Annotated in this window: 59 protein-coding genes, 2 pseudogenes and 1 CRISPR repeat array; of the genes and pseudogenes, 28 read left to right on the forward strand and 33 right to left on the reverse strand. The window is 41.5% G+C overall.

Annotated elements, in window-relative coordinates:
* The first annotated feature begins 215 nt into the window (after window positions 1-215).
* The 12 genes from AB0756_RS38910 to AB0756_RS38965 all read left to right on the forward strand — a co-directional run bounded on the left by AB0756_RS38910 (window position 216) and on the right by AB0756_RS38965 (window position 4,956).
* Entirely contained in the window at window positions 216-431 is a 216-nt protein-coding gene (locus tag AB0756_RS38910) for a hypothetical protein (RefSeq protein WP_038072015.1), read from the forward strand.
* A gap of 396 nt (window positions 432-827) precedes the next feature.
* Window positions 828-1,043 (forward strand): hypothetical protein, encoded by a 216-nt coding sequence (locus AB0756_RS38915; RefSeq protein WP_038072016.1) that lies wholly within the window; start codon window positions 828-830, stop codon window positions 1,041-1,043.
* Entirely contained in the window at window positions 1,030-1,332 is a 303-nt protein-coding gene (locus AB0756_RS38920) for a hypothetical protein (protein ID WP_038072017.1), read from the forward strand. Before AB0756_RS38915 ends, AB0756_RS38920 begins: the two co-directional genes overlap by 14 nt.
* Window positions 1,333-1,367: 35 nt before the next feature.
* A complete protein-coding gene (locus tag AB0756_RS38925; protein WP_038072018.1) occupies window positions 1,368-1,607 on the forward strand; it encodes a DUF3846 domain-containing protein in 240 nt (79 codons plus the stop codon).
* Between the two features lie 18 nt (window positions 1,608-1,625).
* The gene (locus tag AB0756_RS38930; RefSeq protein WP_408037010.1) at window positions 1,626-2,129 is read left to right on the forward strand and encodes a hypothetical protein; all 504 of its coding nucleotides are present in this window, start codon (window positions 1,626-1,628) and stop codon (window positions 2,127-2,129) included.
* Window positions 2,126-2,314 (forward strand): hypothetical protein, encoded by a 189-nt coding sequence (locus AB0756_RS38935; protein ID WP_038072019.1) that lies wholly within the window; start codon window positions 2,126-2,128, stop codon window positions 2,312-2,314. Before AB0756_RS38930 ends, AB0756_RS38935 begins: the two co-directional genes overlap by 4 nt.
* 1 nt (window position 2,315) lies before the next feature.
* The gene (locus tag AB0756_RS38940) at window positions 2,316-2,534 is read left to right on the forward strand and encodes a hypothetical protein (protein ID WP_038072020.1); all 219 of its coding nucleotides are present in this window, start codon (window positions 2,316-2,318) and stop codon (window positions 2,532-2,534) included.
* The gene (locus AB0756_RS38945; RefSeq protein WP_038072021.1) at window positions 2,527-2,730 is read left to right on the forward strand and encodes a hypothetical protein; all 204 of its coding nucleotides are present in this window, start codon (window positions 2,527-2,529) and stop codon (window positions 2,728-2,730) included. Before AB0756_RS38940 ends, AB0756_RS38945 begins: the two co-directional genes overlap by 8 nt.
* Window positions 2,727-3,173, forward strand: a complete 447-nt coding sequence (locus tag AB0756_RS38950) for a hypothetical protein (RefSeq protein ID WP_038072022.1) — start codon at window positions 2,727-2,729, stop codon at window positions 3,171-3,173. The genes AB0756_RS38945 and AB0756_RS38950 overlap by 4 nt, the downstream gene beginning before the upstream one ends.
* A 65-nt stretch (window positions 3,174-3,238) precedes the next feature.
* Window positions 3,239-4,090, forward strand: coding sequence for a hypothetical protein (locus AB0756_RS38955; RefSeq protein WP_038072023.1), 852 nt, complete (start codon window positions 3,239-3,241; stop codon window positions 4,088-4,090).
* Window positions 4,091-4,092: 2 nt separating this feature from the next.
* Window positions 4,093-4,566, forward strand: coding sequence for a hypothetical protein (locus tag AB0756_RS38960; RefSeq protein ID WP_050046032.1), 474 nt, complete (start codon window positions 4,093-4,095; stop codon window positions 4,564-4,566).
* A 120-nt stretch (window positions 4,567-4,686) separates the two neighbouring features.
* On the forward strand, window positions 4,687-4,956 hold the full coding sequence (locus AB0756_RS38965) for a hypothetical protein (protein ID WP_038072024.1): 270 nt from the start codon (window positions 4,687-4,689) through the stop codon (window positions 4,954-4,956).
* On the opposite strand, the gene AB0756_RS38970 is transcribed toward AB0756_RS38965, so the two are convergent.
* Window positions 4,939-5,097 (reverse strand): hypothetical protein, encoded by a 159-nt coding sequence (locus AB0756_RS38970; RefSeq protein ID WP_408104049.1) that lies wholly within the window; start codon window positions 5,095-5,097, stop codon window positions 4,939-4,941. The genes AB0756_RS38965 and AB0756_RS38970 overlap by 18 nt on opposite strands.
* Before the next feature lie 75 nt (window positions 5,098-5,172).
* Window positions 5,173-6,261 (reverse strand): annotated as a pseudogene (locus tag AB0756_RS38975) (transposase); the annotation flags it as partial.
* A 434-nt stretch (window positions 6,262-6,695) separates the two neighbouring features.
* On the opposite strand from AB0756_RS38975, the gene AB0756_RS38980 reads away from it, so the two are divergent.
* Window positions 6,696-6,992, forward strand: a complete 297-nt coding sequence (locus tag AB0756_RS38980) for a hypothetical protein (RefSeq protein WP_038072025.1) — start codon at window positions 6,696-6,698, stop codon at window positions 6,990-6,992.
* Between the two features lie 55 nt (window positions 6,993-7,047).
* Here AB0756_RS38980 and AB0756_RS38985 read toward each other — a convergent pair whose 3' ends face one another.
* Complete coding sequence (locus tag AB0756_RS38985; protein ID WP_408104050.1) at window positions 7,048-8,916, reverse strand: lipoxygenase family protein; 1,869 nt, start codon at window positions 8,914-8,916, stop codon at window positions 7,048-7,050.
* A 469-nt stretch (window positions 8,917-9,385) separates the two neighbouring features.
* On the opposite strand from AB0756_RS38985, the gene AB0756_RS38990 reads away from it, so the two are divergent.
* Window positions 9,386-9,982: a calcium-binding protein gene (locus tag AB0756_RS38990; protein ID WP_038072027.1), complete on the forward strand. Its 597-nt coding sequence runs from the start codon at window positions 9,386-9,388 to the stop codon at window positions 9,980-9,982.
* 383 nt (window positions 9,983-10,365) lie between these two features.
* Here the strand turns inward: AB0756_RS38990 and AB0756_RS38995 are convergent, their stop codons facing one another.
* Entirely contained in the window at window positions 10,366-10,533 is a 168-nt protein-coding gene (locus AB0756_RS38995) for a thermonuclease family protein (protein ID WP_408037383.1), read from the reverse strand.
* 68 nt (window positions 10,534-10,601) lie between these two features.
* The gene (locus AB0756_RS39000) at window positions 10,602-10,895 is read right to left on the reverse strand and encodes a thermonuclease family protein (RefSeq protein ID WP_408037371.1); all 294 of its coding nucleotides are present in this window, start codon (window positions 10,893-10,895) and stop codon (window positions 10,602-10,604) included.
* A 184-nt stretch (window positions 10,896-11,079) separates the two neighbouring features.
* Here AB0756_RS39000 and AB0756_RS39005 point away from each other — a divergent pair, with 184 nt between their 5' ends.
* The 5 genes from AB0756_RS39005 (at window position 11,080) to AB0756_RS39025 (ending at window position 15,986) form a co-directional block, all read left to right on the forward strand.
* Window positions 11,080-11,640: a GIY-YIG nuclease family protein gene (locus AB0756_RS39005; RefSeq protein ID WP_408037373.1), complete on the forward strand. Its 561-nt coding sequence runs from the start codon at window positions 11,080-11,082 to the stop codon at window positions 11,638-11,640.
* 288 nt (window positions 11,641-11,928) lie between these two features.
* On the forward strand, window positions 11,929-12,186 hold the full coding sequence (locus AB0756_RS39010; RefSeq protein ID WP_038072031.1) for a hypothetical protein: 258 nt from the start codon (window positions 11,929-11,931) through the stop codon (window positions 12,184-12,186).
* Window positions 12,187-12,539: 353 nt separating this feature from the next.
* A complete protein-coding gene (locus tag AB0756_RS39015; protein WP_038072033.1) occupies window positions 12,540-15,002 on the forward strand; it encodes a pentapeptide repeat-containing protein in 2,463 nt (820 codons plus the stop codon).
* Between the two features lie 252 nt (window positions 15,003-15,254).
* Window positions 15,255-15,389 (forward strand): hypothetical protein, encoded by a 135-nt coding sequence (locus AB0756_RS39020; protein ID WP_408037379.1) that lies wholly within the window; start codon window positions 15,255-15,257, stop codon window positions 15,387-15,389.
* 27 nt (window positions 15,390-15,416) lie between these two features.
* Window positions 15,417-15,986, forward strand: a complete 570-nt coding sequence (locus AB0756_RS39025) for a CHAT domain-containing protein (RefSeq protein WP_038072034.1) — start codon at window positions 15,417-15,419, stop codon at window positions 15,984-15,986.
* Window positions 15,987-16,467: 481 nt separating this feature from the next.
* On the opposite strand, the gene AB0756_RS39030 is transcribed toward AB0756_RS39025, so the two are convergent.
* Window positions 16,468-16,761: a hypothetical protein gene (locus tag AB0756_RS39030; protein WP_038072036.1), complete on the reverse strand. Its 294-nt coding sequence runs from the start codon at window positions 16,759-16,761 to the stop codon at window positions 16,468-16,470.
* A 148-nt stretch (window positions 16,762-16,909) separates the two neighbouring features.
* A CRISPR array of direct repeats spans window positions 16,910-17,663; the repeat unit is 36 nt; unit sequence CTTTACACTTACAACGCCCCGCAAGGGGATGGAAAC.
* Between the two features lie 724 nt (window positions 17,664-18,387).
* On the opposite strand from AB0756_RS39030, the gene AB0756_RS39035 reads away from it, so the two are divergent.
* Window positions 18,388-18,867 (forward strand): hypothetical protein, encoded by a 480-nt coding sequence (locus AB0756_RS39035; RefSeq protein WP_408104051.1) that lies wholly within the window; start codon window positions 18,388-18,390, stop codon window positions 18,865-18,867.
* Window positions 18,868-19,281: 414 nt separating this feature from the next.
* Here the strand turns inward: AB0756_RS39035 and AB0756_RS39040 are convergent, their stop codons facing one another.
* Window positions 19,282-19,638, reverse strand: coding sequence for a hypothetical protein (locus AB0756_RS39040; protein ID WP_137986377.1), 357 nt, complete (start codon window positions 19,636-19,638; stop codon window positions 19,282-19,284).
* Between the two features lie 835 nt (window positions 19,639-20,473).
* Between AB0756_RS39040 and AB0756_RS39045 the strand changes: the two genes are divergently transcribed.
* Entirely contained in the window at window positions 20,474-20,596 is a 123-nt protein-coding gene (locus AB0756_RS39045; RefSeq protein ID WP_408037967.1) for a hypothetical protein, read from the forward strand.
* 411 nt (window positions 20,597-21,007) lie between these two features.
* Here AB0756_RS39045 and AB0756_RS39050 read toward each other — a convergent pair whose 3' ends face one another.
* Window positions 21,008-21,193, reverse strand: coding sequence for a hypothetical protein (locus tag AB0756_RS39050; protein WP_050046037.1), 186 nt, complete (start codon window positions 21,191-21,193; stop codon window positions 21,008-21,010).
* A 317-nt stretch (window positions 21,194-21,510) separates the two neighbouring features.
* Between AB0756_RS39050 and AB0756_RS39055 the strand changes: the two genes are divergently transcribed.
* Together AB0756_RS39055 and AB0756_RS39060 are read left to right on the forward strand one after the other, a co-directional pair.
* Window positions 21,511-22,239 carry a hypothetical protein gene (locus AB0756_RS39055; protein WP_408037969.1) on the forward strand — a complete coding sequence of 243 codons (729 nt, stop codon included), beginning with the start codon at window positions 21,511-21,513 and terminating at the stop codon, window positions 22,237-22,239.
* Between the two features lie 11 nt (window positions 22,240-22,250).
* Window positions 22,251-23,519: a GTPase gene (locus AB0756_RS39060; protein WP_038093810.1), complete on the forward strand. Its 1,269-nt coding sequence runs from the start codon at window positions 22,251-22,253 to the stop codon at window positions 23,517-23,519.
* Between the two features lie 14 nt (window positions 23,520-23,533).
* On the opposite strand, the gene AB0756_RS39065 is transcribed toward AB0756_RS39060, so the two are convergent.
* Together AB0756_RS39065 and AB0756_RS40090 are read right to left on the reverse strand one after the other, a co-directional pair.
* Complete coding sequence (locus AB0756_RS39065) at window positions 23,534-23,713, reverse strand: hypothetical protein (protein WP_137986378.1); 180 nt, start codon at window positions 23,711-23,713, stop codon at window positions 23,534-23,536.
* 44 nt (window positions 23,714-23,757) lie between these two features.
* A pseudogene (locus AB0756_RS40090) lies at window positions 23,758-23,940 on the reverse strand (DUF7219 family protein); the annotation flags it as partial.
* Window positions 23,941-24,756: 816 nt separating this feature from the next.
* Here AB0756_RS40090 and AB0756_RS39070 point away from each other — a divergent pair.
* Window positions 24,757-24,894, forward strand: coding sequence for a hypothetical protein (locus tag AB0756_RS39070; protein WP_153021483.1), 138 nt, complete (start codon window positions 24,757-24,759; stop codon window positions 24,892-24,894).
* Here AB0756_RS39070 and AB0756_RS39075 read toward each other — a convergent pair.
* A complete protein-coding gene (locus tag AB0756_RS39075) occupies window positions 24,891-25,061 on the reverse strand; it encodes a hypothetical protein (protein WP_153021484.1) in 171 nt (56 codons plus the stop codon). The two genes, AB0756_RS39070 and AB0756_RS39075, sit on opposite strands and share 4 nt — an antisense overlap.
* Window positions 25,062-25,339: 278 nt before the next feature.
* On the opposite strand from AB0756_RS39075, the gene AB0756_RS39080 reads away from it, so the two are divergent.
* Window positions 25,340-25,546 carry a hypothetical protein gene (locus AB0756_RS39080; protein WP_038093816.1) on the forward strand — a complete coding sequence of 69 codons (207 nt, stop codon included), beginning with the start codon at window positions 25,340-25,342 and terminating at the stop codon, window positions 25,544-25,546.
* Window positions 25,547-25,552: 6 nt separating this feature from the next.
* Here the strand turns inward: AB0756_RS39080 and AB0756_RS39085 are convergent, their stop codons facing one another.
* The 3 genes from AB0756_RS39085 to AB0756_RS39095 form a co-directional block, all read right to left on the reverse strand.
* Entirely contained in the window at window positions 25,553-26,254 is a 702-nt protein-coding gene (locus AB0756_RS39085) for a hypothetical protein (RefSeq protein ID WP_038093819.1), read from the reverse strand.
* Window positions 26,255-26,877: 623 nt separating this feature from the next.
* Complete coding sequence (locus tag AB0756_RS39090; RefSeq protein ID WP_038093822.1) at window positions 26,878-27,510, reverse strand: ATP-binding protein; 633 nt, start codon at window positions 27,508-27,510, stop codon at window positions 26,878-26,880.
* A gap of 3 nt (window positions 27,511-27,513) precedes the next feature.
* On the reverse strand, window positions 27,514-28,311 hold the full coding sequence (locus AB0756_RS39095; RefSeq protein WP_050046040.1) for a hypothetical protein: 798 nt from the start codon (window positions 28,309-28,311) through the stop codon (window positions 27,514-27,516).
* A gap of 1,043 nt (window positions 28,312-29,354) precedes the next feature.
* Here AB0756_RS39095 and AB0756_RS39100 point away from each other — a divergent pair.
* Window positions 29,355-29,780: an EVE domain-containing protein gene (locus tag AB0756_RS39100; protein ID WP_038093828.1), complete on the forward strand. Its 426-nt coding sequence runs from the start codon at window positions 29,355-29,357 to the stop codon at window positions 29,778-29,780.
* A gap of 233 nt (window positions 29,781-30,013) precedes the next feature.
* On the opposite strand, the gene AB0756_RS39105 is transcribed toward AB0756_RS39100, so the two are convergent.
* From AB0756_RS39105 to AB0756_RS39170, 14 genes are all read right to left on the reverse strand, one after another.
* Complete coding sequence (locus tag AB0756_RS39105) at window positions 30,014-30,412, reverse strand: hypothetical protein (RefSeq protein ID WP_038093830.1); 399 nt, start codon at window positions 30,410-30,412, stop codon at window positions 30,014-30,016.
* A 77-nt stretch (window positions 30,413-30,489) separates the two neighbouring features.
* Window positions 30,490-31,161: a hypothetical protein gene (locus AB0756_RS39110; RefSeq protein WP_038093833.1), complete on the reverse strand. Its 672-nt coding sequence runs from the start codon at window positions 31,159-31,161 to the stop codon at window positions 30,490-30,492.
* Window positions 31,162-31,167: 6 nt separating this feature from the next.
* Window positions 31,168-31,818, reverse strand: a complete 651-nt coding sequence (locus AB0756_RS39115) for a GTPase (RefSeq protein ID WP_038093835.1) — start codon at window positions 31,816-31,818, stop codon at window positions 31,168-31,170.
* Window positions 31,819-31,821: 3 nt separating this feature from the next.
* Window positions 31,822-32,811 (reverse strand): GTPase, encoded by a 990-nt coding sequence (locus tag AB0756_RS39120; protein ID WP_050046041.1) that lies wholly within the window; start codon window positions 32,809-32,811, stop codon window positions 31,822-31,824.
* 399 nt (window positions 32,812-33,210) lie between these two features.
* On the reverse strand, window positions 33,211-34,035 hold the full coding sequence (gene drmC / locus AB0756_RS39125; RefSeq protein ID WP_050046042.1) for a DISARM system phospholipase D-like protein DrmC: 825 nt from the start codon (window positions 34,033-34,035) through the stop codon (window positions 33,211-33,213).
* Window positions 34,032-35,912: a DrmB family protein gene (gene drmB / locus AB0756_RS39130; RefSeq protein ID WP_038093837.1), complete on the reverse strand. Its 1,881-nt coding sequence runs from the start codon at window positions 35,910-35,912 to the stop codon at window positions 34,032-34,034. Before drmB ends, drmC begins: the two co-directional genes overlap by 4 nt.
* On the reverse strand, window positions 35,909-39,826 hold the full coding sequence (gene drmA / locus AB0756_RS39135; protein WP_038093840.1) for a DISARM system helicase DrmA: 3,918 nt from the start codon (window positions 39,824-39,826) through the stop codon (window positions 35,909-35,911). The genes drmB and drmA overlap by 4 nt, the downstream gene beginning before the upstream one ends.
* Entirely contained in the window at window positions 39,823-41,928 is a 2,106-nt protein-coding gene (locus tag AB0756_RS39140) for a UvrD-helicase domain-containing protein (RefSeq protein ID WP_038093843.1), read from the reverse strand. Before AB0756_RS39140 ends, drmA begins: the two co-directional genes overlap by 4 nt.
* A 63-nt stretch (window positions 41,929-41,991) precedes the next feature.
* Complete coding sequence (locus AB0756_RS39145) at window positions 41,992-43,344, reverse strand: coiled-coil domain-containing protein (RefSeq protein ID WP_038093845.1); 1,353 nt, start codon at window positions 43,342-43,344, stop codon at window positions 41,992-41,994.
* Window positions 43,345-43,397: 53 nt separating this feature from the next.
* Window positions 43,398-47,531: an Eco57I restriction-modification methylase domain-containing protein gene (locus AB0756_RS39150; protein WP_038093848.1), complete on the reverse strand. Its 4,134-nt coding sequence runs from the start codon at window positions 47,529-47,531 to the stop codon at window positions 43,398-43,400.
* Between the two features lie 42 nt (window positions 47,532-47,573).
* Window positions 47,574-50,738 (reverse strand): DISARM system SNF2-like helicase DrmD, encoded by a 3,165-nt coding sequence (drmD, locus tag AB0756_RS39155; protein ID WP_038093850.1) that lies wholly within the window; start codon window positions 50,736-50,738, stop codon window positions 47,574-47,576.
* A 115-nt stretch (window positions 50,739-50,853) separates the two neighbouring features.
* A complete protein-coding gene (locus tag AB0756_RS39160) occupies window positions 50,854-51,105 on the reverse strand; it encodes a helix-turn-helix domain-containing protein (protein ID WP_038093853.1) in 252 nt (83 codons plus the stop codon).
* Window positions 51,106-51,724: 619 nt separating this feature from the next.
* Complete coding sequence (locus tag AB0756_RS39165) at window positions 51,725-52,114, reverse strand: hypothetical protein (protein WP_038093856.1); 390 nt, start codon at window positions 52,112-52,114, stop codon at window positions 51,725-51,727.
* Window positions 52,115-52,120: 6 nt separating this feature from the next.
* Complete coding sequence (locus tag AB0756_RS39170) at window positions 52,121-52,519, reverse strand: hypothetical protein (protein WP_038093860.1); 399 nt, start codon at window positions 52,517-52,519, stop codon at window positions 52,121-52,123.
* A 4-nt stretch (window positions 52,520-52,523) separates the two neighbouring features.
* Here AB0756_RS39170 and AB0756_RS39175 point away from each other — a divergent pair, with 4 nt between their 5' ends.
* Window positions 52,524-52,772, forward strand: a complete 249-nt coding sequence (locus AB0756_RS39175; protein ID WP_137986379.1) for a hypothetical protein — start codon at window positions 52,524-52,526, stop codon at window positions 52,770-52,772.
* Between the two features lie 57 nt (window positions 52,773-52,829).
* On the opposite strand, the gene AB0756_RS39180 is transcribed toward AB0756_RS39175, so the two are convergent.
* From AB0756_RS39180 to AB0756_RS39200, 5 genes are all read right to left on the reverse strand, one after another.
* The gene (locus tag AB0756_RS39180; protein ID WP_050046043.1) at window positions 52,830-53,198 is read right to left on the reverse strand and encodes a KGK domain-containing protein; all 369 of its coding nucleotides are present in this window, start codon (window positions 53,196-53,198) and stop codon (window positions 52,830-52,832) included.
* Window positions 53,199-53,217: 19 nt separating this feature from the next.
* Entirely contained in the window at window positions 53,218-54,453 is a 1,236-nt protein-coding gene (locus tag AB0756_RS39185; RefSeq protein WP_050046044.1) for a hypothetical protein, read from the reverse strand.
* 83 nt (window positions 54,454-54,536) lie between these two features.
* Window positions 54,537-55,001, reverse strand: coding sequence for a hypothetical protein (locus AB0756_RS39190; protein ID WP_038093863.1), 465 nt, complete (start codon window positions 54,999-55,001; stop codon window positions 54,537-54,539).
* Between the two features lie 40 nt (window positions 55,002-55,041).
* Window positions 55,042-55,416 carry a hypothetical protein gene (locus tag AB0756_RS39195; RefSeq protein WP_038093866.1) on the reverse strand — a complete coding sequence of 125 codons (375 nt, stop codon included), beginning with the start codon at window positions 55,414-55,416 and terminating at the stop codon, window positions 55,042-55,044.
* A gap of 277 nt (window positions 55,417-55,693) precedes the next feature.
* Entirely contained in the window at window positions 55,694-56,167 is a 474-nt protein-coding gene (locus AB0756_RS39200) for a hypothetical protein (protein WP_050046045.1), read from the reverse strand.
* Window positions 56,168-56,708: 541 nt separating this feature from the next.
* Here AB0756_RS39200 and AB0756_RS39205 point away from each other — a divergent pair.
* Entirely contained in the window at window positions 56,709-57,098 is a 390-nt protein-coding gene (locus AB0756_RS39205) for a hypothetical protein (RefSeq protein WP_038093869.1), read from the forward strand.
* The last annotated feature ends 51 nt before the right edge of the window (window positions 57,099-57,149 follow it).

Raw genomic sequence — 57,149 nt, forward strand, 5'->3', positions numbered from 1 at the left:
TGTATCCATTGAGAAGGCAAGATATGTTATGGTCCACCCAACGAAGCCAGTCAATGGACTGCCGGAACGGAACGTAGTGGAGTTCGGGCAATGATGGGCAGGATATGAAAGTTTTTGCCATCGCGATAGGATCTAGCCTGTTGCCTGTTTAACTTGCACGGCAGCTTATGTTATTTTTTGGAAACGTGTTCCCTAGTTGAATTTATGTGAAATATATGAACAAGTCAGATCTTTTAAACCAAGCTTTTCTCTTTGGTGCTGAAGCTAGAGCCAATCATCGCAAGCACTCAGTTCCCAACAAGGATGACCGAGAAGATTTGATAGCTGTTGCAGGAGTCAAAAATTGGGGAGATATTCCCCTAATCTTACGGTTTAAAATATACAAGACTTTTGCAGAAGGATATGATTCTGAAGAAAAATTTTATTTATAAATGGAACTTTTAGAAAAGCTACAATTTCTCAATTTAGCATTAGATATCTTAATGAAGATGAACTAATTCTCAATTGAATATTGTAGCAAACAATTCGAGAAAAGGTTTTATATAGATACATTTGATGAAGTGCTAAAATCCATAAAACAAACATCTGGATCGGCAGAAGGTGCTGAACACCTTTTAGAAATTAGGAGGAAAAGCTCATCTCCGTGAAATTATAGAAGAAACAGGCTTAGCTCCTCATATTGTCAGTACATTTTAAAGCAAATTGTATAAAGCAAAAAAACTTGATAAAATTAAAGTTGAAAAATCTAATAACTTTAGTATGCGAGGATTGAACCCAAAATATATATATGCTTTATTATCTGTAGAAGAAGTATTTGAAGGAGAATTATGAACAATAAAGAAAATTTTAAAGTAGTGGTCTCAACAATTCAATTTGATGAAGAAGTAGGGACCTTTGGGAGTAATTTAAGAATTTATAAAGAAGTTTTTGTTTGTGCTTCAAACCGAGATAGCGCGATTGACGCTGTTTTAGATGATGAAAACTTTTTGGGATATAAATTTGAAAGTGTAGAAAAAATAGAGAAGACAAATGGAAATCTTTAAAAACAAAGACAAGATGAGTTTACAACAACGAGCGATCGCAACTCACTTCGAGCAGATGATTGAGAGCGAACTCGAACTGTGTATGAATAATTATAGAGAAGCGACTGGTGCGGTTAACTTGAATTATGATGAGCTAACTGACGAAGAAATGAGAACTTTAGACTCCACAAATCATGAAATGGACGTTATTGCCAAGTACTGGTTCTTGCGTGCTGGTAATTTAATTGAACTTATTTATAAAAAAGATTTCCAATTAGCTGAAAAACTTAGAGATAAGTATTTAAAATAGTATAATTATAAGAATGATCTTTAGGAGTTTTACATATGGCTAAATTTATTGATATATCGGGAACGGAAAAAGAAATTAACCTTGAAAGCTTGGAGCAGATTCAAGAATTCATTGGTGGTTATTTCGAGCAAATTGATATTGAAGGAGGGCTGCTTATGGTCAATGAAGATGCAGTAGAAAAGAATCTACCAGTTAACGGGAAAGCGTCTACACTAGCTGGGCAGTCAATTAGAGGTAATGCGATCTTTGCGACTCATGAAGAAGTCGCTAGTTAATCCAACGGTATTTAAAGAATGCAATTACAAGAACAGCTTAAAGATTTTCTCAAGGGTATTTCCTTAATGAGGAGCCAGAAGAAGGAACCAGGCTGGAAATTCTCTTGCTATGAGGAGCTTTACTTGAAATATGGGATTTTTATGGAACCAGGAATTGCTCCTGAAGATATCAAGGGTGCTCCTTCTCGCTGCTATTACAACTGTCACCAATTAATTCGCAAAAGGGAATACAAGAACTTAACTTATGTAGAAGGGTATGCGATCGCTCTAGATGTCAGCTTTCCCATCAATCATGCTTGGCTGATGGATAGCGATGGATGCGCTATAGACCCAACGTGGAGGGAAACAGGTCTCCTTTACTTTGGAATACCATTAAACAATAGCTGGGTTAAATCCTTTATTAAAGCTCGCCCTAGAAATTACGATCTAAGCATTTTCACTGGTAATTACCTAGAAGATTTCAGTTTGCTAAAAGAAGGATTACCCCCTAATGCAATTGCAAAATTGAAAATTAATTTATGAACAAGCGCCTTTATTTTACGGAAGAGAAGGTTTGTATTGGCTCTTACAACGAAGTTGCTAAATACGAGCAAGAGACGAAACAGAGCTATTGGGCTTCGGATTTTTTCAATCTGCCTACAGATTACAATCCTGTAGGAAAGACGCTACAGGAAATAGAACAAGTTCAATTATCTTTAAGTTCGTAGAATGAATGAATTTATCCCTGAGAAGATTTCCGATATTAAAGTTGGTGACTCCGTTTTGTTAAAATGGGATGGTTATCGCGGAGTTCCCAAATATTTGTCTGGGAGTTGGGCAGAAGTTATCGAAATTAAGAAAACTACCATTATTGTTCAACCAGCAACCATTGTAGGAACTATAACAATCAAGGTTCAACAAATTTCTAAGGTAAGACAACATGACTAGAGAACAATATTTAGAGCAACAGAATAACAAGCTTTTAGCGATAGCAGATCAAGCCAAACGTCTGCTATTGAGTGAAGGCATTTCAGATGCGACACCAGAAGTTATGAACCTTGTGGAAGCTCTTGAAAAATACGAGACAGATTACTCTAAAATTGAACCAACACTTGATAAACCTTGGTACACCAGTTATAAATGAACACGCTTGAATTAAAACCCGGTCAAAAAATTGGCGTTTTTTATTATAACGACCGAAGGGGAAGTAAAGCTGCGATTGAAGAAGTAGCCAAAGTATCACCGACAGGTTACGTAACCCTAAAAAATGGCAAGCGGTATACCCCCAAAGGCAAAGAGGTAGGGGATGAGAGGTTAAGTCCTCCCAGACTTTGTTCCGTGGAAGAAGCGCAAAGCATTATACAAAAAGCTGAGGACAAACAGCGACAAAGGGAGGCAGAACGGCAGGCTTACCTAGCATCACCACAAGGTAAAAGGGATGCAGCTGTAAATGAATCTGTACGGAGTGCGATCGCCACATTGAATTCTCTCGGTTGGTATAGCGATATTGACGGTGAGATGGACGTTCTGGAGTCCGAACTTAAGCAGAAAATCAAAGCTTATCTTGAAAGGCACGAACCCATTTAATTGCATAACGATCACTTAAAATTATACAGAGCAATTAACAATTTAAGAACCTTTTATAAAAAAGCATGGCTAAGAAACCATCAGGTTGGTACAAACAAATCGTGCGCCGTCCCGTCAGGTACGTGGAAGGTTACGAAAGTTATGAGAAAATGTGCGGTTATGTGGCTGAAATTTTCTTTTCAATTAGCGAACAAAAACTGCGCCAAAAATTAATATCTAACCCCAAAGAAACCATCAATATTACTGCTTACACTCTTTACAAAGTAGGAGAAGCACAGTGTCCGGCATATTGGGCGAGCAATGAACTGCTGAGCGCACTCATGCAATCAGAAATATCTGTTGAAATTGATAACTTGAATTGGGCAATCAAAACAGGATTTTTTATGTTGCCCAAAGGTGTAATCCTTTCTCCAGAAAAGCGGAGTATTAATGCCATTTTTTGGCATTACGATCCATCTGAAAAATTTCTTTACTGGACGGCAACTGATGGAGCGAGTTTTTTCTGCCGTCGCTTTTTAGTGAGCGACAATTCAGGAAAGTTTACCTATGCTGACGTTCAAGATATAGATCCGCAATTAGTCAAAGATTTTAATGAATATTTACAATCGATTTTCTTGCGATTGATTTTGGTGATGGAATGCCGTCCCGAACTGGTTGATTCAGAAGAACAACAGCAAAAAATTACAGTTAATAAAGGTTTTGGGAAAGATGCAGCCAAAGACTTCTACGAACCTCTTTGGGTTGGACGGACTTATCGAATCAAACGAGAAAGAACTCAAGAAGGTGATAGTAGTAAAGGTGGCACCAAAAGCCCGCATTTGCGTAAAGGTTTTGTACGCAATCAACCTCATGGCGAAGGTAGGAAGGAGAGGAAGGTGATTTGGATTGAACCAGTTATAGTTATGGGTGGAGGTTAACAATGTATTACGGATACCGCTGCTATGACAGTCAGGGAGAGCCTTTAGGTTGGCTGTATACTTTCGAGAATAATACGGAGTATGCTTGGACTGATAAAAATTTAACTTGGTGCAAGCGATGGAAAACAGAACGCGGCGCAAGAAAGAATTTTAATAATTATAACAGCCGCTGGCAGTTTGCCAGTAAAGGTGGTTATTTAACAATTGCAGTCATGCCGGATATACCCGAGCCTGAATCTGCCCAATCTCGTGCCTTAAAGCTTTTAGAAGAATGGGGTGATGACAAGGAACGGCAGGCTGACCTCACCTTGCTAGAAGGAGAACGGGATGCAGTTGTAAATGCAGCCGTGCAAGCTGCGATCGCTATACTCAATCAACACGGTTTGTATGCCGACATTGATGGAGAAATGGAGGTGCTGGAGTCCGAACTCAAGCAGAAAATTAAAGCGTATCTTGAAAGGCACGAACCTATTTAATTGTATCAATTATTATAAAATTTATAAAACAATTAACAATTCAAAAACCATTAGGAGAAGGTAGGAAGCAGAGAAAGGTTATTTGGATTGAACCAGTTATGGTCATGGGTGGGGAATAAAATGAAAGAACTGTCAAAGGAAATTTTAGATTTTCTAGAAAAATACGCCGTTCGGAACTCTCAAGAAGCTGATGACTATACATCGCCTTACTCATCACCAGATGCAGATGAGTTATTTGCTGCAGCTAAACTTTTAGAACTAGAACAAACACCTATTCCCGTTTACTCCAGCTGGGAAAGCGGCGGATACAAGCCTTATTCTTCAAAGGAAGGCAGGGAATGGCACGATTCTTTGGTCAAAAAAATTAATTTTTTAGCTGATAAAAAGTAGAGGATTTCTTACTGAAGCGGTTGTAGCTGGAGAGACCAGAGCGCGATCGCATAACAGCTTGCGCCGTATCGCTCCTATCAAGTCACTATATAAAGCGTACAGTATGAGTTTTTTGAAGGCGATCGCACTCTTCGTTCTCATACGCAAGTGCGATCGGCTATCTCAGATCTTGCACCTGGAGATTTGAATGTTAATTCCTTGACTAAGTGCTAGTTCTCTCAGGCGCTCAATATGATGTAAAAGAAGCAACACTACTAAATGTGGAAAGAGAGTTTGGAATGCAATTTCAGCGGCTTGTCCCCAATCAGGCATATTTGAGGCGAGATCTGTGGATAAATAAGCCCAATGGGCTAAAACATAAGAAATAAGAGACAATACCAACCAACGATAAACACCTAAAAGAGTCCCTTGCCCAAAACGATGCAACCCAAAGCGGTGTTTTGCAGTTTTAAACCAACCCTCAATCTGCCATCGACGTTTACCCCACCAAGAAATGGTGCTAGCTTTGAGAGCTTTGGTAGAGATCACAAATCGTTTTTCATACTTGCCATCATGACGTTTAAAGTAGTACCAAGATACAGAGACAGGGAATTTCAAGCCGTGAAGGTGGAGTTGTTGTCCACGTTTATGTAGTTGAGAAACACAGCGTCCATCTGTTAATTTACGGGTGCAAGCGATACCAGCAATCACGTGGTACTTGAGCTTGCGGACACCATGTAGAAACTCGATGCTGCCAAAAGCTGTATCTACGAGAACCATGACTGGGAAATGCTTGGTGAGTTGTTTAGGCAAACATTTGACCAACTTCAATCCCAACTGTGCGGGTGAAGGAGTCCCTTTTCCTCTCCAGACACGGAAACTCCAAGGAACGCGCCAGCGACCAACAACTAGATACGCGACAACCAAATGCAAGCCGCGTTTTCCGTGGTAGACGTGGATTAAATTTGACAAGCCCTTAAATTTTCCGCATTTCTCCAAAGTTGTCAAGTCAATAATCACTTGTAGAAATGGTTGACGCCCCTTGGGACAATCAGACAAAATCTCCTGAATAACACGGTTACGGATAGTACGAATTACATTCAATGTTGACCAATTGTAAATATTGAGAAATCGGCTTAAGGCGCTATTCGACTTACTTTTACTATGTTCAGGTAAAGGATAACCTTGTGCTGTTAAGAACAATCCCAACATAGCTTCAAGATTTTCCTGTTGGTAGACAGAGGGCATTAGTGATAGTAAGGTGTAAACTAAGTTTTGGGCGTGGGCAAGAATGTTTTTCATTGTTCTTGCAAGATTTATATGCATTTCAACGCCCTTTTTCTCATATTTTGGTACAGAATTGCAAATGCAACCGCTTTGAGTCAAAACAAAGGTTAACATTTGACAAAGAATGATAATCGTTGAGGGAGGGGAAGTGGTCGCCGACGGCGACCACTTCCCCCCACATACAACTTCAAACATAAAAATAAGGGTAGAGGCGGCTCCCGTCAGGAGCCGCCTCTACCCCCTCTTGACGATTATCATTTAATTAAAAGAACTTAGTTGATAGTTCTCTAAGCATTTATCAGGAATAAGGCTAACGTCTTGAGATAATTTAATTACAATATAGTACTTAAGCTTCTTTCGTTTCTCTTTGTTACACTTTTACGTCTTTATTCGCAGATCTGCGGGTTACCCTTACAGGTGCAAGATATCAGTTACCCAAGTCCTTGAGTTCCTACTTTAGAAAGCCAGAGGATATGCTAAGGTCGGGCGCTTGGGCGAAGGTAGCCAAAAAAAGTAACACGACAGGTGGTTTTCATCGCAATAAGTTTTACTTTTCCGGTTCAAACAAAAAGGTTCCGACTAACCGTCGGATGCATGGCAAGCTAAGGAGCCAGCGCCGTGCGGGGGTTCCCCCCGTTGAGGTGACTGGCGTGCAAACAAGTATTTCTCCAGAGCGAAAATACGGTATCGTGCAAGTCCTAGAGGCTCCTTATATCCGTCAAAAACCCCGCGCTATCGGTTTCCCTACCCTTAAGCACATTAATGCTTAAGTTTGGATAGGTTTTGAGTAGCGCGCTTATACTTATCAGCTTGGTAGCACACATTTCAACCACTGGTACTGTTAGCCATACGAGAAGGTAAAAAGCCAGGGTAGCATTCCTCTCGGCGTTTATTTCGTTGTTCGATCTGTTTTTCTACAACCTCCAAACGATTTTGCAAGCCTTTAAGAACAGCAATAGCTCGCGGATCTTGAAAACTATTGACACCAAAATCTGTAAATGCTTTGACATCAAGTTTGACACCAATTCCCGATATGACGTTAACTTGTGCAAAAGTTGGTTCTATACCAGGAAGAAAACTTGTTAAACTCTTCTCATCTTCAATTGTTCCCTTGGTAATAGGAACAGGCTGATAAATAGCTCCAGGCATATTAGGGACAAAAGACATATACTGATATTGAGTCCAGGCAATGGCTGAGTGTTGCGGACCTGCTGTAAAAATAATTTGTGTTAGCAGGTCAATTAACTGGTCGCGGTCTTTTAGGTAGGATGGTAAAGAAGTGACACCAAAACCTCCATCACTAACAGGTGTCCGTAAAGCTTTTAACCAATTTTGTAACTCGAAATCCTCTCGAATATCTTTAGAAGATCTGTAGTAAATTCCTACATACCGACTGACATACTCGGATAGAGCATCCCAAACCAGCACTCCGTCATCTCGATAGGGAAAATCTTTTAATAAAGAGCGATCGCCAACACCGCGCCTTTGTAAATTGTTCGGCAGAGCAAAGTTGCTGAAGTTATCGAACATCTCCGAGACACCAAGGTTAGTCAGCTTGAGGGAGCTTTCTAAAGTACCTCCCAGAATGACATCTACGTATCCCCCTGGGTTAATCAACACCCGATCGCCAAAAGCATTGATGGCCATTGTGAACTCAAAATGGGGTTTTAATAGGACGTTCACTGGATGAAGGGCAGGGAGTTCGCGTACAGTCGCCAGTGCAATGGGTTCTAGAGCAAGATGGGTTTGACCCAGATGACGGACCAATTCATGAACGGAAAAATCAGCCATTTGAGCGATGAGCTTGGCTAGAGTCCAATCTACTCCATCCAAGGGAGTACAAAGCAAACTTTCTTGAGGAACTTGCCCGAGTTGAATGGCAATGGGAATTAAACGCCAATTACCACGGTTGCGATCGGCGTAATAAAGAGCGATAGGAGCAATGAGATATCGGTTTGTTTTTGAAGTAATGCCATCAGTCGCAAGGATTGCATAATCAGTTACAAACAGACCACCATTTTTGGTAGCACTTTCAAGAGTTTCGCTAACGTATGCCGTTCCTCTAGCAGCACCTAGAACGGTTTGAAAAATCTCATTTGTTATCCCCAGTTTTTCTTGAAGATCGTAATTGAGTGCTAAAACGTTGGTAAGTTCCATGGGATTGGGACCCCACAGCCGTTGCCCTGCAAATATCGCATCCTTGCGAAAGGTTTTAGCAATATCCGGTACGGGTAAAACTTGAAAAACATTTGTGTAGTCTTCTAATGCGAGAAAAGGTTTGGGATTTTGGAAAAATGCTTGTTGATTTTCTGTAATTTTCCGGGTTATGCTTGCCCGATTACTGCTATAGCCCCCATCAAAAGCCTCTTCGATCGGTAAAGTTGATACCCTAACAGAGTTTGGCAGTCGAGGTGTTAGCTGGTATTTAGAGCGTGCAATCTCAAGCTGCTGTTGGCGTTCTTTTTGGGATGCCAATGAATTTTTTTGAGGTAAAGTTGGGATTTGAGGATTGGCAGGAAGCGTGGGTTCTCTTGGTTGAGTGTCACTTACTATAAAATGTTCCAAGCCTGGAGCACAAATGAAACCAAGGAGCGCTAGCATGGTACGGCGCGAGAAAACGTACTGCTCGATTAATTGTTGGTGTCTTTGTTGTCGGTTTGGCGATGCTGCAAAGCAGCCGCTACGCGAACGCATAACGTGTTCTCCCCCAAAAATGTGACTTTAAACTTACAGCAGTAATACGGGCTTTGAGAGGAAAGACACGGATAAATTTTACAAAACTATATCGGATGGTTTCAGCATATATTACTACTACTGTTTGTTTGAAATTGGCAACAACAAAGCGCGATCGCAGCAAATCGTTTCAAACATTTCCCAAACTTTTGTTTGTATACCTGTTTACTACAAAACTTTACAATTGACTGCGTGGCGATACGGCTTAAGTCGGCATCGCAGTTAACTACTCTGCAATTTTGATTTCCCTCATAACCAAGAACACTAAGGTCCCATTCTGATAATTATAAACAAATGTAAATGTTTTTAAATCTTGCATAATTCCCCTTAGTACTGCCGATAAGTCCGTAAAGGTTCGCACAGAGGCTCACCTCTGAGAATCAGAACTTACACAGACACACATCGCACAACTTATACAAGGAAATTTGACATGACTTACTACTACGATGGAACTAGCGGCGACGACAGCTTCAACTACTACGGTTCTGATACCCTGTATGCCTCCGGTTATGGTGGTGATGATTTTATCTGGGGTAACAATGGCAACGATACCATCTACGGTGATGAAGGGAACGATACCTTAAAGGGGTATAATGGCAACGACTCCTTGTATGGTGGATTGGGTAACGACTTCCTGTATGGTGAAGATGGTAACGACTCCCTGTATGGCGGTGCAGGTGACGACTCCCTGTATGGTGGCAACGGGAACGATCGCCTGGATGGTTATGCAACAAGCGGTATTGAGTATGACACTTTATCAGGTGGAGCGGGTTCCGATACGTTCGTTCTTGGCGGTTACTGGGGAGTTTCCTACCAAGGCTGGGGTTTTGCTACCATCACGGATTGGGATGCATCATCAGATTACATTGAAGTGAAAGGTTCTTCGAGTCAATATACTCTCAAGTTAGAATCCTGGTCTGGTAGTTCGGCTCTAGATACTGCAATTTACTATAACAATAACGAACTTATTGGTGTTGTACAAGATACAACTAACGTCAGTATCTCCAGAGACTTTATCTTTGTGTAAATAGCCAAGAATCTGTACTGTCAGCATCTCGCTTCACTTGCCATTCTACGATTTCGCTTCATTTCAATTGCAAGTCACAGTTTTTTGATATTATACATAGGCATTGCAACCTTTACTAAATAAGGGACATTGTTCCCCTATAAGCGTCGCGTGCTCAATCATCTTAACTTTTGCTTTCCATGAAGCCAAAATTGCAGAATGGCAAGTTAGCGAATGCAATTATGTTTGCAATCTACAAGCATGATTTTATGGCATATTTGCTAAAATCTAAGCGATCGCACTACAGATACGTTCAACAAGCAGGCAGTTGGCTTATCGCACTTGTTTGCGACACTCAAGCTTATCGCTATCCGGCAGATAAGTTTCCCTCAGAACCAATCGCCTCACCTCCTGCGACTTCGCCGAAACTCCCAAGGCATGGTTGGGTTACTCTGATTCCAGAAACCCAACTTTTTACGCTTGGCTTCGGCTTCAGCTTTAAGGTATTGGTCTTTGGTAGCAGCACAGTTATCCAGGTAGCGTTGGTAGACAACAGCTTGCCCTTCCTTCACGAGTTGCAAGTTGACAGAGCGATCGCCCAAAAACAATTCGGCTACCAAACGCCCGTAGCGATACGGCTTTAGCCGTTAGCTTCGCTATCGCGCTCGATTTCCCGCACCCGTACCGCTTGACCTTTAGGAAGAAGTTGGCGCAGGCGTTGGGTTGCAGCTGCACCCCAAGGAGCTTGTGCTCTTTCAGGGGCGTCAATGCACGCCATTCTGATAGTTTCCGTTTTGCCGTTCGCAGAAATACGCACGGTATCGCCATCTCCAACGCTAACTATATTAGATAAGTTTTGAGCGACAGCTGCCCAAGGAGACAGAGCAATAGCAACAGTCAGTAGTAATAGTTTGGGATGCTTGGTTCGTCTCACGGTTAATTCTTTCAATTCTTCTTCATTAGCTTTCCCCAATTACTGGATGCGATCGCATTCTATGTAACTGAAATACACCTCTGGCATTGCGATGTATTCATACGCACCTCATAGAAGAGTGCGATCGCATCCCAACTACACCATTTTCAAGTATCATCGTTAAGTTGAACTCAAAGCACTGCTTGTGGAACCCCAACAACTTGACTTATTCTCACCTCCACCACCCACACCAGCGCTCAAGCAAGAGCAGTTGGTGATGGACGCTGATGCTTTACTGAAGTGGAAGTCTCAAATAACGGCGTACCAGCAGCGCGTGAGAGAAAGTTTGGCACCCCAGCAAACTGCCCTCTTCAACCTGACCCCAGTTCACTGCGACCCCGAGAGGATAGATCCGTTCACCTTAAAGCTCGTGCCAATGTCTTTCTACAGAATGCCTGCTGATTCCCCTGGTGAAAGTTGTTTGTATTTTGTGCGCGACACCACGGCTGAGATTGTTCTCTACATTGGCGAAACGTGTCGCTCAAACAAGCGATGGAAGGGAGTACACGACTGCAAGCGCTATGTCGAGAAATATTTAGAATTGCATTATCGGTATAAAATGACAGCAACTGTTAACATGAGTTTTTGGTGGGATGCGCCTATTAAGACCAGACCCAGACAGCAATTAGAACTAGCACTGATTCAAAAGTGGCGCAGTCCCTTTAACAAGGAGATGTGGGAAAAATACGGACAACCCTTTGGGTGAGGAAAAAATGTTTGAGCAGAATTACGGAATGGCAGAATTTAATGTTGTAGTTAGTTATGGACAAACAAAACAGAGGTTAACTAAATGACAAGTGAAGCCTCATTAAATTAAATTTAATTAACTCTTTATACTAAACCAGACCGTACTGCTAAAAAAGTAGTGCGGTCTTATGATTTATCACCGGAACTTTTACAAGACTTAACATAGCTGGCAAGTTTAATTCAGATAACAACTGCGTAAGTTGATTCTACTGCCATCTATAAATAATTGCTACTTCAAAAATCGCATATGACTACTTATTCAAGTCAAATACAGTTTGGCGGTCTAGATGTCCTTTGGTATAAAGATGCAGACGTGGTGCTTGAAATCAAGAATCGTCAGGATGTTATTCCATATGATAGTGTACCTGCTACGGGCACTGTAGTCATACGGTCAAGACCTAATAGAAATGGCAGGATCACTTTTTTTGACAACGCCAATGCGTTCTTAGCGTCTGCACAGTTCCCAGGCAAGGGTCTTGTAGGCTACCGAGGACAGCTACAGTAGTCTCGTCTATAGTAATGCGATAGCGAGCCTTGCCTTGCGCGATCGCTACCGAACAAATTGTGTAAGTAACTTAGTTCGTATATAGAGTGTTGTAGTTTTAAAAAACTAGCTAGCAATGATTTGTTGAAGAAGGCAGAAGTACGAAGGCAGAGGGCAGAAGGTTCCATTTAGAAGGGGATTCAGACCCCTCCTAAATGGTAGCGGGGTCTTAAACCCTTGTTCCCTTTGGTCACTCGCAGAGAGCGGAGCCAGTATTCTCGAATGCCTCCAGCAAAGCTGCCCTCTGCCTTTGTTGATAAGAATACTGAAACTAAAAGATTCATTCAAACCTGTTTATAGTTCTAAAATACTATATGGGAAGTAGCAAGCAGTTGATAGCAAATGAACGTGGTATTATCTCCGGTACTGATTTGATAAGAAGTATCATTCATAATGAACCAATTGAGCCAATTGATGGGGGGATAGTTGAAGATTTTATTAAATTAAACTCTGTTAGTTACGAACACAAACTCGTGTTACGTAATATAATTTTTAAAGAGCATTTTGATCTCAGTGAAGCTCACTTCAAACGCTCGCTTGACTTGACAGGCTCTACTTTTGAGCAAAATGTTAACTTTTCTGATACAGAAATCGAGCGAAATTTAGTACTGACAGAAGCAAAGATTAAAGCCCGTCAAGAAAAGTATCAAAACCTCACTAATTTTGAACGTGTGTATGTCCGAGGAATTCTAGACGCACGAGCATTACAGGCTGATGTTAAATTGAACTTCAACTACAGTCGAATTGGAAATTTAGTACTCCACTCCTTACCCGAACAACAAACAATTTGCAAAGCAGAGATTTCGCTGATTGGAGCCAAAATTGTATATGAATTAAATTGTAGTGGAATGAAAGTTGCTAAAGATTTAGTTCTTCAAAGCGCAGAAATTCAAGGAGACTTCTTTTGTAATCTCAGAAAAGGCTATTGCACTGAAGTGATGGGTGATGTATGGATGATTGATACAAAAATCTTGGGGAGAGCAGACTTTAGTGGAGCTAAGATTGCAGGTGATTTAGAACTGCAAATTTCTGAAATTAAAGGTGCTTTAGATTGTAAACCAGAGCAAGACGATCGACAGCAGTGGCATTATACTACAATTGGCGGAAAAGCTATTCTTAGTGGAGCAAAGATATCACCACTTGTAGATTTTCGTGGTGCGCGAATTACAAAAGGTTTGTCTCTTGAACGAGCTGAAATTAACGGAAACGTATTTTGTCAACCTTGGGAAAATTCTCGGACTGAAATTCTCGACTTGGTAAACTGTGTTGGAGTCCAAGTTACAGGTTCTATGAGATTTAGTGGAGCAAGAATCTCCGGCGATTTAGATCTGAAAGGAGCCAGTATTAAGGAAAATTTGTTTTGTCAGTTTGAGAATACTAATTGTACTGAAATTCAAGGAAGAGTGAATTTGACAGAAGTACAAGTTTTTGGTTCAGTTGACTTTAGTGGTGCAAAAGTATCTGGTGATTTAGATTTAAAACGAGCTGAAATTAAAAGTAAATTAGACTTTGAAGTGAAAGAAACCCATCGCACAGAAATTGGGAATAATATTAATCTTGCTGGAGCGAAAATACTAGGCAGTGTCAACTTTAGCGGTGCTAAAGTTGCTCGAGATATAGTCTTGAAAGGAGTAGAAATTGCAGGCAGTGTAAAATGCAGAATCTCCGAAACATTCTATACAGAGGTTGGACAGAATGTTAATCTCACTAGAGCAAAAATTTCCAGTTCAGTTGATTTTACAGGTATAAAAATTCAGGGGAATTTTAAGCTAGAGGGAGCAGAATTTTCTAGTAGCTTTGTATGCGACTTAAATCAAGTTAATCTAAAAAATATTGAGAAGAGCGAAGCAAATTTTAAAGAATGTACAATTCGTTGTTTATCTGTTAAATTTGCTCCATCATTAAAGCATACTAAACTTAATCTTGCATTTACAAAAGTGGTTAAATTAATTATTAGCAATTCTCTGCCAGACAAAGGATTTATTAATTTGGAAGGGTTTGAATTTCAACAACTGGAGTTACCTGACGAATCAGAAAGTAATGGAAGTAATGGAAATAGATATATCCAATTTTTAGAGGCAACCAAACCATTTGATGAAGGGAGTTATCTTTTTATGGAAAATTGGCTCCGAAATCAGGGCGCACAGCTTGATGCCAACCGTGTTTACACGGAAATGCGGCGTCGAAATCGAAGAGAGAAAGTCAGTTTAGAGATAAAGCCAATTCGGAAATGGCGGTTATTGTTAAAAAGTTATCGTGGATGGTTGCGGCTGACTAAGATCCTTTGGATAGTTTCCGTTCAACAAGTATACGATTGGGTTTTGGACTTTACGATTCGTTACGGTACAGCAACCAATCGGTTATTTTTCTTTTACTTTTTACCCGTACTCATGTTTTCATGGTTTTTATTCTTTAATTTACAATCAGTAGAATTAGACTGGACTCTAACGGCCAGTGACTTAACTAGCTCACAAGTGATTGAACGGTCAATTCAACAAAAACCACGACTCTTAGAAAATCAACTTTCAGTTCACCCCACAAGAAAAGATTGGACATTAATGAATGCCTTTTGGCTGGGTTTAAAGACAAGTATTCCAGTTATACCATTTGCATCTACTGATAAATGGACTCCCTCTTCTCAACCAATCGCATGTTTCAACACAAAATTGTGCTTGATAAGTTACGATACCTATGCTAAATTTATCGCTTTACTAGGTTGGATTACAGTCCCATTATTTTTAGCAGGGATATCTGGTATTGTGAAAAGGCAACCTTAATAACTAATCTTTTTTAAAGGGCGATCGCACTCTTTAAGCTGCATCGGCTCGCGAGTCAATTTTACTGACTCAGATAGCGCCATCTAAAATTCAAAGTAAGACGCTCTATCCTCTGGAGTGCCACTCGTTGTCATTCCTTTAGATCACGAACAGTTAGCGATCGCTCACTGCGTACAATGGATTGGAGCAGGTCAAATAGTTTGACAAAATCAACTTAATAGCGAACGACTGCAAGCAGCACTTGAGTAAGTTATGACAAATCCTGCTTGTAAAGCGTCTGCTATGCACTTTAAAGCATTGAATCACAGAGCAGGTGGTGTAGTTAAGGCAGCTGACATTGTTGAAACTGTTGTAGCAACAGGTCAACCAGTTTTAGCAAAAAAATAAGATGCACACATACACTTAGGGTTACTTATGAGTAACAACCCAGCTATCACAACTATTTTAATTCTATTTGCAAATCCTGCAAGCACTCCAAGACTGCGATTAGATGAAGAGGCACGCAAAATCGATGAAGTATTCCGACGCTCGAACAATCGCGAACGGTTTATACTAGAGATAAAATATGCAGTGCGTGCGCGGGATTTGTTCCAAGCAATTTTAGATTATCAGCCTCAAATTGTTCATGTATCTGGGCACTGTGCTGGAGAAGATGGAATTTTACTAGAAGATGATTGGGGACAGCCAACGGTTTTGAACACAGATGCACTTATTGAGGCATTTTCTACTAACGGTGTAGAGTGTGTGGTACTCAACGCTTGTTTCTCACAAGCGCAAGCCAATGCAATTAGCCAATGTGTTAATTATGCGATCGGCATAAATCGGGAAATTGGGGATAAAGTAGCTATTGATTTTGCTACCGGATTTTATGAGGTTTTTGCAGATCTTCAAGATGTAGAGTCAGCTTTTGAGCTAGCTTGTTCTCGACTCATTAACGATGGGGAGCATTTAACTCCAGTCCTTAAAAAAAGAATGTTACAATAATTGCCATTACCACCACTAAGGTAATCATTGCTACTACACTATAGAGGTGCTTAAGTTTGGATAGGTTTTGAGTAGCGCTAACTTTGTACTGTTTGTTTAAGGTCTTTGCCACATCTACCGAAGGGCAATTTTGGTCCTTCGGTAGATTCTGATTGAAGTTATCTTCTCGCTTACCTTATCTACAAAGCTATTTACATATGCCAGCAAACGTCACACCAACGTTAACCGCTAATTAAAAACTTTGACCCCTATTAGCCCTAACATTAGGGCTAACTTTTCCGTGCGGGTGAGCTTATCGCCAAAGGCGTGTCGCACTACTACCGACACCTGCTCGCACGACAAATTTTGGCATCTCCACAAGTCCTTCATTTTGTGACTGTAATTTGAATAGTATGAATCGCCAAGGAAACTTGAGATGGATTTATATTATGTGTAATTTTTAAGTTTAGAATTCCCAGTTGAAAGTCAAACCATAGGATTCTCAATTTCTTTCTTTATATCGTTCATTTGATGCTCTGTGTTTGGCAGGGCATTTTTTTTGGTAGCGATCGCTCAATATACCCCTAAAAGCAGTCCCCAAGCGATAAGCTGGGAGAGGCTTGCGCGGCTGGGCAATAAGCGCTCTTTCAGCTTGCGCCTTCATGCGATAGCTTCGCACTTCGGCTAAAGCCGTATCGCTCTTATGGGGGCTTGACAAAATAAGTAATATGATGTATTCTACAGCTATTGTGTTGATTAAAATCGACGCATCTCGCCCGATCCTTGAAAACCGCATAACTTCGTTGAGATGCGTCGATGGCTTACGCTGTAAGGTTTTCAGACTGCAAAATTGACCGCTTTTAGAAAAATTTTGATGATTTTTTAGAGATGCGTCGATTGGGGGGTCTGAAACCCGCTCACAGTAAGGTTTCCAGAAGTGAACTCTTTACACTTACAACGCCCCGCAAGGGGATGGAAACAAACGACCCTAGCAACAGGGTTGCTGGTACTTGAACTTTACACTTACAACGCCCCGCAAGGGGATGGAAACCTAATGACCTTTCTTACTAAACAACATCGCAGTTACTTTACACTTACAACGCCCCGCAAGGGGATGGAAACCACATATGCTCTTCGTATTTACAAAGAACTTCTTTACACTTACAACGCCCCGCAAGGGGATGAAAACCTTCAACTGTTGTGCCGTCACATTTAATAGTGACGCTTTACACTTACAACGCCCCGCAAGGGGATGGAAACTTCTCTAAAGTTTCCTTGTTCTATAATTTTTTTTACCTTTACACTTACAACGCCCCGCAAGGGGATGGAAACGAAGGAACACCACTCCACTTAAGCAGAATAAGCCAGCTTTACACTTACAACGCCCCGCAAGGGGATGGAAACTTGTCAGAGCAATTGTTTCTTCGTACATTGTTTCGTTACTTTACACTTACAACGCCCCGCAAGGGGATGGAAACCCTCGGATAGTTGCTGCAATAGTGCCGTCATTGTTTCTTTACACTTACAACGCCCCGCAAGGGGATGGAAACACATCATGCAGACTCCAAGCGGGACTACCTTTTGGCTTTACACTTACAACGCCCCGCAAGGGGATGGAAACTTTGGGGAACCGATCGGATTTATTTGCTTAGCCATGGCTTACTTTACACAGCACTCACCCCGCAAGGGGATGGAAACTTTATGATTTCATTTGCTATAGCTAACGCTTCGCCATTTCCTTTACACAGCACTCACCCTGCAAGGGGACTTGTTAACTGGCACATTGTTAAGCACAGCAGCCGGATGATATCGTGCTACACAACCAATGAAAAATAAGCACTGTGCTGTGTAGTGTTGGGCTACAACTGTCACAGTGCTTAATGGTTTATTACATCGGTATGGGAGTGCGATAAGCCGGGTACGGCTTGCGCCAAGGGCGATCGCTTATAAAACTAAAACGCCAAAGAGCGTGTGATTTCTGGAGGCGTTTTATTTGAGTTATAAAGATTTATTTAGTTATTGTCTGTATATACGCATAGTTTAACGGTAAATTCAAATTACAGAGTGAAGAATGCATAAATAATCTTTAGAGTTTCATAAACAGAGTGTTAAGAGCGGGCGGCATTTGGCAATTTAAAAGTATTTCTGTTTTTTAACTTTAAAAAAAGGAAAAAAACTCATGTATGATTAGGTTGACACAGCCTACATAAGCCTTGATAAATAAGGATTTTAAGTCTACACTAACCTCACATTAAGCTTACACTTAAGTCTACATTTCTATGGAAATAATAGATAAAACAAGACTTGAAAAAGCACGTTTCTTGCCCTTGCTTAAGGTAGACTTTAAGAGATTGATGTCTTACCCCTTAAGCATCAATCATTGGCTAGATTTATAAAAACTAACTTAAAAGGGTTACAGGATTTGATAGCGAATATTGATAGCAATAGCGATATCGATTATGAAGGCAATAGTGAAGCAGTAAGACAGTTAGCCGAAAGGGTAGAGGAATTGGAATCCCGATTGGCTGATAGCGATAGCGATACCGATAGCAAATCGATAGCAAAGTTAGAGAAATCCTTGAGCAGTTTGGAGCAGAAGCTCGAAGCCGTTACACTAAAGCTCACCATACTGGAATCAGCCGTTGTGCAGAAACAATACGGTCAAAGAAAGGGATACAGAACACCGTATAACAATCCCTACGTCGTACAGCAGCCTCTCGAACTTCAGCCCTTTACTGAAGAAAATTTAGCTCGCCGATTGGCAGTTGAGGTATCCACCCTAATCAAACAAAGGAAAAATTTGAGCGAAGTCGAGTTTGAGAAGTGGTCTCGAGGTCGGGATACAAGTAAAACGGGTTGGCGCTATAAAGATGATGGATTGTACCATCCAATCGGCCAGTGAATTACCTTCAACAATGCGATCTCGCCTGCTCTCCTATTCCAACAACTCCAGTTGCACTAGCTCTAGTTCTGTATCTGGCTGTTGGGTCTTTTTACCGAGCCCATTGGGCGCGAACAAATGAACTATATGCATTGAAAGCTGAAACCCACTCCCAAACTGGATTAAAAAATGGGGTCTCCAAGTTATCGAAAATGACTTCTTAATTTCTGGGACATTTGCCACTTTTTACATAATCGCGAAAAACTCTATCCTTTGCATAATCCAATAATTTGCTATTCCAGGGTATTCCAGCTTAATTCTCATATAATGACACCAACCAGCCCATGGGGATTTCGTCTAAAAACTTATTTCTGTATTAATAATGCAAGTTTTCATAAAAGCTTCGGTCAGATGTGGGATAAATGTCGGTTTTAGCTAAATAGCCCCACACTGCCTTGCTCTCTGTAATACTTGCGGCGGAATATATCGATTGGGGTCTCTAAGGCTCATTCCCAGGTAGCCGCTGATATATGCATTGTTACATTTTTGCAAGGCTCCCTTCAACTTTGGGGTAACTTTTACTATGTGGCGTCGTATGGAAGTGCTGCGTGGTATGCTACTTCCATTCCTTTGTAGCATTTGCTGCTCTATTGACAATGCCGGTGTATTTATTGTGGGAGGTAGCTGCGGTTGTGTAATGAAGATATCCGATTGTGCCCGCACATTACTACTTAAACTTGTTAATGTTACTAAAGATATAAAAATAATCCAAACAGGCTTGAGCTTATTCATGGTTGATTTCTCACTAAAACATTATGCAATAAGTAATTGCTTTAGAGACTACTGTTAAATACAGAATTTTGCTTATTAAAAACTTATTTTGGATAATATCACGTATTTTTCTATATATACATTGTTGTATCGTTAATTTTTGCGTATATTAGCTTATTTGCTATATTACACGCAGCTATTAGGTAATGCCTTAGAGGATGTTTGGAAAGTATTAAACAAATAGATTAAGCCAGTCTTCCTAAACGATTATTATTTTTAAGGAGCCGTTGTACAGAAACAATACGGTCAAAGAAAGGGATACAGAACGCCATACGGTAATCCCTACGTCGTACAGCAGACTCTCGAACTTCAGCCCAATACTATCAGAAAATTTAGCTCGCCGATTGGCAGTTGGAGTATCCACCCTAATCAAACAAAGAAAAAGTTTGAGCGAAGTCGAGTTTGAGAGGTGGTCTCGGGATCGAGATACAAGCAAAACGGGTTGGCGCTATAAAGATGATGGTTTGTACCATCCGATCGGCCAGTAAATCACCTTCGACAAAGCGATCGCCTGCTCTCCTATTCCAACAACTCCAGTTGCAGAGAAGTAAAGTTTGTCAAAATACCTTCTATACCATTATTTTTTAAGGGATATATACCCTAGCAATCTTCACAAAGTTAGTGGACATGAATTAATGGAGATAATTTGCATAATTAGGCGATCACACTCTTTACCAAACCGAAATTGCGATCGCCTACAGTGGGTCTTTGCCCATTGCCTAAAAAATACAAGAATTCAAGTTCACGTTAAGCCAACTCAAACAGTTTGTTGTTGAACAGGCTGAATTGCTTTTATATGAACCCCAAGGCAATAACAGCATTGAAGAAAGGAACAGAGAAAGGGGATTGGATAACGCTAGTTAAGCTGTCTCGTTATTTTGGCGTTCCCATAGAAGATTTGTTGGAAATTGAGGATTAAGCTGTGCGGAACTTAGGTAGAAAATACGCAAATATCCAAGAGAATTAGAGGGATGGTGGGATGTGATAGTAGTAGTGAGTGCAACCACTAAAGCGGTAGGCTTTCGCCCGCAAAAAGTTCGATGTGGCTTAAGCCGTTAAACGAAGCTTATCGCACCCCCACCCTTTAAACTAAAAGTGCGATCGCATGAAGGCGTAAGCCGTACTCGGCTTATCGCGCAGCGCAAGCTGAAAGAGCGCTTACCGCCCTTATGCGTGGGTTGAGGAGATGCAATGTCTTTTCATGTTGCTTAACTCAATTTTATACGCCGGACTCACATAGATTTTTACAAAACTTTACGATGAGTGTGCAAGTGGCACAGAGCGCAGAGCGATCGCCCCTACAACAATTTCTGTATTTCTGTAAATACATTTAGCCCTTGCTACCATAGTGCTGCTCTAACAACTCTCGTAACAGGTCAGCTATTGTCACCCTTGCATCAACAGCTTGGCGCTTGATTGCACTGTGAAGCGATTCAGGGATATCTAAGGTTAGGCGCTTCATCTTTTCAGGTTGCGCCTGTTGGGGCTGAGATGGTATAGGATTGCGATCACTCAAAGCCTCCCTTCAAGTAATCGCCCGTCGTGTGAATAATTAAGCCCTCGGTGCGTTGCACCGGGGGCTGTGTTGTAAATATCGAAACCTGAAACCTTGATACCAACAGGCTAAGTAAAATGATGTTAGTTTTGTGGGATGCGCGTTTGAGGTCATTTTGTTAGCGTTTTTTGTTCAAGCTTCAGTAGTTGTACAGAAAAAATGGTATAATAGTTATTAATTTCACTAAATCCATGATTTTGTAATTAAAGTGTCGGAATCCTTTTCCTACCTGAATCTCTGGGTGATCTACTGACAAATACAGTCAACTTGCTCTAGTTATGCTACGAGCAGAATTAGTTATAAGGTTTTATATGCTACCTAGCATCATGCAAATGCGCTTACAGCAACTGGAAGACAACGTTGTTCGAGTCCTCAAATTGCTTAATGAATATCGCGTGGAACTGATAGACGAGCCTGATCCGGGAACAAAAAATAAATATCGTCGTCGTATTGAAGATTTGAGAAAACAACGAGATGAATATGAAAGTGAGTTAATAGCTATTCAAGAGCAATTGACTAAGGAGCAGCCTAAAGAACAAATTTCAATTATTACAAGCCAACTTCAGCAAATAGATAGTAAGTTAAATTGGCTTGCTGATAGTCAAGCAGCTTTACACCAAACTATCTTTGTACACTTTACTACTGATGAAAAAGATTTAGTTGCTCCAATAGCAAACCAGCTTGAAGAGGCTCAAGTAGTTGAAGTAGAATCCGTGTTAGAGGTAGTTGAGTCTAATCAAGTTAGTGAAGAAGAAACAAAACTAGTACTCACTCAATTACAACAAACTCTAGCTTTGCTGAAAGAGAAAGGTTTTCAGCTACCAAGTGGAAATGAAGCAATAGTTGAAGTATTGAATCATCCTACTCTTGATGCAAAGCAGGCATTAAAAGTTTCCATTCCAATCATCCCATTTCTCCTTTCATATGAAGGTGAATTAGGGCTGGGGACTGGAATCAAGATAAAGGAAATATGGGAGCGTTGGAAAACAAAGTCATGGAATAAATAGGATTGGAAATTATGAATTGGAAAAGTGAAATAATTCAAATACTCGAAGGCAACATTAAAGAGGCAATTTTATTAATTGGTGACTATCGCAAAAAACTTCTTTGTGAAGATGATCCAGGTAAAAAGCAAAACATTCAAAATAAGATTCAAGAACTAATGGAGGAAATAGAGAGAACTGGTGCTGAAATTATAAAACTTGAAAGAATGCAGGCTACTGAAGGAAAAGATTATAGTTTAGAAATTCCACATGAAGATATTCATGAGGCGTTACCAGAAGAGGTAAAAGCTACTGATGTAGAAGATATTTATGAGACATTACCGGAAGAGGTAAAGCCAGTAGTTGAAAAGTTGCGACAATCTTTAGAGCAAGCCAAAGGTCAAACTTTCACTTTTCTACTTGTAGGTAAAACAGGAGTTGGGAAATCCAGCACCGTTAATTCGTTAATGGGTGCGAATGTTGCGCCTGTCAGAGATTTTGACCCCTGTACAGTGGATGTAACTACTTATGAAAAAGATTTAAATGGAGCCATTGTTCGCGTAATTGATACCCCTGGATTGTGTGATGATTTAGAAGAAGTAGGCAAGGATGCCGAATATATTGAGTTGATACGCAAGAAAATTTCATATCCTATTGACGCAGTTTTCTTTGTTACCCGTTTAGATGAACCCAGAGTTGATGCCAATGAGAAAAGGGGGTTACGTTTAATTACTAAAGCATTTGGTGAACTGTTTTGGAAAAAATCGGTTATTGTATTCACATGCTCGGATAAAGTGGCAGACTCACGTTTTGAGGAATATTTAAGCGAACGAACCAAACGTATTCATGCAGCTTTAATAGCACTTCAATTGAGTAACGATACTGTCTATGCAATCCCATCTGTGGCTGTAGATAATACTAATCTGGAAAAAGTCAATCCGCCAGACGGACTAACATGGATTCAACAGCTTTATTGGACTGTGCTTGATCGTGTTGAAGATACTCGCAAAGATGTTTTTTACTTGTCCACAGTACAGATGCTTGAAAAAGTACGAGTTGCTCCATTTGGCGTAATGAAAAAAATTTTTGTGACGGGGACAGCTACTGTTAGTTCTGGAATGTTGGGGTCTTACTTAGCATACTTCCTAGGGGTGGGTTCAACTTCAGTAGGCACAGCTATAATTGGAGGAAAAGCAGTAGCAACGGGCTTACTTTTAATCAGTAATCCCACAGGTTGGGCAATAGTACTAAGTACGGCAATTATCGGAGGAGGTTTAGCGTATCGAAGTATTAAAGAATACTAAATCATTTGTTTAACTCACATACTTAAGCAATAGTTTTCAAGAAAATCTTTTCCTGATATTGATTTTGGTGCTGAAGTACCTAATTGCGTTAAAAAAGGTGAAGCTATCATTTGCATTACCATTTTTACAGCCAGTGCTCGTTTCAGTTCTCTAGGATCTGGATTGGCTTGAATGAATTCCATCAACTCTTCCATAAATCCCACCATGCACCCAAGAGAGCGCTATTTACATTGCCATTCTATCTATATATGTGATTTTTTACAAATGATTTAGGATTGCTATAGCTCTTCTCTAATTGCTCCCAAAGTCTGCTAATTTGATTGTAAACTTCTTCCGGTGAAATTTTACCAAGAGTTTGTAAATTGCAAATGTAGCTTACTCGTGTCACAAATTCTTGTAAATTTGCATTAAAAACAAGTCTTTGGGGTGTGAATTTTCCTCTATATTCATGCTTTTAGTAGAGGAAGTTGTTTAAATTTGGTTCTTGTTTTTCTTCCATAATTTATTTGTTAAAATTCTTGTACACTTTGTAGTCTTAAGGCTAGGCTGTCCCTAGCCTAGCCTTTTTTATTTTCTCAGAATTTTTTTTGAAAATATGACCCTTGCTCCTTGCCTGTATACTCCAAAAAGCGTAGTTAGTCCTCTTGTCGAAAAAATTTATCCTATAGATTTTAGTTCATCATAATAAAGTTATCGATGGCGATCGCAAAGCCCCAGTAAATGCCAAAGAGGTAGTGAAAAGAACTGTTCTAGAACACCGATTCATTAATAAAACATAAGACTGATAAACCCTGTTTTAACGTCTTTTACAAGCAAATATTCCTTGTTGCAACCCAACGAGACCTGGTTTTTTCGTCATGATTCCGATTACTGAATCGGTGTTCTAGAAAGCGGTTGCACATGACTTCACCCGTCTGTTCACTCAAAAGCGCTTGCCCTGCAAGTTACCAAGCGCTCCTACCGAAGTAAAGAACCCCGCTCCTACCATAAAACCAAGCGAGAAAATCTTACCTAGGGTTCGTGAGTGAGATCGCACTGACCTGAGTTTTTTACCTCTCGATAGTACGTACCCTAATAATTTAAATTTCCAAATAGAAAATCGAATTGAGAAATGCAATAGTTACATAGAGATACCAATTTTTTCAAGAAGTAACACGGTTCATGGGTTTTTTGTCAAAAATTTTCCTTTAGCTTTGTTGTAAATTCGTTAGGACGATAACTATCTTCATCAAGAGGATTGACCTCGTTCAATCGCCAGCACGTATTGTGGGCATACAACGATCGCCATCTACTGCTGCTAGAAAAATATATTGCCAGTTCGTTGCGTGGCTCGAAGCCCGTTCCTCAATACGGATGGCACAGAGCGATCGGTTAACTGCCTACGGAAGTACAAATGTATCCCTGTTCGGCTTGCAAAAGATGCGACCAATTTGTTAGAAACTCATACGATCGCACCTCTAGAAAACCAAACCGCAATTCGACCAATGGATTCAACCGAGCACGAACCAATACAACTACAGTGTGAAGAAAAAACATAACCATAGATAACTTGATGGATGAAACTTAGTGGTTTGTCCCCGTTGTCAAGTACTGGCATATATTACATCTGTTTGTTGTAACAGCACGGTTGCTCCAACAAATTTTTCTGAAATTCTTCCCCAGAAATGTTTTCCAGCTTTACATGATGGTTGGTTACAGAGGGATCTGCCATTGAGCCATGTTCTTTAAGCGTATTATCTTTTGTTAACTCTTTAATTTGTTTTTCCTGAATATTGCTTCATTACTTGAAAAGTTGAATGAAGTGTTAGGCAAGAGCAAATATGAACGTATTTTACGAAACCGATACAGATTCCCTTAGTTTAGATTATGTTAGTAGATGTATTGCTGACTTAAAAAAGCTTGAATCATCATCTGCAAATAAAAATGGAGAAATAACGGCTGCGATAACTATATGTGAAGCCTATAGACAACTCTTACCTGAATTTGAACCCAGTATTGAATATGATGAGATGCCCGAGCAAGATTAATTTTTATTAATCATAGATTTGCCGGAGTAGTAAATTCAGGTATATTTCAACCTCTTTAGCTACTTCTGCATTCTCTGTCCACCCTTCAGCTTCTTTTTTTAGAACTCCAAAAGCATATTCCATTAGTTCATATGGGCAAGAACTCAACCTCTTTTTATCCTTATCTTTAATACGTAAAGCAGAAAAAGATTTAACGGAATTATAGAGCCATTCTAGACATACAAACAATAAATCGCAGAAGACTTTTACAGCTTTATATACATTTTCATCTTTTTTATAAAACTTATTAATATCTATATTTCTTAGAGTCGATGCAATAGCAAACATAGTCAAATTACATCTTGCCTTATTTGTCTCTAAATACTTGGCGATTAAGTAGTGTGAATAAATTGTTTCACTATTACCAATTTTTTCAACTATTGAAAGTAGATCATCCTTGCCGTTTATCTCACTATTTTTATTTTGGTTGAAGTAACCTATTACATCCTTTTTATCTTTCTCTGGAAGTGTTACGCTCTTTTCTATCTTAGCTACTAAAAATTCTTGAAATATTTGTTGAAGTTGAAATGAATCGTTTATATTTATATTAAAGGTATTATTTCCAATTTGATTAGCATGGAGTGTATCAGAATTAATGATACTACCACTTATCTGGGAATTCCTTAAGTCATTATTAGAGACTTTTTTACTATCATCTGATTCCGACATAAGTCAATTTTCTATTTAGAAATTACTCTGCTGAAACTTGCCTCATACTTCACTAGTGATTGAGCCGATTTTAGCTCAAGTTTTATTATTTTAGCTTATATAGTTACTCAACATCTTACCAACCTTACATAGCATAGATCGAGACATTTATAATTTACCAAAGTGCATTCTTTGTAGAAGACGAGCTTCCTACCATGAAGCTCGGAGACTTTTTTTGCACAATTGCTACAAACATCTTTTGGATATCTGGTGGTCTATCGCATTAATTTTGAGGGGTTGATCTGAGTTGTATTTGGTTTTTATGGCGCTGAAGCGCAACTACAAACCTCTCAAAACTTTTGCGATAGACCACTAGGGTCAGGCTGGACGGCAGTGCCGCAAATAGGACAATTTACGCAGTCATTTGTTTTATGTATGCAGTGTGCTGTCTTCTCCTTGCTTAACTCAATTTTATACGCCGGACTTACAGAGAGTCTTACAAAACTTTATAATGAATGTGCAAATGGCACAGTATAATTGCAGGCAAACGTTCAAGTTTCCAAGAGAAGGAGAATTGCGATTGCACTTAAGACGACCGCTAAAACCACCCGTCGTCCTATACTTTAAAGTACAGCCAAGGCTTTTTATTTGATGCTACCTAAGATAGTGTTATCAATAAAATTTAATTGCTCAATTGAGAATTTATACATATCAGAAGGAGATAAATTATCTGTCTCATAAACTACAATATTACTGTAATGCTTCTTTAATTGAAGATTCTTCAAAGTAGAATCATAGGCTTTTCTGAGATGTGTATACATAACTGAATTGGTAATTTTGCCAGTCTCACGTCCCCGAGCTAAAGCAGTTTCAAACTTAATTTGGAGCACTATAACTAGGTCAATTCTATTAAACCATTCTGGAATAAAAACAAATTCTTTAATTGTCTCCAACACTGATTGCTCTACTTGTCCTGAGTTTTTAAAAAATTCTAACCAACATATTGAGTCTATAAGACCACGTTCCATAAGAATTAATTTATTATCTGTATCTTTACTTACTTCAATAAGTTGCTGAACTGTTCTACACAATGACCAAATATCAAATGTCCATTCAGTTTTATAGTTACTTATTGGAGAGATACTAGATGCTGTTGGTACAACCCTGCAATTAATCCCTTCATCTCTCATTTTTTTTTCTAAAATATCTATTATTGTAGATTTTCCCGCAGCTGGTAATCCTGCAAGCTCAACAACTTTAGCTCTTTTTTTGTCCATTATTTATACTTTGGTTGAATGCAGTATTTCTGAGTACTTAGTAACAGATTTTATAACTAATGAATCATATTCCATATCATATATTTTTGCGTAGTATTCATGACTTTTTGAAGAGCTTTTATCTCCTTCTCTAATATCAAAATTATTACCACGTTTTAGTCTTCTATATGCAATGTAAAGTAATGCATCTTCATGTTCATACGGGTCTATAAGCATACCTCTAATTCCGATATCAAATGAAGTCGCCACTAATACTGCTCCTGCATCCTTTAAAATCTTTGCGTTTCGCCGGACTCCAGTAGCTTGGCTAGATGCGTATAGAACAGTAACTTTCTTACCCTGAGAAGTTATTCTCTGAATAGCTTCTTCATAATCATTAGCCCATGACATATCGCTTCCAAACATAATTACTTCGGTTTTAGTTGCAAGCATTAAACGAATCCCTGTATCTATAAGTGCTTGTCGTTTTACACGAATCATAGAATTCGGCGGGTTTAAGTTAAATCTACTTGCACTGATAATTGTTATAATTAATATGATAATTAGTGCAATTGAGATCCAAAAATTATAATTTGACCAATTTATAATGGATACTTGTGTTGAACCCAACCAAAATGATGAACCAGAAACTATTATATAAGGTAAAACAGAGCGGGTTTTTTGCAATAAAGATGAGTATTTAAAAGCAAGTGGATTTGGTATTAGCCAACTTGTAATTTGTAGCACAAGCGCTAAACAAGTAACAGGAAAAGAAATTACTTGAGCAAGATTTGCTAAATCTTGCAATGTATTAGGTGTCATTTAAATTCTCCTACAGGATTCAATATAGTTATACTTACTTATAAAGTATTACAAACGCAGGTACATGATGCTTACAAACAATAAATAACGAGAAAATTAAAATATATACTACCATTACTAAATAGTTCACAACAAACTATTGCTCTAATACATCAAAATACAAACTTGTTGTTTTGTAAACCATAATCGTTATATAACTTAATTATTATATTTTTCGACCTATCATGCCAAAATTGCAAATTCTTACGCGACTATAACAAGAAATTTTACTCTTTACGGATATCGGTCTATTTTTAATGATTTAAAGTTCGCTAGCATTTACCAGTAAATAATGACATTTAGTATATTTTAAGATAATTTGTATAAAATTTCAATTGATTAGGGAAACTTAACAGAATCTTTACATCTAATCTCCCTACACTTACCCTAAACTTCCGTATTGAATGACTTCGTTACCTTACCTTACATACTGCACCTAAAGTAAGTAGTCATGCAAATTCGTATAATTAAGATATTTAGAGTTGCTTCGGAAAGATTTAGGTTAAATTCAAGTAAATATGAAAAAATAATTATGACAACATGTGGACTTGTGAGATTCCGAATAGGAACGCTGGTTATTTAAATATCAAGTCATGCTATTTTTCCTGAATAAAAGTGGTGTACATAGATACTTGTTTTTACCTTGTTATTGACAGAAACTATCTCAAACGCTTATTTGAGCGTTGAGAGTGGCTGATATCTGCGACTGGCAAGTACAGAAGTGAAAGCTAGTCATAGAGCCGTATTTGTATTTTTCGGAGATGTCTATTGCTTCCCTTGGGTACTTTTACTCTGTACTCCATCCTTAAACTAAACGTGCGATTGCCGAGATCGATACAAATGTACCATATTCAAAACCTCGGCTGTTACAAGTTTTGATACAAAGTGTGCGACTTGCACAGCACAATTGCGCGATCACCTAAAGGTTTTGTTCCCCGTCCTCAGACAAGCGTAGCAGAAACTATTGAGGTTAAAATTCTGTTAATCCCTGAAAATGAAGTTACATGGCTTACTGGCTTTTCCAAGGCAATCCTAAATATTACCGAGTTCTTGACGCTATCAAAGACTTTGACCAAATGCCGTGGTTAGTCACTCGCTACGCTCAAGACATTGCTCCAGGCGACGGTGTTATGGTCTGGGTATCTGGCACTCAAGCAGGAATTTATGCACTAGCAGAAGTTACCGAACCTGCCCAACTCATCAAAAATATTCCAGATAAAAAATATTGGATAGATGCCAGTCGTGCTTTAGAAAAACAACAAGCCATGATTCGATTCACCCATAAGCTGCTAAAACAGCCATTGCTAAAAAGCAATTTACTGCAAGATCCCATACTCGAAACTTTATTGGTCATTCGTGCTCCTAACTCCACCAATTTCAAAGTCAGTCCTCAAGAATGGCAACGAGTGCAGGAGTTGATAAAGGAGTAGTTGTAGTAACTCGCGAAATAAGTTATGCGAGCCCAATCGCTTTTAAAATTTCGTCTGAGAGAAAATTTGTGCGTCAGTTTATTTAATATCTGTTTTTGTAGTTAAGGACTGGGAGGAAGTAGGGGTGAGATATTCCGAACAAGAACTTCCCCCACAACTACTGGTGATGGTAGTGGGTAGTGTTGGGAGTGCGGTACTCTTCGCGATCGCTCTGTTGTCGCTCAAATGACTATTTACTTTGGGTTATAAATCTTGTTAGGGTGCATCTTTTCAAAGTAGATAATAGCTGCTTCACCAAACCCCTTCACTGCTGCCGCACCAATTGCGGGTTGTACAAATTGTCCCACTATTGGAACAAATCCTGCTATACGACCACCTATCCTACAAAAAAATTGTCCCCCGCCCATTGCCATAATGGCAGCTGCCAGTGCTCCAGCACCACCTGCTGCCACTATATTAACGTTATAAATTTTGGCAATGCGAGTAACTATGATAGCTTGTACGACAGTTAGACCACCTTGAAATAAAAATGCACCAACAAAAGGAACGCTACTACCAACTCCTGTTAGCAATCCACCTCCCATCATTAACCAAAGTTCTTCTCTTGCCTGGTCGCGACAATACTTAGTCATAAAAGTAAATGCAAGTTTGAATAGTAATCGGGTTTACAGGATTAATATTGACAGACAGTTCCTATGACTGGAAACAATTATTCCCCCACTGCATTGCGGTCTTCACGTAGATAAAACGAAATCTCATCAAAAGAAATTTCAAATGCAACGAGCAAAGACTTCATTCTGTCGCGAATGCTGTTTGCTGATAAATTTCCTTCAGCATAAATACCAGGAGCAATTTCCAAAGCCGATCTCAGTTGAGTTGGTTCAGTTGCAAACATAGCTCCACCACGAGGAGCTTTTGCCTCAGAGCTTTCAATAAAATCTTTAAATCGATTAATATCCTTTGCAGCCAGTTGTACGCAAAAAAGTTTATACAAGCTCTTCCAAGTACTGACACCTTTATAAGCCTGTCCCATAAAGACAAAACCGTAAGGGCGTTTGTAAGTAAAACTTTCATCAATTGTATGGGGTTGAGTTGAATCAAGCTCTCGGATAATGCGATCGTGTTCTACAGTTCCCTCGCAAGCAACATCTACTCGTTCCGCACTCACATGAGTAAAATGTTCAATCAGAGTTGAAATGTCAGAAGTTACTTGGTTAAAATTATCTAATTTGCCATTAAACGCTAACTTAAATTCAAATCCCTTCTGAAGTGCTTGTGAATCGTTGTGCTCGATATTGAGCCAAATATCATCGGATAGGGCTAGTAAATTTTCTTGCACGCGTTCGAGGTCGGTTAGAATTTGCTGTACTCTTTCTTTCACGATGTGTTATTCCTTAGGTGTTGTAAATGCGGCTTTGTAGGAGCAGGAGTGCGATCGGCTTCCTAGTGAATCTCTAGAAACCTTTGTCAGAATTGATAGAATAGGAACACCTTTTTGACTCCATCCCCGTACTAAATTATCTACTCGCAGCTTGTGTCGAAATTTTTTAAATTTAGGTTCTAGGTCATTTTCTCCTGTAATACTTTGTAAAAATGTTTCTATATGGTTGATTTTTTGTCGTGTAGCTGCGTCACGAACATCATTTGAAACAGATGCAGCAAAAGTCAAAACCAACCATGACTGATTCCAAATTTCAGACCCCAGATAATTAGTTAGACAGCGTAATGTTTGTTTCTCGTCAGGACGAAATCTTGTTTCATTAAGTCGCGTTATATAAATGATGCCATCAAGTTGCTTTAAATCGACCTCTCTTTGTATCAAAACTAAGTACTCTTTATCTAGTAAGGCGTTATCTTCAGCTAATCCTGGTGTATCAATCAAGCAAATATCTCCAAATGGAGTATTTTGAGCGTAATGCTTAACAATCTTCGTACAAGCTTCAAATTCTGAAGAGGGAGCCAAGTATTTACCAAAGGTTGCATTGATAAAACTGGATTTTCCAACACCTGTTTTTCCAACAAGCAAAAATTTACGCATACTTTAGCCCCATAACCATGCAACCAATCCTACAACTGCACCAACCCCACCTCCGATTGCTGCTCCTACTGGTCCAAATGTGGCTCCAGCACTAGCCCCTGCTACTGCTAAAGCTGGAATAATTCCAGCGTCAATTATTTTCTTTTTTACTACTTCTTTCTGTATATCATTAAGATTAATTCGCGGTTCTTGATATTTTCCACTTTCTTGTGTATGACTATATTCTTCAGCAAACCGCCAATTAAGTTCTTTTGGATTATTGGAACTTTTTTTATCTGCGTTGCGCGGTGGTTTTATACTATCAGCTGTTGCCATTAAAAATGGGATAATTCCTCGTTCAGATATTCTTAAGAAAACTTTTGTATAAAGTTCTCCAAGCCATTCTTCGCCATCTGGTGTTTTTTTACTCTTATTGTCTACAGCCACTGATGGAATACTGTTTGCTACTTCAATACTAGTAAATTTAGCTATCTCTTTCCTAATCAACTCTGTTCTTTTATTCAAAGCTTCTCGATATCTTTCCTCCCCAACAGAATTGGCATAAGTAAAAACAATAACAGCGTGTTCCCATACCTTAGGAGTAAAGGCTTCTGAAATAAGTTTTATGCCCCGCTTTTCATCAGCAGTAACTCTTGTTTCATCAAGGCGGCTAACAAACCACATTGAATCAATTTGTGTTACTTTTGAACGCATACTTCCCAAATACTTTTCATCATTTCCCTCTTCCTCAACATCATCACATAATCCTGGTGTATCAAAAACTGTAAAATTAATTCCACTCATTTCAGACTCATAAGATTCAATTCCCATTGTTGTTGGCTCATAATCACCTACTTGAGCAATGGGCTTACCCATTAATGAATTTACAGTGCTAGATTTTCCAACTCCAGTACGACCTACTAAAAGGAAGACAAATTTTTTATTTCTCGCATTTTGTAATTTTTCAATAAAAGAACCTAGAATCGCAGAAAATGGGGTCTTCTCGTCACTCATATCGTTCCAAATGATAAAGGCTATATTTATAGTGTTCCCAGGTAAGGCAAAAAATTGCTTAATACAGCAAAATAGGTAATGAGTTATCAATGCAACTTAGCAACTACAAGTAATGTTTGAGGAAATTTTTTTATAACGCTGAAAACTGGTACTTCTTTAAGTTAATCTTATACTTAAAGTGAAACTATTATATCAGTAAAAACCTCAAACTTTTATAAAAAAACTACAAAGAATGAAAATAAGTAAATAGGGAATCATACTAATTTTTATCTATTCTTTCAAAAATATTAAATGATACTTTAGACATAGGTGTACAAATACTCCTGATAAGAGAGCGGATTATATAGGTGGAGCCTCGTAATAAGAGTTTAGAGTTATTATTTTTAAATAAAAATTGCGTTACTCAAAATACAGCATAAGCGTCTCCTGCTGAATCAGATCGTTCATATGCTCCACCACCTGACAAGCCAAATCCTCACTATGAATCAAAACCCCCATTTCCATATTCAGCGTCAAAGCATACTCAGTTAAATTGGCACTGGAAACAAACAAATGCTGGCGATCGCACACCACGCACTTGATGTGCAATGAGCCGTAGCGTCCTTCACTATCCGTCAATCGCTTGTGGCGCGGCCAGATGTAAAGTTGTGCTTTTCGAGCAATTTCCATTCCCAAGGTTGTACCGACACCAAAAGGAATTTTGCCTTCACCGGATTCCGGTGTTTCAGCAATAATCTTCAAGCTAATTCCTCGCTCGATCGCATTTACCAGTGCTTTGGCTATCTCTGGAATTTTGTACACTGCAAAGCTAACTAGGATTAACTCTTGCTTTGCATCTTGAATGAGTTGTAGCAACACCTGTTGGGTTCTGCGGAGCCTGGTTCCTTCCAAACTCGGTCCCGTCCACACCAACTCCACCGATAGCTCCTCTCGTGCGGCTTGTTCGCAGTAGGCAGCACTCATTAAAGCAGCCGCGATGGCGTATCCGCCCGCCGCAGGCATCGCACTCCCATCTACATGACTGCCTTCCCGGCTCCAGGCATCCAATAAGTCTGCCACAACCCTGCGAAAGTTAGGATTGGGCAACTGGGTGAGGACAGATGCTTTTAGTGTTTTACTGTCACCAGTTGCCAAAAGTTCAATCAGAGTTTCTAAGACTGGGCGTGGCAGCTGCTTGGCACAGGTACGAATTTGGGCAAGTAGAGGAGGCGATAGAAAGTTCATACAGCCTCACCAAAAAAAGCTAAATCTCCAGAAAGCACCGTAGGCACGAGCAATGTCCGGTCGAGATATTTGTTTCCCCGCTCGCAAGAAGTTTCCGGGCTAAACAAACAAGCATGACAGGCAGCCCAGTGTAAAGAAATAGGTCCGGTGGATGGAGTGTGTTCCGCACACAACGGGTCGGAGGCACACAATTTCATTTGTTCTAAAGCCTGGTCGATATGGTAACCCAACGTTTTTGGCTCTCCCAAACTGACCAATCCTCCCAATGTTCCTTCACTGTCAGGGGCAGAAGTGTAAATCAATACACCTGCCATGGGTCCGGTGTCCTCTCCTGGGAGTTTGGAGTAAATCCGCTCTCTCAAGCTAGCTGCATTGTAACCGCATTCAATTGCCACCTGCCGCATCAAAGCATGAGCAAAAGAATGTATCAAAATGTAACGAATACCGGGGAACCGGACAATTTTGGGGTCGAGGGAACGGATAGCACACCAAGCGTTGTGGGCTTCTATTGCTTGACGGGCATAATCTTGCGATCGCTTGCTTTGTTCCCAGCTTTGCAATGTCTCTTCTTTAAACTGAAGAAAAATACCTTCTCCTTTGACCTCGCTTGCTGGTACCCACTTGGGTTTATTGCGACTTAAATCCACGCGGTAATCTGTCAAAACTTCACCGGAGTCTAAAAAATCCCCTGGCGATTGAATGCGAGTAAATCCTACAAGAGCCCGGACTTCTCGCAATCTTTCCACAAGAACCACCTGAGAAAAGCGCTTTTCATAACCCGATGGTGGGTTGACCTTCCGCAGTTGGAAATCTGGAGTATTGGCAGTCGGGTCAGCTGTAGAAAATGCCTCCCATTCCGGGGACTTTAGATCCTTGGCACTCTCATCGTCACCGTTTCCTTGAGGCTGAGCTTGCTTTTTCTCAACCACTGCCCAAATTTTATCGGTTGGATATTTGGAAAGTTCTTGCAGCAAACCCGTAGCTTGAAAGGCTTGAAGTATACCCGATAAAATATCAACAGTTGTCGCTTTTCCCAGCATCGTCCAATTCTGTTCCACAACCTGCTCCAACTGATTGGATGCCGTAGGAATTGACAGTGCTGAAAGTGTCATGGGGAACCAGCTATTGGAAGCACCCAGCAATATGGTTTTCATCTGCTCGTCACAGCTATCATCGAAATGTCGCAGATGGGGGTGACGGGCGCGGCATTTGGGCATATTCTTTTTGCCCTCTTCCCCAAAAGCATCCGAGAGTGCTCGTTGCTCCTCACACAGATCGCACTTAACAAATATATCCGTAGGAGAACCAGAAACTCCGTACTCTTCAAATCTCAACCGTCCCGGACAATCTGGATTTTTTCTGTGGACGAAATGCAACCAAGGAAAATCATCTAAATGCCCTTTTTCACAAGAAACCAGAAATCGTGAGGGAATTGCGGATGGTTCCTTAAAACCTTTAGGACAATTGGTATGAACGTAACTGGTTTGGTCGGGTCGGTAGGGACTTTCTTTGAGTTTAAACAGCCCCGAACTTAAAGGAGCTAACAAACGACACCTGGGGCATACCATCCAACTGGGGAAAGGAGCGACAGGAATTCCTACCTTAGCATTTTCACTGAAGGGGTTGAACGAAGTTGTATCCTCTGGTGTTGGCGGTGATAGCAACTGCTTGACTTGGTGACCGAGTTCCCAACGGACGGCAGCCAGCAAGCGTTGTTCGTTCAGTTCCAAAGCACCGTGAGTGCTCCAATCCTCCAACCCCATAACCATAACCGAAAGATTGGGCAAATCCACCACCGCACCCACACCAAAGGAGAATAATATTTGACTGGGACGCAATTCGCCGACTTTATATCTATGGTTTGTTTGGTTCGTCATTTTGGTAGCTCCTTCATCGTTTGGGGTCTGCGATCGCTCTCGTCGGCAATGGTGTCTTGTAAAATCAAGCCTACAGTCGGTTCTACATTGCGTAGGGAGTTGAGACAGGTGAAATCTTGCCACAGTCCCCGCCCCGGTGATTGCAAAAGAGGTACGCTCACACCGTCACGCGTTGCATCGTATTTCAAGATGCTGCCGCCTTCTCGGTTTTGGGCGGTATTCAGCCAGGTGTCAAGTTTAGCTTCTAAAGTTTGTTTGACCAAATCGCGAGTGTCGTTCCCTGCTATTAATTGGGCACGTTTGGCAATGGCATCAATTGCTGCTTGGATGTAAGGGTGGTTGCGTTCGATACGCCCTGCTTTGTCGTTGCCGTTAAACTCCCGCCCCGCCAACCGCACTAGGGCTACAAATAACGCTGCCAGTCCTCGATCAATGGCACGGGGGGCAAAGGGAGTCAGCGATAAAGCTTCCACGTGCTGGTAAAAGGTGGCATGGTAGTGCTCGAACCGTTCGTAGTGGGATAGGTCGCGAGGACGCGCCCAGTTGTAAACGGTGACGACCAAACCGGGGTAAGTCCGCCCGACACGGCTGGTAGCTTGGATGTACTCGGCGGTGTTCTTGGGTTGTCCGGCAACTGCCATAATCCCCAAACGCCTGACATCCACACCTACGGAAATCATGTTTGTTGCAAGCAGCACATCGATGGGTTCGAGTTGGTCTACTTTTTGCCCTGCTTTGCGACTGGCTTTGATTTTTGCTTCGCGCTCCGGATCGAACGGGGTTTCCAGTTGGTCGAGGATTTTGGGAATATCTGTAGAATCCCTGCGAGATGTCAGTTCTTCTAGAATTACCCTCAGCCTTTTCGCCAAACCCCGGTTATCCATCTTACTTAAACGGGAACGAATATCATCTTCCACCAATCGCCTCGTGCCACCAAGTTCCCGAATGGAGTTAAAATAACCCACCAAGGTCATCCAAGGGTCGGCGTAACTCCCATACTTTTCATACAAAGATTGAGAAGCAGAGAGAATAGCAACATAAACGCGGATGAGGGCAACTTTCAGGCGTCTTCCCGTCGCACAAATACCCAAGTATCGCCGTCCTGGATTGCCGGGACCCGGTTTTCTTTGGCGGGAGAAGAAGTTATCTTTGACATCCAACCCTTGGGGTGGAAAAACCCGTACTTTTCTTAAGAACAAGTTATTGACCTGAGATTGAGCTTGGCGAATGGTAGCGGTGGAAGCGATGACCTTGGGGCGTACCTTTTTCCCATTCACCTCCCAACCAGCCAGTTCGTCTACTGCTGTTTCATACAACCCGACTAACGTACCCAAAGGACCGCTAATCAGGTGCAACTCATCTTGAATAATCAGATCGGGCGGGCGTAGCAATTGAGAAGGTTTGGTTTTGGCTGCTGGGAATTGCCCTTTTTTCGGATGGGAATCGCTGTCTTCTAGATCGGACGAGCGGAAACCGTGGCGATCGCAGTATCCGTCCACCTGTCCGAATAACATCTGCACTTCCCCTTTCCAAGGCATTTGGGCAAATTTATCGACAGTGGCAATCAAGAGAGTGGGGAGACGGCGGTAAATTTCTTCATCCACCACCAAAATTGGCAAACCTTCTCCTTTCGATTGTCGTTCGCCAAACAAACACCGACCCAAAGAATCGCCGCAGTAGATGATAGTGCGCCCCCGTCCGTTTTTAACTGTTTCCACGGTAATGTTTTGACCGGAGTTTATCTTGGTACCGCACCAGGGACAATTGGTAAGTTGGTGCGGCGAACCCGTGGCGCTATTCTGGTACTGTCCCCTTGCTTGCTTGCAAAATTCCTCGCTTTGGTCGGTATGGTTGGGTGTCGTTCTTTGCCCCACCCACAAACCAATACGGAAAGGTTCTTGTCCCCATTTTCTCTCATCTTGTCTGCGGATGGATTCGCAAGCACAAATTAAAGCAGTGGCGCGTTGGAATTGCTGTAACGTGAGCAATCGCAAGGTGTATCGCATTAACACGGTAACACCGTACTCCCCCGAACGTCCGGCAACTACCCCCTGCAATCTCCTCAACCCTATGGTGTATGCTGTCAAACCAAGGTATGCTTCTGTTTTACCACCACCTGTCGGGAACCAAAGCAGGTCTGCGATCGCCTGAGTTTCATGGCTCCTATCTGGGTGGTGCAAGTCGGTGATGCTGGGTAGGTTAAGTAAAATAAAAGCAAGCTGGAAGGGATACCAAGTGGGGTTGGGAATTTTATCCAAATCCGCCTCCTCACCCCGACGCACTTGTTCGGAGTACAGCGAGTGAATCCTTTGCAAGTGCATGGCTTGGTTCATAAACCGAAAGGCTTCTGCTGCTTTTTCATCTGTTTGCAGCAGTGTCAAACCTTGCTCGATGCGCTCTAAAGCCAGTTTGCAGTTGGCGATCGCTTCCTTAGCTGCGTCTTGATAATCAGCCAATCCCTCATTTGGGTCGGATATGCGCTGCTCTTCATCCCCAATCCACTTTGCATATGCTGTCACCAAAGAACCCAGTTTAGCAGCCAATTCAGCTGTTGGAGTTTGAGACAGTTCTTTCATATCCAAAACCAACCCCGCTAACTCCGGAATTTCACTGGCTTTAGGAGGAGTGGTTTTGGGGACTTCATAGACTGGCACGACAGAGGTGGAAAGTTTGATTGCTCGTTCGGTGACACCGGGGGCTGTCTGAACGCGAACGCTTACCCCGTGCCCGATGGCAAACTCGATTTTGCGACGGTACAGCATTGCCATCATCTGCTCTTCAGCATAAACGATGGGGTCTAACTTCAGAGCCTGACGCGGTTGGTGGCGCTTGAGGAAGATATCAGGATGTTTGCTATCGGCTGATTTTACACTTAGTTCGGCTTGAAATAACCAAGCCACATCTTTGGATTTAGCTGGTTCCATTTGACCGTTGACTAAAAACAAGCTAACAATCCAATCTCCATTGTTTTGCTTGCGGATTCTTCCTTGGACGAATACTGAAGGGAAGTCATCGTGTACTCTCCAATTGTCAATCTTTCCTTCCACCAAGGGAATGGGGGGAGAAATTTCTCTGATTTGACGGCGCTTCCACACTCTTTTTGGGGTATCGTCCTTTTTCCTTAAAGTTTCGCTCTCCTTGCGATCGTAATGTCCCCAACCTGCTGTCACCTGCAAATTCGCAGCACTGGCACTGACACAAAAGGTCATGCCAAAAGAAGAAGGGAACATGGTTTCTGTAGATACCGTACTGACTTCAGTACTGCCCTCTTCCACCGTACCCTTACCCGCTACCGCTAATTCATCTTGCTGTTCTGGTGTAATGTAGCGCTGTTGCGGTGCCAGCAAACCAATTAAGTAACGGTCTCTAACATTATCCTCATCCAATTCTTCCTCCTCCCCACCCGCAGGACCGAGTAAATCGTTGAGGATGGCTTGTTCGAGTTCGACACGGAGTTGGTAATCGCTGGGTCGTTCTAATTGTGGCTTTTGGGTTGTTTCTTCTGTTGGTTTCTCACTAACAACTGTACGAGTAGTGGGTACAAATTGCGGTTCTAACAAATTGCCCTTTTCCTGGGATGGAACGTACTGAGTTTCTAATAGCTCTCCTTGCCTTTCGGTTGGTGGTATCACTTTCTTTTTAGAGGCACGATGTTTTTTCGGTGTTGCTTGTGCCTTTTTTTCAAAATAGCGGAGAAGTTCAGTGGCAATATTGTCTGAAATAGCATCATTGATTCCCAACCAATCGGCATCGTCAGAAGCATCTAACCCCTCAAGAAGAATGGCTAATTGCGATTCTGGTGCGGAAACAACAGCGCTCCAATCTAACTGAGCAGTACGTTCTTTAAGCTGTTGATTGATAACAGAGAGATTGAGTTCACCTGGGAGGAAGGGGGGAAGTGTAATGATATTCATGCTGCTGGTATACTGAGATTCCAAAGATTGGGGTCAAAATTTTGTAACAAGGGAGAAGCTGTCCCGTTTGGAACTATGACCAACATTGCTCTCATAGCCCGTGTCATACCCACAAATAAAGTCCGTCGTTCGCGATTTAAAATTTCTGTCACCTCTGCCGACTGCGCTCCTTTAGGAACGGATGGATAGGCAACATCTAAAAAACCCGCGATCGCCACAATGGGGAATTCCAAGCCCTTAGCCGCTTTTAAGGTTATGACCTTGACTCCCGATCGCTTTAAGTCTAGTTCTCTGCTTTTCATAAAGTGAGCTTCTAAACTACCTAGATTAGTGAGTTGGCTGGCTATTCTCCTGCCAGATGTTTCACTTGGGACGAGAATGGCACAGGCTTCGGTTCCCAAACGAAATTCCTTTGCAGCGGCTTTACAAAAGCGAATGAGTAACTGGATTTCGCTTTCTCGATCGCTGACAGTCCGAATAGCAGGTGGGGGACCGTTGTATACGTATTCCCGAGTTTCTAAAATGTCATCTAAAGCACTATCGGATAAGTAAGAATGGGCGGCGCGGTCAATTTCTTGTGTTGTCCTGTGGTTGATTCGTAATATACCCGTGCGCCCGACAAACCTCAAGTCTTGATGCACCTCCGTCCACCGGAAGCTGCTACCGTAAATAGATTGATTGGCATCTGCGGTGACAAACAAGCGACCGAGTTGAGGACAGAGTTGAGCGAGCAAGCGCAGGGAATTGGGTTCGAGGTCTTGAGCCTCATCCACAAACACCGCATCGTACTGAAGGGGATTTTTCATCGTGCGTAGAGTGGACAAAGCGCGGCTGCGGATTTGCTGCCAAGTTTCTAACCTTTGAGTTGCAAGTGTTTGGTAGAAATGTTGGCGCAAATGCCAAATTGCCTGACGTTGAACGGTATTCAAAGAAATCGCTCTCCCATTTCTAGGTGCTGTTTGATACTCTTTCAGTGTCGTTATGCCCCTAGCTTCAATGACACTACAAATTTCATCAAGTAGGTAATCCACGCTCAGACGTTTTAAAATCTGAGTTTGGGCAAGGCGTTGTAAGGAATTCCCAGGAAGAGACGCAATGGCAGTAGGATGGGCTTGTTGGATCGATTTCCACAAGTCAGCTTGTTTGGCAATATGTGGTTGTCCTGTGGTTTGACAGATAATAGAGTAGGCGATCGCATCTGCTGTCTTGACTTCCACATAACGCATATCCTTACCTAATAAGCGTTCTAGTAACTGCTGGGAGAAAGCAACTAGAGCGTTAGTGTAGGTGGTAAATAAAATTTTAGGTTGCTTGACACCTTTTTCTTTCAAAGCATTTAATACAGCACGCACTCGGTAAAGCGCCACAGTGCTTTTCCCCGTGCCTGGGCTGCCCTTAATTAACACGGGACCCGATGCATTGAGCGCCCATTTAACGTATTTTTCTTGCTCTGAATTGAGTTTGAGCAAAAAGCCCAACAATTCGCCTTCTCTAAAACTGAGCAAGTCATCCATGCTACCCGTAACATAACTCGGTTGGGCAAGGACTTGGTCAAAGTTGGGAGAACTAATGCAATCAAAGACGCGATCGCGTACCGAGGGTGGAATGTTGGCTGCCAGTAAATCCTCTAAGGTGCGGCAAGCTAGTAGAGGAGGAAAGCATTCTGTTGGTACTAAAAGTTGAGTGAGGAGACTTTCTGTTAGCCGGACTGGTAGTAAGGTTTCTGGTGGGGAATCTGGAGGTTGAGTTGGAGGAGTGTAGTTTGGCTGAAGGGTGAGTACGTTGTCTAGATTGGACAAACCACCAACATTAGGCAAAGAAGTATCAGCGACTAACTTATCACCCCTATAAATATCCTTGCGGTTATCTACACCTAAAAGAGCAACCCAATTATCGGCGTAGGTATAAATAATGCGGTAGTCTCCCGAACGCAGCCTGTAGACATCGCCCTTATATCCATGCAGCTTTTTCTTCAAATTACTATGAGGTTTGGGGTCGGAACGCAAGACCTCTATTTTCTCCAATATCTGCACCACTCGCTCTTTGGGGATAGCCAAGAGTTGATTGGTGAACGTGGGTTTGTGGATAATTTCAAAAAACATTGTTGTTTTGAGTTAAATTTACGTTTAATTTTGTATAAATTTAAATCCTTAAATACTGTAGTATCAATAATTTAAAATCATATTTAACTCCTCTTTAATTGCCCTACTATACCAGCACAATGCTTTCCCTACATGAGGGGCATTCGCAACCCGATCCTCTAAATCTAAAACTCTATAGGCTAATAAAGCATTCACAACGTATAGTTGCCGAATTAGCCAAAAATAAACTTGTTGCGATTGACTAAAAGAATCTATACATTCCAATCCAGAAAAATTAAAATACTCTTGGACGAAGTAGAATAAGTTTGCTACCTCAGTAAAAAGGTCTAACGAATCGTCTAAATGGTCAAATGATAAATTGATACCTGTAAAAGTATAGTCTGATTGTAAAATTACAATTTCTTTCTTTAAATGTTCATTCTCCTCAAGTAGATTCTGCATTCTAGATTTATAGAATTCCTCTTGTATTTTAATTTGATTTTGTAAATTTTGAACAGTTTTATTTATTTCTAATTCTTGTTGTTTTATTTGTTGGGGCAAATTTTTAATATTTTTCTCTAGGTCTAATTTTTCTTGTTCTATTTTCTTTGAATGTAAACTTTGGCTTTGAACCTGTTCTTTTAAACTTGCAATAACTTGATGGGAAGTATTTAATTTTTCATTCAAAGCTCTCAATTCAGTTTCTTTTTGAAATAATTGATTATTCAAATTATTGAAATGCTGTTCGTCGTTAAAAGTATTTGTATTAAATTTTAACTTCTTAATCTCGGTTTCTCTATCAAAAATAATGGTTTTTAAATGATTGATTTCATCATTTTTAGAAACGACTTCAAATTTTAATTGCTCGTTACTCTGCCTGAATGATTCGTTCTCTTTTACTGCTTGGTCTCGCTCTTTAATTAATAACTGAGTTGTTTGAAGAACTAAGTCCCAAGTTGCATACTCTAAATCTTCCCGACCAATAGCACCACCTAATTCTTGAACCAATGCTTTTTTATGGACTTCTAATTCTTTAATTTTTTTCTGAAAAGTAGCATTTTCAGAACGTAAAAGACTGGAAGCAGCCTTCAAATTTTTAATTTGATTGTTTAATTCTTTAATTTGTAGTTCTAAAGAATTGTTACTTTTTGTAGTAGAGTGTAATGTTTTCTCAAGAGCTATAGCTCGGTCTGTAAGTTCTTCAATTCTGTGTTTGAGCCAAATCTTTTCGTTTTCAAGATTTTGTAATTTCTGCTCGATCTCGGTTTCAATTGAGGAAGAACTTATGTTTGATTTTACTCGTGTATCTTCATCTGAACTGACTGATTGAGGTATATCATTAGATTTTGGTTTTTCTTTCTTCTTAAAAATTTTTAGGAAGCCCAACCATACTGTTATTACAACGACCGCCCCAAGGGGTACAATTATTATGTCCATTTTAATACTCAATTTTAAAATCAGAAATTGTATGTGTTTTGTGCCTGTATAACCTACAACAAATTCATCTGTCCGGAAATAGCTTGAACTTTTGGTTTCTTACTACCACCAGCCTTGCTCTTTTTCTTACCCTTATCGTGCAGTCCTTGAGCGACTTCTTCAGCGTAGCGATCGTGATTGAGCTGCAACAATCTATCTAACACCTCCCGGCGTGAGGGTTCGCTGATGGTGTAGCGCAGTCCTTGTTTGGTGTCGTGGAAGCCGTGACCCAAGTCTAAATCTTGCCAACCATAAGCAGCAGCAACCATATTATCCATCTCCACGTGGAGTTTGCGGAGTTGTTGAATGTCAACTGAGGTTTCTTCTGGGTTGTGGAAACGGTTGTAGGTTTTGGTTAGCCCTTCCTGGCGAGCGAGCATGATATTTTGGCGGTGGGTATAGTAGCGATCGCCAATGGTTTTGAGAGATGAGGTGGAGGTGGGGAAGGGAAAAGTTTCAAAGCAGTCTGAGGGGGTGTATCTTCCTCGTGTTTCAAGGCTACTTTGATATTGCATAGTCCAAAACTGATGTACAGTAGATTGTATAATTGCAAAATCACTAAAACATTCTGACACAATAACTACAGTAGCTTCACTGGCAACTATATTTGTGGTGGAAGCCGATACTGTTAAAAATTTACTAACACGAGGAATTACAAATACTCGTTTCATATTTGCGATCACGGCATAAAGTTCAACAGTTGGTCTAGTAAACCGCCACCAAATTTCACGGCGTTGCTTATCTTTATTTTTCTCCCTCTCTGGTTTAACCTTTTCTCTTACAATCTCTAAACAATCAGGATAGTCAGCAGCATAAGGTGGTCCTTTTGGTTTTTTTGGATCGTCATGTGCAGCATTCAAAACCCAATCCTTAAAATTAATCACCCAACGACTTGGTGATTGGTCAGGACGAGAATTTAAATCCTCACCATTTAAGTAAGGAAACAAAACATCTTTGTTGCGTGAATCTTTATCAATTAACGCTTGTGCTTCTTCAGGGCTCATTGTGAAACCCAAACCCAAAATATTTGACCCTTGAAAAGATTTATCTTGATTTGCTGCTAACTGGTAAGGTTTACCTTCTGCTTTCCCTGGTATTGCCAATAAAGGTGTAATCCCAGAAACCAGCTTTTCATCTAAAACAAACTCCGCCTGCCAATAACTCTTTCGCATCCAGACATGAGCGACTTCCAAGCTTGCTTCACCCGGCCATTTACGACTTGGTACGGCACGGGGAATGACGCAACCGTTAGCCACCAATTGGTCTAAAGCAACTTCTCTAGTATCTCCTTGAGCTATGGTATTAGTAGCTAGTAAACCAAAACCACCTTGAGTATTCAGTATTTGTTGTGCTCTTAAGAAAAAATAAGCACAAAGGTCAGCACTACCCCGCTTACCACGGGCAATCTCTTCTACAAGAAAGTCTCGGTAATCTGTACCCAATGTACCAGTAATCTTTTGACCCCCTTGAAAAGGTGGATTTCCTACCAGTGCAAAAAATCCCTTAGGTGGTTCTTCTACAAACACTTCCGGAAATTCCAATGCCCAGTGAAATGTCTTCCTGGAGGGGTGTTCTGTTGGCTTACCTAAATCCAACATCCTTTGAGCCTTAGCCCGCAACGCATCAATTTCCCACCTGCGTTCTTCACCATTGATTTCCAGTGCATGAGTTACTTGTAGGGCTAATTCATCTGCATCATCTTCCTTGGTGACTGACTGTACCAATCCTTTCCCAACCAACAAGTCCCCAATAAACCGCACCTGGTCTAAGGCTAACTCTGCTTCTTGCAACAGTTCTTCTTTACGCTGCAAGTCATGAATGTCGTTAACTGTAAAGCTTTCTAATTCCTTACGCTTGGCGATCGCTTCCTTTAACAATGGCGTACATTTTGTTGATACCAAGGGCATTTGATAGCTTTTGCCTGCTTCGGGATTCAGGTCAAAGTATTCAATTTGTCTAATATCCGTTACCCCCAACAAAGAGTCGCCACAACGCAAAGCATGGTCTAGGAATGTAAAAGCACGGTCTTTTTGTAGCGTAACCAACCACAACGAAAGCTTTGCCATCTCCACAGCCATTGGGTTTTTGTCTACACCATACAAACAGCGATCGCTAATAAAGCGCCGTGCGAGTGTCAATCGCTCATTCGTATCTCTGGGAATGAGATATTCTTCAATACTCGGTTGTGATAGTGTTCCTTCCGGTGCAATCACCACTTTGCCAGGGTTGGCTTTTTCGGCGACTTCCCAAGCTTCCACCAATCTTTCTGATAAGTAGCGACAGGCTTGGACGAGGAAGGCTCCCGACCCCATTGCCATATCACAGATTTTGAGTTCTAACAGTTCTTTAGCGGATTTGAGTTTCCACTGGTCTTTTGGCTTGCCTTCTGCCACACCTTCATATACCAGTGGTTCTAAAGTGTACTGAACAATGGGTTCTGTTAAAGTACGGGGAGTGTAATGGGTGCCGCTGCTGCGACGGTCGGTGCCTTCGGTAACGTAAATACTACCTTGGGGAATCACGAGCGGGTAGTCCATTGTATCGGGACGAATTAACCCAGCAAACTTGTACACTCGGTTCCACAACTTGGCATCGTTGTTACAAGCAACCAGAAAGCGCTGCTCTTCTTGAAATGCCAATTCCTTTGCCAAATCCTTCTTCAAAGCTGCTTCCGATCGCCCGGTTTCAGCTTTAAGAAACTTAATAAACTCTTTCTCGCCCTTAGTAAAATGCTCCTCTAACACCTGCAAGGGAATTTCCGGTTCTTTATCCTTAGAACCCTTGAGACCCAAAATGGGAGACGTGGCTTTGACGGCTGTGCGGTCGAGCAGCCCCTCATAGACGTGGCCGATTTGCTCGATATCCAGCGCTCTAAAAGAAACTTTCCGAGATTCGGTGCCACCACCGGGAACTTTCACTTGTAATATCTGCAATGCTTCTAGTAAGTGCAGTACGGTACGGTTGTTAACGGGGATGGGATTGGCTGGGGTGTTGCGCCAACTGGTACTGACAGCACGTCCTTCCAAGAAAGGAAATCTATCGGGGTCAAACAAGCGTCCGCCGTAGGCTTTTAAGGTAATGACATCATGCTGAATCCCTCCATGCACGGCACGGAATGTTGCTAAAAGCCGACACCAGGCATCACAACGGTACTGTAAAATTTCTTCCCCTTGCTTATCTGCCACTTCCCGCAGTTGTGTTCCCAAAGTGGACACGGCATAGAACTGGCTGTAAGTTGGGTCATCAAGCAACAGTAAATTCCGCTCCTCGGCTGAGAAAAGGAATACCAACCGCATCATTAAGGTGAGAGCAGCTTCATACAAATTGCTCTCGGAAATACCCTTAAGTAATTTGCGATCGCGATCCTGGTCAATTTTATCCAGAGCTTGTATCAAGACTTCCACAGCTTTGCGGACTTGGTAACCAAGTTGTTCTGTCACCTCCTGCTGGCTGCTGGCGCTCTGGGTTAAAAGAGATTCTAAAGTTTCCGGATCTCCTACCCCAAAAAACCGCCTGACACCCAACAAACTGCGAAATGACCTCAAAGTTAAGTGTTCTTCCAACCACAGGTTGGCGTACCAGGAAATGTATCCCGTAGTTTCTCCCTTGGGAGCATTCACCAGCATCCACTGCTCCCCATTGGTCACCAGCCCCAACCGCACGTTACAAGCGTGAAGGAGTGTCATCATCCTCATAGCAGGGCTTGCTTTCCATCGGCTTCCCGACAGGGGCTTCTCTAAATCCTGACCCGCAGGATACAGTTGAACCAACATGCGGGGTTTACCAGCATCCGGTGTCCCTTTGGGATTCACCACCACCCAATCCGGACGCAACACCTCTTGATGTTCCTCAACTTTTGCTTGCAGCCCTTGAGGAATCCCCTGTCCCGACAACACCACCTCTTGAGGCAAGTCCAAGGTTTTACTTAAGACAAACGCCACCCAAGCCCTATGTATGGCTGGCTCTGGTTTTAACCCCTGTTGATTGTCCAACCATTCCTCATACGCCAACCGCAAAAACCTGAGATGTTCCGGGTCGTGGGCATCCAATCCTTGGGGAAAAGCTTGTAACAAAACTGGCAGACTCAAAAAAGGTCCTGAGATTTCAAGTAACGATAACCATTCAGTGTGGTGGCGGGGGGTAGACATAGGATTATGAATGATGAATTTGAAAGGATTACGATCGGTATTTCATAGGTATTGTCTGGCTATTTTCTCCGGCACCAAATAAGTGACAGCCAGTGGAAATAGGCGAGGGGTTGAGTTGCTAAAACGCTTGCGAATTAGATCTGTTTCTTGTTTGATTTCTAGAGGAATTTGTTCCAACCGTTTCTTCAAACTGTTAATATTTCGCTCTAGCTGCTCCCGTTCGTTGGTAGTGAACAGCTCTAACTGCTTCACCTTGGGTTCTTGCAGTTCTTTTGCAATGTTTTGCTGTAGTTCGGTTAGGATTGCCGTAATATCTTTGACTTCTTTTTCACAACGGTCTAGCAACGATTTTTGCAAACCCGTCGTGCGATCGCCCATCCGCACTTCCAAAGACTTCATCAGTGATTCGGTATGGTTGTTTTTAAACCACATCTGTGCTAAATGGGCTTTCATGGCTTCGGGAACGGGGTTTTCCGTCACTGCTTCTAAAGCCAGTTGAACTTCCCCAACTTTCATCCGGCTAAAGCGTCCTTCTTTTAGAATGCCTCCGGCAGTGATGACTTCTTCATGGAGCCTTTGCTGGTCGCTACCAAGTATCACCAATCGTCCGCAAGCAATGACACAAGGATTATCCAGAGCAGAACTTTTCACCATCCGTGCTGTAACCCGATGCAAGCGCTTTTGAGTGGATTGAGACCAGACTTCTGCCCGTAAAAGACGCAAACACATTTGTACGAGTCGGTGATTGAGATGGACTAATACCACATCATCTTTACCATGAGCTAAATCGGGGTCAAAGACAATAGGGCGGATCTCTTTGGTATGGGGGTGAGCCAAACCTTCACTGCACGCAGCCCAACTCGCTTTAAGCGGCGGCAAGTGAAAAACCCGTCCTTTTAGGCTAGATGCAGGAATCAACGGTGGTTGTTCTGCTAGCTCCAACCCCACTCTAACTACAGATTCAATATTCTCTGGAGTCAAGCGCAAGTTACGTCTGGTTTCTGAAAGTTGTTCGCGTAACTGCTCGATCCGTTCTCGGACTTGGCGCTCAAATTTGAGCATCCGCCTGACAGGTTGCGAGTCACGTTCGGCTGCAGTCGTATCTAGAGTGACACGCGCCCCCAACATCGCTTCTTCTACCTGCTGGGCAATAACGGGACCTACTTTCCCCAAGTCTTCCCGAATGTTATTGACCTTTAGAGCAGCCCGCATGAGAAATTCTAAATCCCCTTCCAATTCCCCAGGACGGGCAATAGATGCTGCATTGTGTTGATAGCTCTGACCAACAAAGTGGTAAATTAGTACCCGGTCGGCTTTTTGCCCGTGGCGGTCAATTCGACCGTTGCGCTGCTCCATTCGGTTGGGGTTCCAGGGAATCTCCCAGTGAATTAGCTTGGAACAGAAGTTTTGCAAGTCCAAACCTTCACTGGCCGCATCTGTTGCTAGAAGAATCCTGACTGGCGCGGTCTCTGGGTTTGCCTGAAATGCAGCTTTAACCCGTTCTCGCTCTTGGGCGTTCATTCCACCATACAACAGCATTACCCTTTCGTCTTGAGTTAGCCCTTGTGCTGCTAGCTGCTCGTACAACCACTTCTGAGTTGTTCTGTATTCGGTAAAAATAATAACTCGTTCGTTAGACCAATTGCCACCCGGTCTGATATATTCTTCAATCCAATTGAATAGCTGTTGGGCTTTAGAATCAAATCGCCTTGATGCAGCTTCTGCCCACGTCCGCAATTGTTGGAGCAATGCTTGTTCTTCTTGGGAGAGTTGCCTGAATAGACGGGTTGTAGAATCTAAAGCATCGGCTTCTGACTCTTCGTAAACCTCGTCACTGGCAAAATCTTCTTCTATTTGTTCCAATTGCCGCCGCAGAATGCCAACTGTTGGTTTGGATAAAGAGGAAGAACCACCGCGACGGGCGCTATTGAGAGATTTTTCGTGTTGCTCCAAAGTCATTGCAAAAGCCGCAGGGGAAGAAAACAGGCGTTTTTTAAGGAGCTTGAGGACAAATTCCGTGGCATACTTCTCCGTATTATCCACCGCTCCCTTACGCCGCAATTGAGTATATTGCTGTAGGATTTTGTGAGCTTGCCGTTCCGTATCCGTATAATCAACAGAAATGGCTTCCAAAAACCTCCCTGGAAAACGCTGTTTACCATCCCAACGCGGTGGCAGTTCTGACTTGAGTCGCCTGACCATAACAGTCCGTAACTGGTTGGGATCTGGCATGACTCCCCTGGCAAATCTTTGGTTGTCAAGCAATTCTAACAACGCTGTAAAGCTTTCCAAATAACCGTTGTGGGGAGTTGCAGATAAAAACAACTTGTGCTCAAAGTGAGGTTCAATTAAACGGATGGCAGCCGTCCGCATGGAGTCAACTGCATAATTTCCACCACCAGAAGGAGCAACGTTATGAGCTTCGTCCACAATCAACAAATCAAAGCGCCGGGGGTATATGGATTCTCCTTGTGCTGGTAAAACTTCGCGAAACAATCTCAACGGGCGATCGCGTTTGAGGAAGTCAATAGAGGTAATCAACCGGGGGAAATGAGACCAGGGGTTAACGTGAATTCCCCGCCGCCGTCTCAACTCCCGCATCAACTCGCTATCAACAATGCGAAAATCCAACCCAAACTTATCGCGCATTTGTTCGCGCCACTGGATTTGCAGGGAAGAAGGACAAACAATCAAAACTTTACGAACTCTTTGGCGCAAAATCAACTCTTGAGCCACCAGCCCTGCCTCAATTGTTTTACCCAAACCAACATCGTCCGCAACGAGTAGATTGACACGCGGCATTTGGATAGCCCGTACCACCGGATCGAGTTGGTAATCTTCAATATCAATCCCACTGCGGAAAGGGGATTGGATGTTATGCACGTCTGCACTGGATGCGGCCCCCCACCTGACGGCATCTAAAAAAGCGTCTAAAACTTCAGGTTCATCAAAACCATCGGGGCTTGGCAGCTCGACTTTCTCATAGACCGTCGCTCCCGGTTCCAAATCCCAAATGACTTGCAGTGTTTCCCCCAACGCATCATCTTCTAACGAAGCAAGACTGACCAAATGATGGGGTTCTTTGACTCCATCAAGTATGGGGTTTAAAGACAAAGAACTTTTTTGGACATTTGTCACCACAAACCGCCGCGATCGCACGCTAACAATTTGTCCCTGTTCTGGGATAGCTCTAACAGCAATATTCATAAAATGATTTCATATATGGCGGGCTTTTTGGAGCAATTGCAGCGAAAAGTCGAGCTAAAGTGAGCTTGGTAATGGTAATAATCGAATTGCCTAAAAAAAAGCCAATTTACCGTTATTAGCTCTTGCCGACCAACGAATACTTTTTCAGTAAACCTTGCCCTGGTTCATCCATTTGTTGCAGCATTTGAGTAATCCGACCCACTGCCAATTTTGAAGGCTTACTGTGACCGTTCTCCCACCTGTTAACGGTAGTATAAGTCACCCCCACTTCTGCTGCAAATTCTTCCTGCGTTAACCCAGTCAGACCCCGCAATTCGCAAATCAACTGCCTGTAATCTGGCTGTTTCAAGGGTTTTTTCTCAATCATTTATTTAATTGTTGGAAAAAAAGATTTCTATGACATACGTAGCATTTATATAACACTTGCTACAACATAATCCATATTTTGAGAGTCAATGGAATAAGATTTAATATTTTACTAAAACTTTAAAAAAGTGCCTGATGCAACAAATTATTTATAAAACCTGGTGATTTATACTGAAATTTTCTCTCCCCTGATTTTTTTATTTTATCGAAATTATACTTAAGTATTTGTTACATTAAACGCAATTTTAGTAATTTGTCAAATTTTATCTCTGCGGTGTTACGACTGCAATACTGTTTTAGTTAGTAGTATTAATTTTGACAATTTATTTTCTGCTGCAACCGAGGTGTTCTTCCCGGCTTTCCCTTAGAACCAATAGAACCAGAGCAACCACGGCACAACTATACACTGGTAGCTTTACACCTTTTCGTTAACTGACCGATTTTTCAATTCATGAGTGCGATGCGTTAGGGCAAGCTTGCTCATGATACCCCCACAGCCCTACCCTCCAAAAGCATTTTATCGGCGCGTGATAACGAAACGCTCAAGGGGTCATCAGGCATACCAAGGACGAGAATTAATCGCGCCGCTCTGGCCTTACAGGGCAAGCCGCTGCTCCATTTTATTTTTTCACGTAAATCTTGTTAGGATATATATTCTCAAAGTAAGCAATTGCCGCTTCACCAAATGCTTTGACAGTTGCCGCACCCACTGCAGGTTGAACCAATACTCCGACACCAGGTATAAAGCCCGCAATTGTACCAACTATAGCTGCCATAATTGCTCCAGAACCCGGCCCCCATTTTCCTGGGTCAATGATATCCATATCAGTTATATCCACATCATAGATTTGAGCAATACGGTAAATGACTGTAGCTTGAATAACAGTGAAACTTGTACCAAAAACAACCGCACCAACAACAGGAATGGTACCTGCTACACCAGTGGCAGCCCCACCTCCCATCATTAGTGAAAGTTCTTCTCTTGCTCGATCGCGGCAATATTGAGTCATAACAGTCTATTTTTTCACGTAAATCTTGTTAGGATGCATGCTTTCAAAGTAGGCAATAGCCGCTTCACCAAACGCTTTGACAGCTGCCGCACCCACTGCAGGTTGAACCAATCCTCCGACACCAGGTATAAAGCCCGCAATTGTACCGCCAACTCTTGCAAGCAATTGTCCCCCACCAGCTGCAATAATTGCTCCGGCAAGCGCTCCCGCTCCTCCAGCTGCAATAATATCCACATCATAAATTTGAGCAATACGGGTTACCACGGCAGCCTGTACGACAGTGAGACTTGCATTAAAAACACCCGCACCAACAACGGGTATACTCCCTGCTACACCAGTGGCAGCCCCGCCCCCCATCATCAGTAAAAGTTCTTCTCGTGCTTGCTCGTGGCAATATTTAATCATAAAAGTGCGTCCAACTTTATTCGTGTTTGCAAATGAACTTCTACAGTTAAAATGCCCAATATTAGATAAAAATTATTATCCTACTACTTGCAGTATCTCAGGAATAGGATTGTACTATCGAGCGATCGCTTCGGCGCAAGCTGAAAGAGCGCTTATCGCACTTGTTTTTGAGCTACCCGCTACAAGCAATTCTCAATACTGCTGCTTTCAAATGCTTGAGCGATCGCCCGTTCAGACCCTGAGCGTTCTTTAAAAAAGCCTCTCCTTGAGAGGTCATGCTTTGCGATCGCGGTCAGAACGATCGAGGCAATTACTCTTGTTGAATCCTCTGCCGTAAATCATCCAATGGTGATTCCGGCTCAACAGGCTTGATTTCTGCTTCAAATGATGGTTCTGGTTCGTTCGGACAAAATTCTAAAAATAACCTTGCTCTGACCTTTCCTTGCTGCCAACCTTTAGCTTCAAATTTCATCACCTCACATATTATCCCTTCGTCAAACAAACTTTGACCTCGATTGTCTGTGATATTTATTTTTTTTACAATCAATTCTTGAATTTGCTCTACTCTCATGTGAAGATCGGGAAAGCCATTGGATGGTAAGTTTAAATGACGGGCAATTTTTTGATGGTTTAAGGATACAATTTCACCACTTTCTAATGTTTCAAATTCATCATTCATATTTATCTCCTTTACTAATTTAATCATTAATTTTCCAATCTTTTAGAAAACTTTCTGCTTTAGCCCTATTATTTCTTACCCATTTTCCCCGTCCTGTAGATTGAGACGCTAGGTTATCCAAATAAATTTTTTTAGCCTCCGAGAGATCGGTCATATCTGGCTGAGATGTTAAAAATCTGTGAAAATTTCTCCGAAGGCTCCTACTAGTTTTTCTAGTTTTTTGTGGAGCATCTTTTTGAGAAGTCCTTACTACAACTTCTTCAGATACAGGTCTAGTGGAATCCAATACAGCAGGCTTGGAATGGGAGCTAGGATTTGGATATTGATAATTATCCCGCTTTCTAGAAGCCGCCATCTCTGCTGCTTCAACTTCCGTCCATTGCCGGACTGGTTGCAAGTCCAAAACCGAACTAAATTCTTTTAAGATAAACTCATTTCCAGTAATTTGAGCAATGACTTGAGCAATCGTTTTACAGCAACTGTCAGGATAGCAAATAACTTGCTCTTCACTAAAACGGATGACAACCCAGCCTCTATTTATAAAGAAACGATCGCGATTGTTATCTTTCCAAGCTCCTAAATAGTGCGTGGGTTCACCAGTCTGATAAACATAAGGTTCATCTAATTCAATATCAATGTAAAGGTTTAATTCCCGGTCAATATACGCAAAATCTGGAGTATAGGGATACTCAAAGTCAGGAATTTGAAGAGTTAGCCTTTTGTGTATCTTGTTGGGAAAATAGCAGTTAAGATAACGACCGAACTGAGCTTCCGCATTACCCACTGTAGCCAAACTACCCGCACCATCATGAGGAACGGTTTGACTCAGTACTTGTAAAAGTAATTTGTAGCGAAACTCGGCTACACGTTCTGGGCTTAAAGCTTCTTTAGCTATCTGTTCGTACTCTTGCTTTCTGCGGTTGTAACTTTCCAAGTTTCCGGGGTAAGCTGCAACTTTACGATTGTGTTCGAGCTTGCGTTGCGGATAAGTGTTGAGTTGGTGCCAAGCATGGGTAACAATGGCACCTATCGCTACGAGAAACAAAAACCACCATAATCCAGATTGACCTTGAGAGATTATAGAAACTACAGGTACTGCCACTACTGTTTCTATGGCTAGAACACTTGTATTTAACTTTTGCGGTGCAAATCCCGGTTTCTCCGGGGGAGTTTCTGCAAACGGTTCTCTTGGTGGTAGTGCTGACCTGACCCGCTCAATGGAAGGCGGGATTAAAACAATCGGAAATTGGCTCATTCTACTGAGTAAATGTATGAAAAAATTAATAGCGATACGGCATCCATCCGTTAAGCGCTTCACCTATCGCTCTCACGAGCACCTTACAAGCTACAGTATTCTTGCCCCCATTTGAGTTTTTCAGTAGCTCCTTCGTGGTCCAAGCATTCAAAAAAATCTATTTTTCCCTCAGGCATTAAACCAATTGAAAGATTCCAACCGGACTGGTATACTGCAAAAGTAACCAAACCCACCGTGTTGCAGTTATTGATAATTGGCTCTGCAATTAACTTCATAAACTGAGGGGAATTCATAATAGATTCAGAGGCATTACCTTGAAGTAATAACTTGTATTGATATAAGCGATCGGCGGGATGGTCTGGGTACTCTTGGGAAATCTCCGAACTGCGAACTATAACTTCTACAGAGCGACCTGTCTCAATACGTTTTTGAGCATTGGCAATAGCAGCAGTACAATCTTGTTTTCTGACTTCTTGTGCCCGCACTGTCATGGTTGGTGATAGGAATATGTTTAAAGCAATTAATCCAGTCGCAATAAGTTTTTGCATATTACCAGTGTCTTGTTTGTTTAAGCTCGTTTCTTCTCATTTACCAACCGCGAGCACCCTGACTGTGACATATTTTACCCATAACGGTCAGACCGGGTGATGGTTGAGTGAGATCCACTAGCCGAGCCTTTTCAGAGCCATATTTATTGACTTGCAATAGCGCTCCATTACTTGCGTAAAGAGTTTCTTTGGTTATGGCTAAACTACTGTCACCACAAGAGAAGCGAAATGTCGTTTCTTGCATATTATTATTATTTCTTTGATATAGCTTAAAAGCTCCCCCCTTAATTGATTCAGTATCTAAATAAACTATTTCTCCATTGTTCTCTCCTACTTCAACAAGAGTATTTTCTGCCAATACGCTAGTAGAAGCAATCACAACAAGAGCAATTGAACTCATGAAAGCTTTTAACATATGTATCCCCGATTCTGTTATAGTTCTAGCTTTAAAAACAAAAGAGATGTTGGGTAAAAATGCGGAATAAATTGCACGAATTGCACTATCGTTTCTGGCTTTTTAACAGCAAGATTTACAAACAACAAACTAGAATGTTATGCATATTGAAATGGCTGCGTTTGGACTCAAGATAGTGCGATCGCAAATAGACTTTGAGCACTAACGCTTGGTTGCATTCTGTTTTTTCAGCACTCACACTGAGTTACCAACCCCGTTGCATATAACCTTTAACATTTTAAACGGCTTTGACAGCATAGGGGTTACTCGGTCGTTGCTCGAGTGCTTTTTCAAACCAATACAAAGCGAGGTCGTAGGTTTTGTCTTTACTTGCTTTATAACCCAACTTCATATACGTTACAAACATATCCTCGCCATATGCAGTACCAGTCCCTTCAGTCGTGTATCCCGGTTCTGTAGATGGGTTGGGATAAGAACTGTAACCGCTACTGGGAGTATAAGGAGTACCGTAAGAACCGTAACCGTTACTGGGGGCATAATAAGGAGTACCATAACTTCCAGTAGGTGCAGAACGAGTATAAGGTCTAACATAAGTCCCGTTTGAGCGATAGTAACCGCGAACTGATACTCGCCCACCACCACGACCACCGCCGCCTCTTGCCCACGCATTGTCAGGAGCTACATACACCAATCCCGATATTAAAATGGCAGCAGCCGACAAAGTTGAAACAATACGTCTTATTTTTAGCATTTTAGATGGATGATTCTTGTCTTGCGCTAAACTGTTTTATCTTTTGTAAAGAAAATACTGTTATGACGTTTAAACGCTCCATCATGCAATATTTATTTCTCTCAAAGCTTACTTGATAAGGCAGTCAGCGCTCTATTAAGCAATATGCTATCCGTAGAAGTATAAAAACGTCATCTCTCGGAATACACTGAAGCTCGACTAAAGCTTGGATTAAGAAGCAGAGTAAAAAGAATCTTTTTCAAAACTTTACAGTCAGTGGTTTAAGATAGTTGCTGCAACAAGCCATCTCGCTTTTGACTCAGTACGGCAAGCGTTGTGTACGCAGACCGCCGTGTAACAATTTATCAATTAAGCTAAGTGCCTGGGATCGCTACCCCCAACACATCAACAACATGGCTTTCCCAGAAGCAATGAGACTGTAATAACCACAGTGCGATCGCAGTAATTTTGCAAACAAGCGCATAAATGCACTGTTAGTTGCAATCGCTATATGGGAAACATAAGACTGTCACTTTGGAAACTTAGAACAACAGAAGCTTAAATGTTAAATCCATTTGGAGCCTTTGAAGAAGGTTTTCGCTTATCTCAAAAAGCAATTGATTCTTTAGTGGAATGGAATACCGAAGCTGAAATTGCTACTAGTATTTCGACCACAGCCCAACAAGTTGTTGAAATATTGATTAATGTGCCTGGTATGACTATGGCTCATAGTAGAGATTTTAAAAGAGCTACACCCTTATTTACACTTAAAGATAAAACGGTAGTGAAAATTTACACAAATCCGGTTTATGTAAAACACATATTTTTAGCAGACGCCAACAAGTTAATATTTGGAGGTAATAAGATGATATTTGGAGGCTTTGTAGGTTGGATTCATACAAAACAACTCGATTTAGCTATAGATGATATCAAGAAAAAATTTAGCCTATAGATTTTTTGAAATAAAAGCGATCGCTCTGTTTCTTAAAGCAAAAACTCTTTA

This window comes from Tolypothrix campylonemoides VB511288_2, assembly GCF_045999855.1.
In the GTDB taxonomy this organism is placed as follows: domain Bacteria; phylum Cyanobacteriota; class Cyanobacteriia; order Cyanobacteriales; family Nostocaceae; genus Scytonema; species Scytonema bouteillei_A.

Excerpts from the sequence above, each read along its gene's own strand:
- AB0756_RS38910 (WP_038072015.1), top strand. The coding sequence starts at position 216 with ATGAACAAGTCAGATCTTTTAAACCAAGCTTTTCTCTTTGGTGCTGAA.
- AB0756_RS38915 (WP_038072016.1), top strand. The coding sequence starts at position 828 with ATGAACAATAAAGAAAATTTTAAAGTAGTGGTCTCAACAATTCAATTT.
- AB0756_RS38920 (WP_038072017.1), top strand. The coding sequence starts at position 1,030 with ATGGAAATCTTTAAAAACAAAGACAAGATGAGTTTACAACAACGAGCG.
- AB0756_RS38925 (WP_038072018.1), top strand. The coding sequence starts at position 1,368 with ATGGCTAAATTTATTGATATATCGGGAACGGAAAAAGAAATTAACCTT.
- AB0756_RS38930 (WP_408037010.1), top strand. The coding sequence starts at position 1,626 with ATGCAATTACAAGAACAGCTTAAAGATTTTCTCAAGGGTATTTCCTTA.
- AB0756_RS38935 (WP_038072019.1), top strand. The coding sequence starts at position 2,126 with ATGAACAAGCGCCTTTATTTTACGGAAGAGAAGGTTTGTATTGGCTCT.
- AB0756_RS38940 (WP_038072020.1), top strand. The coding sequence starts at position 2,316 with ATGAATGAATTTATCCCTGAGAAGATTTCCGATATTAAAGTTGGTGAC.
- AB0756_RS38945 (WP_038072021.1), top strand. The coding sequence starts at position 2,527 with ATGACTAGAGAACAATATTTAGAGCAACAGAATAACAAGCTTTTAGCG.
- AB0756_RS38950 (WP_038072022.1), top strand. The coding sequence starts at position 2,727 with ATGAACACGCTTGAATTAAAACCCGGTCAAAAAATTGGCGTTTTTTAT.
- AB0756_RS38955 (WP_038072023.1), top strand. The coding sequence starts at position 3,239 with ATGGCTAAGAAACCATCAGGTTGGTACAAACAAATCGTGCGCCGTCCC.
- AB0756_RS38960 (WP_050046032.1), top strand. The coding sequence starts at position 4,093 with ATGTATTACGGATACCGCTGCTATGACAGTCAGGGAGAGCCTTTAGGT.
- AB0756_RS38965 (WP_038072024.1), top strand. The coding sequence starts at position 4,687 with ATGAAAGAACTGTCAAAGGAAATTTTAGATTTTCTAGAAAAATACGCC.
- AB0756_RS38970 (WP_408104049.1), bottom strand. The coding sequence starts at position 5,097 with ATGAGAACGAAGAGTGCGATCGCCTTCAAAAAACTCATACTGTACGCT.
- AB0756_RS38980 (WP_038072025.1), top strand. The coding sequence starts at position 6,696 with ATGCTAAGGTCGGGCGCTTGGGCGAAGGTAGCCAAAAAAAGTAACACG.
- AB0756_RS38985 (WP_408104050.1), bottom strand. The coding sequence starts at position 8,916 with ATGCGTTCGCGTAGCGGCTGCTTTGCAGCATCGCCAAACCGACAACAA.
- AB0756_RS38990 (WP_038072027.1), top strand. The coding sequence starts at position 9,386 with ATGACTTACTACTACGATGGAACTAGCGGCGACGACAGCTTCAACTAC.
- AB0756_RS39010 (WP_038072031.1), top strand. The coding sequence starts at position 11,929 with ATGACTACTTATTCAAGTCAAATACAGTTTGGCGGTCTAGATGTCCTT.
- AB0756_RS39015 (WP_038072033.1), top strand. The coding sequence starts at position 12,540 with ATGGGAAGTAGCAAGCAGTTGATAGCAAATGAACGTGGTATTATCTCC.
- AB0756_RS39020 (WP_408037379.1), top strand. The coding sequence starts at position 15,255 with ATGACAAATCCTGCTTGTAAAGCGTCTGCTATGCACTTTAAAGCATTG.
- AB0756_RS39025 (WP_038072034.1), top strand. The coding sequence starts at position 15,417 with ATGAGTAACAACCCAGCTATCACAACTATTTTAATTCTATTTGCAAAT.
- AB0756_RS39030 (WP_038072036.1), bottom strand. The coding sequence starts at position 16,761 with ATGCGGTTTTCAAGGATCGGGCGAGATGCGTCGATTTTAATCAACACA.
- AB0756_RS39040 (WP_137986377.1), bottom strand. The coding sequence starts at position 19,638 with ATGAATAAGCTCAAGCCTGTTTGGATTATTTTTATATCTTTAGTAACA.
- AB0756_RS39045 (WP_408037967.1), top strand. The coding sequence starts at position 20,474 with ATGAACCCCAAGGCAATAACAGCATTGAAGAAAGGAACAGAGAAAGGG.
- AB0756_RS39055 (WP_408037969.1), top strand. The coding sequence starts at position 21,511 with ATGCTACGAGCAGAATTAGTTATAAGGTTTTATATGCTACCTAGCATC.
- AB0756_RS39060 (WP_038093810.1), top strand. The coding sequence starts at position 22,251 with ATGAATTGGAAAAGTGAAATAATTCAAATACTCGAAGGCAACATTAAA.
- AB0756_RS39065 (WP_137986378.1), bottom strand. The coding sequence starts at position 23,713 with ATGGAAGAGTTGATGGAATTCATTCAAGCCAATCCAGATCCTAGAGAA.
- AB0756_RS39075 (WP_153021484.1), bottom strand. The coding sequence starts at position 25,061 with ATGGTTATGTTTTTTCTTCACACTGTAGTTGTATTGGTTCGTGCTCGG.
- AB0756_RS39080 (WP_038093816.1), top strand. The coding sequence starts at position 25,340 with ATGAACGTATTTTACGAAACCGATACAGATTCCCTTAGTTTAGATTAT.
- AB0756_RS39085 (WP_038093819.1), bottom strand. The coding sequence starts at position 26,254 with ATGTCGGAATCAGATGATAGTAAAAAAGTCTCTAATAATGACTTAAGG.
- AB0756_RS39090 (WP_038093822.1), bottom strand. The coding sequence starts at position 27,510 with ATGGACAAAAAAAGAGCTAAAGTTGTTGAGCTTGCAGGATTACCAGCT.
- AB0756_RS39095 (WP_050046040.1), bottom strand. The coding sequence starts at position 28,311 with ATGACACCTAATACATTGCAAGATTTAGCAAATCTTGCTCAAGTAATT.
- AB0756_RS39100 (WP_038093828.1), top strand. The coding sequence starts at position 29,355 with ATGGCTTACTGGCTTTTCCAAGGCAATCCTAAATATTACCGAGTTCTT.
- AB0756_RS39105 (WP_038093830.1), bottom strand. The coding sequence starts at position 30,412 with ATGACTAAGTATTGTCGCGACCAGGCAAGAGAAGAACTTTGGTTAATG.
- AB0756_RS39115 (WP_038093835.1), bottom strand. The coding sequence starts at position 31,818 with ATGCGTAAATTTTTGCTTGTTGGAAAAACAGGTGTTGGAAAATCCAGT.
- AB0756_RS39120 (WP_050046041.1), bottom strand. The coding sequence starts at position 32,811 with ATGAGTGACGAGAAGACCCCATTTTCTGCGATTCTAGGTTCTTTTATT.
- drmC (WP_050046042.1), bottom strand. The coding sequence starts at position 34,035 with ATGAACTTTCTATCGCCTCCTCTACTTGCCCAAATTCGTACCTGTGCC.
- drmB (WP_038093837.1), bottom strand. The coding sequence starts at position 35,912 with ATGACGAACCAAACAAACCATAGATATAAAGTCGGCGAATTGCGTCCC.
- drmA (WP_038093840.1), bottom strand. The coding sequence starts at position 39,826 with ATGAATATCATTACACTTCCCCCCTTCCTCCCAGGTGAACTCAATCTC.
- AB0756_RS39140 (WP_038093843.1), bottom strand. The coding sequence starts at position 41,928 with ATGTTTTTTGAAATTATCCACAAACCCACGTTCACCAATCAACTCTTG.
- AB0756_RS39145 (WP_038093845.1), bottom strand. The coding sequence starts at position 43,344 with ATGGACATAATAATTGTACCCCTTGGGGCGGTCGTTGTAATAACAGTA.
- AB0756_RS39150 (WP_038093848.1), bottom strand. The coding sequence starts at position 47,531 with ATGTCTACCCCCCGCCACCACACTGAATGGTTATCGTTACTTGAAATC.
- drmD (WP_038093850.1), bottom strand. The coding sequence starts at position 50,738 with ATGAATATTGCTGTTAGAGCTATCCCAGAACAGGGACAAATTGTTAGC.
- AB0756_RS39160 (WP_038093853.1), bottom strand. The coding sequence starts at position 51,105 with ATGATTGAGAAAAAACCCTTGAAACAGCCAGATTACAGGCAGTTGATT.
- AB0756_RS39165 (WP_038093856.1), bottom strand. The coding sequence starts at position 52,114 with ATGACTCAATATTGCCGCGATCGAGCAAGAGAAGAACTTTCACTAATG.
- AB0756_RS39170 (WP_038093860.1), bottom strand. The coding sequence starts at position 52,519 with ATGATTAAATATTGCCACGAGCAAGCACGAGAAGAACTTTTACTGATG.
- AB0756_RS39180 (WP_050046043.1), bottom strand. The coding sequence starts at position 53,198 with ATGAATGATGAATTTGAAACATTAGAAAGTGGTGAAATTGTATCCTTA.
- AB0756_RS39185 (WP_050046044.1), bottom strand. The coding sequence starts at position 54,453 with ATGAGCCAATTTCCGATTGTTTTAATCCCGCCTTCCATTGAGCGGGTC.
- AB0756_RS39190 (WP_038093863.1), bottom strand. The coding sequence starts at position 55,001 with ATGCAAAAACTTATTGCGACTGGATTAATTGCTTTAAACATATTCCTA.
- AB0756_RS39195 (WP_038093866.1), bottom strand. The coding sequence starts at position 55,416 with ATGTTAAAAGCTTTCATGAGTTCAATTGCTCTTGTTGTGATTGCTTCT.
- AB0756_RS39200 (WP_050046045.1), bottom strand. The coding sequence starts at position 56,167 with ATGCTAAAAATAAGACGTATTGTTTCAACTTTGTCGGCTGCTGCCATT.
- AB0756_RS39205 (WP_038093869.1), top strand. The coding sequence starts at position 56,709 with ATGTTAAATCCATTTGGAGCCTTTGAAGAAGGTTTTCGCTTATCTCAA.